Raw genomic sequence first — 56,174 nt, 5'->3', positions numbered from 1 at the left:
CACGGTCAGGGCGTCCTTCACGTCGTACCTGAAGGACGCCCTGATCTCCCGCCGTCCGGGGCCGGGCGCGCCGGCCTCGGTCAGGGCTCGCGGGGCACCGGCTGGGCCAGGGCCCCGATCTCCTTCGGCAGTTGCGCCATCGCGTCCTCGAACTCGTCGTGCCCGACCACGCGGTGCATGGTCTGCAGGACGGCCCGCGCGCCGCGCTCGGCGACGTCCTGCTCGACACCGGCACGGTCCGCCACCCGCCGCAGGAACTCGTCGTACCCGAACACCTCCGGCTCCTCGCTGCCCTTGACCAGGAGGTCGCGTAGCTCGTACGCGATGTGGTCGGCCAGGTCCGCGGCCTCGCCGCCGCTGATCCGCTCGGCGAGCGTCCGCAGCGTGGCCTCGGTCAGGGATTGCGCCGTGTCCGACGGAACGCCTGCCCGTGCGGCCACCTTCTCGAAGAACTGCAGCTCCGCCATGCCCCGTCCTTCCGTCTGGAACGCGGCTGGCTACCCGGAGCCACCGGCCACAAACGGCGGGGCGCTCTCCGGGTCAGGTCTGGCCCATCTCGGCGAGGATCCCGGTGCCCTGACCGAGCTCGATCAGGTAGCCGTCCGGATCCCGCAGGTAGCACCGGATCTCGACGCCGTGGTCCTTCGGCGCGGTCAGGAACTCCCCGCCCCGCGACCGCCACTGCTCGTAGACCGCGCGGACATCGGTGACCCGGATGTTCATCGCGCTGCTCAGGGTGTGCGAATCCGGCGGCGCCTGGGCTCGTACGTCCGGCTTGTCGTCGGTCGGCCCGCCCTCGTCGTTGATCACAATGTAGCTGTTGTGGAACCGCAGGATCGCCGGCCGGCGTTCCCGCACCACCGTCGCTCCCAGCACCCGCTGGTAGAACTCCCGTGACCGGTCCACGTCCCGCACGATCAGCAGATGCGTGAGCACCAGCCCGCCCTCGGGCTGGAAGTAGTCCGGCGCCTCGCTGGCCATCCGTCCCTCCCCGGTCCGGTCGGGCGTACCCGCCTGCGGCGCTCGCACACACCCTCACCGGGGAGGTCCGGCCGTCACAGGTTGTGACGGTCGTCGGCCGGCAGGCGCGGCGGCTGCGAGGGCTCCGGGGACTGGGTGGGCTGCCCCAGCTGCGCGACGTGGGTCGGGTCGAGGACCCGGGACAGGAAGGAGCGGGTCCGTTCGTGCCGCGGCGCGCCGAGCACCTCCTGCGGCGGCCCCTGCTCGACCACCACGCCGCCGTCCATGAACACGACGCGGTCGGCGACGTCCCGGGCGAACGCCATCTCGTGGGTGACCACCATCATCGTCATGCCGTCCTCGGCGAGCGTGCGCATGACGGTGAGCACGTCGCCGACGAGTTCCGGGTCGAGTGCGGAGGTCGGCTCGTCGAAGAGCATCAGCTTGGGCTCCATCGAGAGCGATCGGGCGATCGCCGCCCGCTGCTGCTGCCCGCCGGAGAGCTGCGCCGGGAACGCGCCGGCCTTGTCGGCCAGGCCGACCCGCTCCAGGTTGTCCCGCGCGATCCGCTCGGCCTCGGCGCGGCGGCGCCGCAGCACGCGGCGCTGGGCGATGGTGAGGTTGTCCAGCACGGTCAGGTGCGGGAAGAGGTTGAACGACTGGAAGACCATGCCGATGCCGCGGCGTACCGAGTCGATCTCGACGTCCGGGTCGGTCATCTCGGTCCCGTTCACCCAGATCTTGCCGGCGGTCGGCTCCTCCAGCAGGTTGACGCAGCGCAGCAGCGTCGACTTGCCGGAACCGGACGGCCCGATGACGCAGACCACCTCGCCGTGGCCGACCTCGAAGTCGATGCCCTTGAGCACTTCGAGCGGGCCGAAGGACTTGTGCAGGTCGCGGATCTCGACGGCGGGCCGGGACTGGGGAGTCGTCATGTGGATCACCGAGCCTTGGCGTAGCGGAGTTCGAGGCGCCGTACCACCTGGGACAGGGGCAGGGTGATGATCAGGTAGGTGAAGCCGGCCACCAGCAGCGGCGTGGCGTTCACCCGGTCGTTCAGCGTGTCCCGGCCGAACTTGGTCACCTCGATGGTCGACGCCGTCACGCCGAGCACGTAGGCGAGCGACGAGTCCTTGGTGAGCAGGATGAGTTCGTTCGTCAGCGGCGGGATCACGATCCGGAACGCCTGCGGGATGACGATGGTGCGCATCGCGGTGAAGTGCGACATGCCGAGGGTGCGCGCCGCCTCCATCTGCCCCTTCGGCACGGCCTGGATGCCAGCCCGGATGGTCTCCGCCATGTACGCCGCGGCGGTCAACCCGAGACCGATCGCGATCGAACCGAACACGCCGCCCGGGATCTCCCGCTCGGGGAAGGCGATGGGGATGCCGTACCCGACGAGGAAGAGCACCAGCAGCGCCGGCAGGCCCCGGAACAGCTCGATGTACGCGGTCGCCACCCAACGGTACGGAGCGACCCGGGACAGCCGCATCAGCGCGAGAAGGGTGCCGAACACCAGGCCGAAGGCGAACGCGCCCAGCGTGTAGAGGATCGTGTTCCGCAGCGCGACGGTGATGATCGTCGGGAACATCGACTCGATGATGTCGACGCGGAAGAACGCCTCTTTCAACCTGCCCCAGTCCGCGGCGTAGACCACCACGGCGATGACGGCGACGAAGGCCAGGTACTGGAGCCAGAGGGACAACCGCTCTCGCTGGCGGCGTCGCAGCTTCATCGTTCGATGCTCCTTGCCCAAGGGGGAGGGCGCGCGCCGGGCGCGCGCCCTCCTGCCAGACGGTTCGGTCAGTTGGCCGGCTGCTTGCCGATCCACTTCTCGTAGATCTTGTCGTAGCTGCCGTCCTGCTTGGCCTTGGTCAGCACCTCGTTGATCTTCTTGAGCAGCTCCGGGTTGCCGTCCTTCTTCACCGAGAAGCCGTACTGCTCGCCGGTGTCGAACTCCGCCGTCACCTCGAACCCGCCCGGGTTCTCCTTGATGTACTCGGTCCAGACCGGCAGGTCGTTGATGGCGGCCTCGACCTGGCCGTTGGCGAGGGCCTGCTGCAGGGCGGCGAGGTCCTCGAACTCGACGAGCTGGAGGCCCTTCTCCTGCTCGAACTTCTTGGCGTAGTCGCGGCCCGTGGTCGACGCCTGGATACCGAGCTTCTTGCCCCGGAGGTCGTCGAGCGACTTGTACGGCTTGCCGGTCTTGACGAGCATCGCCTGAGTCGCGTCGAAGTACGGGTCGGAGAAGTCCATCACCTTCTGGCGCTCCTCGGTGATGGTCATGCCGGCGGCGGCCGCGTCGCACTTGCCGGTGTTCAGGTCCTGGCCGGACTTGATCCCCTCGAACGGGGTGTCGACGATCGTCTGCTCGACGCCCAGCTCCTTGGCGACCAGGTCCATCACGTCGACGTCGAACCCGACCACCTTGCCGCTGGCGTCCTTGGACTGGAACGGCGCGTACGGCAGGTGGGTGCAGACGGTCAGCTTGCCCTTCTCGATGAGCCTGACACCGTTCGCCTGGACCTCGCTCTCGTCCTTCTTGGCGCAACCGGCGGCGCTCATGGCGAGCGCGGCGATCGCCACGACGAGTCCTGCCTTGCGGACCGAGCCCTGGAAAGTCACGCTGCGTCCCTCCGATTCAGCCCCCGTGTGACGGGCAGCCAGGTTGTGCACGTACGTGTGTGACAGCGGACGCTACCCGATCGGCGGAGCCGCACCAAGATCACGGCGGCCGTTTGGCCAGACCGTTAGCCGTTACACTCCGTGAACCGGGCGCACGGCACGTAACCGGACAGCCGGAGAAGGCCGGCAGGGGCGAGCGCGACCGGCCGGACCGGCGCATGTGAGGATGCGGCGCATGCGTGCGGTGATCTTCGACGAGTTCGGTGCCCGGCCCGAGGTCCACGACGTCCCGGACCCGGAGCCGCCGTCCGGGGGCGTGGTCATCCGGGTCGAGGCGACCGGTTTGTGCCGCAGCGACTGGCACGGCTGGCAGGGGCACGATCCCGACATCCGCCTGCCGCACGTCCCCGGCCACGAGTACGCGGGCGTCGTCGCGGCGGTCGGCGCCGGCGTACACGGGTGGCGGCCCGGCGACCGGGTCACCGTGCCCTTCGTTTGCGCCTGCGGGCGCTGCCCGGCGTGCCTGGCGGGCGACCAGCAGGTGTGCGAGCGGCAGACGCAGCCCGGGTTCACCCACTGGGGCTCGTTCGCCGAGTACGTGGCGGTGCGCGACGCCGACGTCAACCTGGTCCGCCTCCCGGACGAGCTGGACTACCCGGTCGCGGCGGCCCTCGGCTGCCGCTTCGCCACCGCGTTCCGGGCCGTGGTCGGCCAGGGACGGGTGGCCGCGGGCGAGTGGGTGGCGGTGCACGGCTGCGGTGGAGTCGGGCTCTCCGCGGTCATGATCGCGGCGGCGTGCGGCGCGCGGGCGGTGGCGGTCGACATCGCCCCCGGCGCGCTCGACCTGGCCCGGAGCTGCGGGGCCACGGTCTGCCTGGACGGCAGCGCCCTCACCGGGCCCGGCGCGGTGGCGGCGGCCGTACGCGAGGCGACCGGCGGCGGCGCCCACCTGTCGCTCGACGCGTTGGGCAGTCACGCCACCTGCACGGCCTCGATCGAGAGCCTGCGGCGGCGCGGACGGCACGTGCAGGTCGGGCTCCTCCCCGCCGCCCAGGGCCGCCCCGCCCTGCCCATGGAACTGGTGATCGCGTACGAGCTGGAGCTGCTGGGCAGCCACGGCATGGCCGCGCACGCCTACCCGGAGCTGCTCCGGCTGGTCACCGCGGGTGTCCTGCGCCCCGCCGACCTGATCACCCGCACCATCGGCCTCGCCGAGGCGCCCGACGCGCTGGCGACGATGGACCGGCCCAGCCCCGGTGGAATGTGCCTCATCGCCCCTCGCTGACAGCGCGTCCCGCCGGGGCGACCGGCACTGACAGGTGTCGGAGAAACAATCGAGATATTTAAACAGGTGCTGGATGACGGCTGCTCGCCCGGTCCGTAGCGTCGGTCGGCAACACCGCGCTGGGGCGTACGCCGGCACGGGCTGTTCCGGTGGTGGTGGCGCGGCGCCAGGAGACGCCGTGTCGGAACAGCGAAGGGAGCAGCGGTGGCTTCATCTCCCCCCGTCTCGCGCGCTCGGCGCAACGCCCGGTTGTTGTGTGCAAGCAGTATCGTCGTGTCGCTGACGTTGGCGGGCACGCCGGGTTGGGCGGCTCCGGAGGAGGGTCAGGCCGCGACGCCGAACCCCATCTTCCTGACCGGCCCGAACGAGGGCCGGCCGGACACCATCGCCATGACGTACCTGCGGGCGAACGCGGGCACGCACGGCGTCCACGCATCCGACCTGGGCGACCTCGCGGTCGCCTCCAGCTACACCAGCCGGCACAACGGTGTGACGCACGTGAACCTGTCGCAGCGGTACCGGCAGTTGGAGGTGTTCGGCGCCACGGCCACCGTCAACGTCGCCCGGGACGGCAGCGTCGTCTTCGTGGGCGCCACGTTGGTGTCCGGGCTGTCCGCCGGCACGTCGGCCACGGAGTCGGTCGACGCCGTCAAGGCCGTACGGGCGGCGGCGAAGGCGTTGAAACTCCCCGCTCCGCGCAGCCCCAAGGTGCTCAGCCGTGCCGCCGGTCCGGCGAAGCGCACGGTCGTCTCCGGCAGCGGCACCTCCGACCAGCCCATCCCCGCCAAACTGGGCTGGCAGCCCGGCGAGGACGGGTTGCGCCTGGCGTGGCAGGTGGTCATCGACGACTCCACCGACTCGCACCTGTGGAACGCGACGATCGACGCGCAGAGCGGTGCGCTGCTCGCCGTCGAGGACTGGACGACGCACGACGAGGTGGCCGACCTGTCGAGCACGTTGGGGCAGCACGTCGCGGGCCGCTCGCAGGTCTCCGGCGGGGCCGGCTCCCCCAACCCGGTGCAGGACGGGTCGAGCTACCAGGTGTTCGGCCTGCCGACCGAGAGCCCGAACGACGGGCCGCGCACGCTGGTGACGAACCCGGCGGACGGGACGGCGTCACCGCACGGCTGGCACGACACCGACGGGGCACCCGGCGCGGAGTTCACCATGACGCAGGGCGTCAACGTGCACGCCTACCAGGACCAGGACAACAACAACACGGCGGACCTCGGCAGCAGCCCGGACGGCGGAGCCGGGCTGACCTTCAACTTCCCGCTCGACCTCGGCGAGCACGCGCAGAACTACCGGGACGCGGCGACCGCGAACCTCTTCTACTGGAACAACATCGTCCACGACGTCACCCACCGGTACGGCTTCGACGAGGCGTCGGGCAACTTCCAGGCGAACAACTACGGCCGCGGCGGCGTGAGCGGGGACTACGTACGCGCCGAGGCGGCGGACGGCGGCGGCACGAACAACGCGAACTTCTCGACCCCGGCCGTCGACGGTGACCTCACTCCGCGGATGCAGATGTACCTGTGGCCCGGCAACCAGTTCGGTGCCCAGAACCAGGTCGTCGTGGACGGCGCCGGCTCGTTCGACGCGTCGTGGTCGCGGTTCACCCCGGCGCCCACGGTCGCCGGGCGCTCCGGCCGGTTCGTGTACGGCGGCACCGGCTGCGCCACCGGGACGTACCCCGAGAGCCGGCCGGCCACCGACTGGATCGCGGTGCTCGACGGTGGCACCGCCGCGTGCAGCTACCTGGTCCGCGCCCAGGTCGCCGAGTCCCTCGGGGCCGTCGCCGTGGTGATCGCGCACAACGCGGCCGGCACCGCGCCGGTCCTGACCGGGTCGATGGCCGGCGCACCGGTCACCATCCCGGCGGTCGCCGTGACCCAGGCCGACGGGGCCACCATCAAGACCGCCGTCGCCGACGGCACGGCGACGGGAACCCTCCGGAAGCACCCGAACCACCCCGGCATCCGGGACGGCGACCTCGACGCGGGGGTCGTCATCCACGAGTACGTCCACGGCATCTCCAACCGGCTCACCGGCGGACCGACGATCAACTGCCTCACCGGAGACGAGCGGATGGGTGAGGGCTGGAGCGACTACTTCGCCATCACGATGCTGATGGACCCGAGGTTCGACTCCGCGGAGGGCCGGCGCGGCATGGGCCCCTACGTCCTGTTCCAGGACGACCGGAGCGGCAACGGCATCCGGCCGCGGCCGTACTCACGCAACATGGACATCCAGCCGTTCACCTACGACAGCATCAAGACCGGCGGCTGGCTGAACGGCACCTCCCTGGCCATGCCGCACGGCGTCGGCCACGGCTGGGCGTCCGTGCTCTGGGACATGACGTGGGACCTCATCGACCGGCACGGGTACAACCCGAACATCTACGACGCCTGGAACACCGGCGGCAACAACCTCGCCATGCAGCTGGTCATGGACGGGTTGAAGTTCCAGGGCTGCGGCCCCGGCTTCGTCACCGGCCGCAACGCCATCATCGCCGCCGACGCGGCGCTGACCGGCGGCGCGAACGCCTGCACGCTCTGGGCCTCCTTCGCCCGCCGGGGCCTCGGCTACAGCGCGGTGCAGGGCACCACCAACCGCGACGACAACACCGAGGCCTTCGACACCCACCCCACCTGCCGCGGTGACTTCACCGGCCGGGCCGCGCAACCCGCCCTGAACACCGTCGACGCCGGTGACGCGATCCCGATGAGGTTCGACCTCGGCACCAACCGGGGCCTGGACATCCTCGCCAGCAACTCGCCGTACTCCCGGCTGGTCGACTGCGACACACTGAAGACGGTCAACCCGGACGGCGGCGTCACCCCCCGGCCCACGCCGGTCGCCGCCCAGACTCCCGGCGACGCGCAGTTGGCCGTCAACGCCAACGGCCAGTACCTCTACCCGTGGAAGACCGACCCCGCCTGGGCCGGCACCTGCCGCGAGTTCGTACTGACCCTCGACAACGGATTCCAGCACCGCGCCTACTTCAGGTTCATCGCGTAGGCGAGCAGTCGGAGGGAGCATCCCACCCGGGGATGCTCCCTCCGTCGTCCGCCGGCGACCGCCGCCACGGCGGCGCGGAGTCGGCGGCGCGGAGTTCACGCCGGCGTCTCGGACGCCGCCTCGATGATGCGCAGGTCGCGTTCGGCACCGTCGTCGAGCGCCCGCAGCGCCTCCTGGTAGGCGGGGCTGCGGTAGGCGGCGACGGCGGCCTCGACGCTGTCGAACTCGATCAGCGTCGTACGCTCCACGATCCCGGACTCGAACGCGTGAGCCGGCAGTCCGCGCGCCAGGAACCGGCCGCCCGCCGCGCGCATCGCCGGCCCGGCCAGCTCGACGTACGCGGCCAGCTTCTCCTGGTCGGTGATGGACCGGAAGGTGTTGATCCAGTAGGCCTTCGGCATCGTCTCTGTCCCGTTCCTTTCATCAAGCATGAGTGTGCACATGATGGGATGTCCTACCTTGCGGTGGGACGGTCCCGGTCTTGTCCGCGGTGGCGGTGCCGGGTAGACGTTTCACGGCCACCGGCCCCGCGGGCGGGGTTTTACGGTCGGCTCGGCGTCCGTTTAGCGTCTCCGGGCGCGCAGCGCCTCGTACACGGCACCGGCGATCAACGCCGCCCGCTCCGAGCCGTCCTGGTAGCCCTGAAGCGAGCCGGAGCCGGTCCGCGCCAGCAGGATGCCCGCAGCACCGCCTCCACGGCCCGGGTGTTGGGCTGGACGAAGGCGGCCAGGCTGTCGTAGAGGGCGGGGCTGTTGAACCATTCGTTGTGCGCCAGCACTCTGGACGGGGCGTTCAGCCTCAGCGTCTCGTCGCCTGCCTCGACGGTGAGGCGGTAGTCGGCCGGGAACGCCTCGTCGGTGCAGTACAGCAGCGCGCGGTCCGGGGTGACGTCGCGGAAGTCGTCCCAGCCGGTGCTCGCGCCGGGCCGCAGCGGCGCCGTGAGCGTACGCGTCCACGGCTCGGTGAGCGCGCCGTCGGGGCCACGCAGTTCCAGCGTCAGCGTCACGTCCACCAGCGGCACCGTGCCGCGGTTGACCAGCGTGAGGTGGCGGACCAGCGGCACCCGGTTGTGCACCAGGGCGGCGTTGATCGCCGGCTGCACGAGCAACGCGACGGAAAGCTGGTCGTCGTCGGCGGTGAACTGCGCGAAGACGCTGTCGGACATGGGCGTTACCCCAGGTGGCGAGGCCAGGAATGGCCAGCCTAGCGGTCACCGGACCGGTGGACGGGGCCCCGGCCGTACGCCGTTCTCGGTCGTCGTACGCCTCGGGCAGGATGTGCGGCATGACGACGATCATCGACAAGGTCGCCTGGATCCGGTTGGAGAAAGGGACGATCCTCAGTTCCCGCTCCCGCGGCAAGGGCGTCTACTACCTCCCCGGCGGGGAAGCGCGAACCGGGCGAGAGCGACCTCGACACCCTCACCCGCGAGATCCGCGAGGAATTGAGTGTCGGCATCGTCGTCGACAGCGCCGAACGCCTCGGGACCTTCCAGGCTCAGGCGCACGGGCACCCGGACGGCACGATCGTGCGGATGACCTGTTACACGGCCAACTACCGAGGCGCCCTGCGGCCGGACAGCGAGATCGAGGAGATCGCCTGGCTCACCTACCGCGACCGCGACCGCGTCTCCCCGGTCGACCAGCTCATCTTCGACCATCTCCACGAGTCGGCCCGGCTCAGCTGAACGCCGGGCCACGCGGTTCGCGCATCAGCGGATGCGGCCACCGACGAACGCGCCCATGACAGCCCGTTCAGGGAGTAGGCGCCGGCGGTGACGCGGTCGGCGAGCCGGTATCCGTGTCACCGGTCGGCTCCGGCGTCGGTTCGACCGTCGTCGCGGTGGGCGCCGCGGAGGTGCGGACCGTGGCCGACGGCGTGGCACCGGGTCCGGCGCTCGACGGTCCCGAGGCAGGTTCGGAGCCGCGGACAGCGGGCGTGGTGGTGAGGTCGGGATCCGGCCGTGCGCTCCGCACCCCGCTCGGAGCGTTCCCAGGGTCACCCCCGCCCGAGTCCGGCTTAGGCGTGACCGCGGAGGGCGATGGCACGTCGGACGGACCAGGTGACCATCCGGTTCGATCAGCGAGCACCGCGGCAGCCGCTGCGGTGGCCAGAAGGGCGAGCGCCGCGACGGTGATCCCACGCCGCGCTCCGGCTCCTTGGCCGGGCCGGCGAGCCGCTTCCGGTGACCGGGTCGCGGCACCGGCGGGTTCCGGCGCGGCGGGAGCCACCGCGGCGAGCGCGGGGGCCGTCGGCGAAGCGGGCGAGCCGGAGGCTGCCTCTGCGGTGTCGGCCATGGCTGCGGCGGTCGGGAAACGATGATCCGGGTCCTTGGCCATCGCCGTGGCGACAAGGTCGCGCACGGCAGCCGGGACATGGTCCGGCAGCGGGGGCGGCTCCTCGTCGAGGCGGCGCAGGGCCACGGCGACCGGGTTCTCGCCCGGGAACGGCGGATGGCCGGCGAGGCAGTGATAGGCCACCGCGCCCAGGGCATAGATGTCGGCGGCTGGAGTGATCGCATTCCGGGACAGTTGCTCCGGCGCCATATACAGGGCGGTGCCCACAACCTGGTTCGCCGCCGTCAGACTCGTCGCTTCCGGCGAGTGGGCGATTCCGAAGTCGACGAGAACGACGTGTCCATCCGGCTCGATGATCAGGTTGCCCGGCTTCACGTCCCGATGGACCACGCCGACGTCGTGGGCAGCCTGCAGGGCACGGGCGGTCTGCGCCACGATCGACAGCGTCTCGGCGGTGCCCAGCCGACCGAGCTCAGCGATGCGCTCCGACAACGGCTGGCCCTGCACGTACGCCATCACGATGTAGGCGAGCCCGGACGTGCCGGGCAGGGGCGCTTCGCCGTAGTCGTAGACCTCCGCGACATTCGGATGCCGCAACGCGGCCATGGCCCGCGCCTCTCGCCGGAAACGCTCACCGGCGCTGGCCTCCTCGATGAACCGCGTATGCAACATCTTGACGGCGACGGTCCGGTTCAGCGTCGCGTCGACAGCTCGCCACACCTCGCCCATGCCGCCGGCAGCGATCCGATCGGCCAGGCGATAGCGGTCTCCGATGAGGTCCCCCACGTCCGGCATGCGACTCCCGTACCCCCGGCGCCGGTTTCCTACGCGTGGGCAGGTAGGCGGGGCCGCTGGACGCGGCCCGCCTCCGGATCGTTGTGCCTAGTGACACTCGCGCAGACCGCCGGCCCGGCTGATCGTCTGCGAACCGACGTTGCCGGCGCTGTCCAGGGCGGTGGTGCGCAGCGTGACGAAGGCACCAGTGCCCGGGGGGCGTGGTCAGCCGACCCGTAGCTCGGCCGCCGTGCTGCCGGTCCGCTGACGGAGCAGGACCCGCAGCGTGTGGGCGTGCTCGTACCCGACCCTGCGGGCGATCGCGTCCAGCGACAGGTCCGTGGTCCGCAGCAGGTGGGTCGCCTGTTCGACCCGGAGGTCCTGGATGAAGCGCACCGGGGAGACGCCGAGGTTGCGCCGCACGACGCGCTGCAGGGTGCGTTCGCTGACACCCAGGGCGCCGGCGGCGTGCGGGATGCTGATCGGCTCCGGCAGGTGCATCCGGGCCCAGCGCTCGAACGCGGCGACAGTCGGATCGCTCTGGGCGAGCGCGCTGGGGATCGTGTACGCCGACTGGGACGGGCGTTCGTCGACCACGAGGTACCGCGCGACGAGGTCGGCCAGCGTCGGGCTGCTCATCCGGACCACCGCCAGCGCGAGGTCGACGTGCCCGAAGGCGGCTCCGGCGGTCAGCACGCCGTCGGACATGCTGACCATTCGCGACTCGTCGAGGGTAACCGCCGGATAGCGCTTCCGGAAGACCGGCGCGAGCCACCAGCTCGTGGTGGCCCGCCGCCCGTCGAGCACCCCCGACTCGGCGAGCAGGAACGTTCCCGTACAGGCCGAGGCGACCGGAACGTCCCGGCCGCGTACCTCGGCCACCAGTCGGCGTACGGCCGCCGAGTCCGGCCCCGACACGTGCGCGAGGAGCGCCTCGGGCCGACGCTCGGCGAGTGCCGGCACGAGCAGCAGATCCGCGCCCCGGGCCTCGGCGATCGGCACCGTGGAGATCACATGCCCGGCTCCGGTGCGTACCCGGCGGCGGAAGCCGACCGTGCTGACCTCCCAGGCCGGCGGGGGCTGCGGGATCTCCCCGCGCATGGCGTTCGCCCCGTCGAGCACGTCGAGCAGGGCCGAGATGCCAGAGTCGAACACCCCGTCGTACGCCAGGACCGCCAGCTTCATGGCGGGAACCGTATCAGAGCTGTCGTTTCCGACACTGGGGGTGAGCTGCGCGCCTGACTAGCTTTGCTGGCGTCCCCGCTGACCGGGACATCACGACGAAGCATTCGGAGGGACCTGCCATGACGATCGGACTGCTCGCCCGGATCGAGGCCAAGCCCGAGTACGCCGACGAGGTCGAGACCCTGCTGCGCGACGCGCTGCAACTCGCGCGAGAGGAGGACCACACGGTCACCTGGTTCGCGTTCCGGCTCGACGCCACCACCTTCGGGGTCTTCGACACGTTCGCCGACGAGCAGGGCCGCACCCGCCACCTGCAGGGCCGGATCGCGGCCGCGCTGACCGAGGCGGCCGGCACCATGCTCACCTCGCCGCCGGACATCCGCCCAGTGGACGTCCTGGCGGCCAAGCTTCCCTGATCCCAGTCCGCTTCCCTGATCCGCCGCGGCCGGCGGCAGCACAGGCAAGGAGAGACACATGGCAACCCCCTTGGCGCGCTCACGGGTCCACACCTGGCTGCCGCCGGTCACCCACGCGGAGGTCGCGGGCCGCTCCGGCATCGAGGCGCTTCGCCTCATCCTGTCGGGGGACCTCCCCGCCGCGCCCATCAGCGGAACGCTCGGGTTCCAGCTCACCGAGGTCGCCGAGGGGCGGGCCGTCTTCGAGGGCGAACCCGGCGAGCACCTGCTCAACCCGATGGGCACGGTCCACGGAGGCTTCCTGGCCACCCTGCTCGACTCGGCGCTGGGCAGCGCGGTGTTGACCGTGCTGGCCCCCGGCCGTACCTACACCACCGTGCAACTCGGCGTACACCTGGTGCGGCCGGTGCTTCCCGACACCGCGACCCTTCGCTGCGAGGCCACGGCCGTGCACGTCGGTCGCTCCACCGCGACGGCGCAGGGCCGCGTCGTGGACGCGGCGGACGGCAGACTGTACGCGCACGGCACGGCGACCTGCGCGGTACTGACGCTGCCGGCGGGAAGCTGAGGAGCCGAGCCATGGCAACCACCGTCGTAAACCTGAAGGGCCACCGCGACGACCCGGCGTACGCCGATGTGGTCTACGTCGGTCGTGCCATGAATCGTGGTGGCTGGCGATTGCCGGCCTCCCCGCTGGCCAGCCCGTACCGCCCCGGCCCCGACGGCACTCGGGACGAAGTCGTCGAGAAGTACCGGACGTACCTGCTCAGTCGCCCCGACCTCCTCGCCCTCCTCCCCGACCTGCGCGGACGCCGCCTGGGCTGTTGGTGCGTGCCCGAGCGCTGTCACGCCGAGGTGATCGCGGAACTCGCCGACTCACCGCCGACTGCTGCCTAATCGACGCGGTCCGCTCGGGGCGCGGTGTGGAGATGGAGGAAGTCCGTAACCCCGATCAATCCGAGTCGGCTTGGTTTCCTACCGGTTCCCGGTGAGTTCGGCGAAATCAACAGCGCCGACAAGTTCGGCGAGTGCGGGTTCGGCCGCAAGGTTGAGCGGTTGAAGTTCGCCGGTACGAGCCCGCGGGTTGAGCAGCAGCTCATTGCTGGCGTCGTTAACGATGGCTGCTGCGTCGGCCGAATCCCACCGCACACCGGCCAGAGCGTCGCGGTCGAGCTTGGCGGCGAGCAGACAGGACACGCGAGGTCGGCCGTAGCTGTCCACGCCGTCGTGTCGCATTACCGCCACTCGGGCGGAGCGGAGACCGGGTGCCACGGCGAAGGCTTCCCGGATCGTGACGAGGACCTGACCGCACACGAACTGCTTGTAGTAGTCAGCACGGCCACGCTGGGGAAGTTTGCGCAACGACAGGTTGCCGGCCTGGGTCGTGGTGGGCATGCGTTCGGGTACGACATCGTCGATGGCGGGCACGAGTACCGCGAGGGAAACCTCGCCGCCGGCAACGCCGACTGCCGCACTCGCGGCCTCGTTGTCTTCGAACGCCTCCTCCAGGGTCTCCAGGACCACCTCGGGATCGTTGGCGCACAGTTGCTGCCAGCGCTGGTCGAGGTACTGCTGCCAGGCTGCCTGCTGCTCGCACCGGGTGGTCCACTGCCGCCGTATCTCGTCCTCCGCCCACTGGGCGGCCTGCTGTTTCGCCTGTGCCCGTCTGGCGCGCTCGAAGATGCCGATGCCGGCGAGGGCGTGCTGCTCGTAGTGCCGGTAGATGCTGGCGCGATCGGGGGCCGCTGGCTGGGGCGCGATCGGTCGGGTGGCGGCGGGGAAGTCCACCCGGTGCAGCTCAAGGATGCGCAGGAAAGTCTGCGCCAGGTGTCGCGCCTCCTCGGCACGCTGTGCCTGCGCCGCCTGGCGCTGCTGCGCGGCAACCTGCCGCTGGTACGCCGCTGCCGACGGAAGGCGGCCACTGGAGCTGCCGCGCCGACCGCCCCCGAGGGAGGTGTAGAAACCCACCGGTCCGACCCCGCTGGAGATTCCGGTGCGGCCACCGCCGAAGTGGACTCGGGCTGCCCGCGGACCGATGCTGGTGCGGATACCGCGCGACGACGCGCGGATGCGTACGCCAGGCGCCAGTTTGATGGAGAACCCCATCTTCCGACCGTAAGCTTCGGAACCTCTGCCGCTTCTCAGCCTGGCGCGGTACATCGGCCGAACGAACGGATAGTTGCCGTCGTCGAAAGATTGATGCGGAAGGTAGCTGACCGGCGGTGCTGTCCATCGGCCCTGTTCAGCACACTCATGGGGTGACTTATCCGCCTCCGCAGGACCCGTGGGACGAGCAGAACCCGCCTCCGCCCCCGCCCCCACCGCCGCCCTATGCACCACCGCCCGGCGGCGACGGGCGAACCCCGCCGTATCCGACCGCTCAGACGCCGGTAGCGGCGGGTGGCTGGGCACCGCAGCCACAAAAGCGTACGAGCACTTTGAAGATCGTGCTGATCAGTGCCGTCACGCTCGTACTCCTGTGCTGCGGAGGCGCGGCCATCTCGGCGATCGTCTCGCCACCATCCGATTCGCAGGGCCAGAAGAACCCCGCCGCCGAGTCAGTTCCGACCGCGAAGGCTGAAGACAACTCTTCCGAGGAGCCAGCCGAGCTTGCACCGACCCCACAGGCCACACCCACTCAGCTGGCGACGCCGACTGCGGCCCCGACGCCGAACGTGCAGACGCGGACCGAGACCGAGACGCAGAAGATCGCTTTCCAAACGAAGACCATCTACGACTCATCCCTGGCCAAAGGCACGAAAAAGGTCACCACCCGCGGTGTCCCAGGAGTCAAGACGCTCACCTACCAAATCACCCTCACCGACGGCGTCCAGACTGCGAAGAAGCTGATCAAGTCGGAGATCACGAAGGCGCCGGTCACCCAGGTCGTCCGGGTCGGCACCAAGGAGACGCGGCAGTGCGACCCGAACTACAGCGGTGCCTGCGTACCCATCGCCAGCGACGTCGACTGCGCCGGCGGCAGCGGCAACGGCCCCGCCTACGTGGTCGGGCCGGTGCGGGTGGTTGGTAGCGACATTTACGACCTTGACCGTGACGGAGACGGCATCGGCTGCGACTGACCCGCTTCGGGCAGCTGTTGGCGGCCGCCCGCTCCGGTCGGGCGGCCGCATCAGCGGCGCAGGCGACGGGAGCACTCGCCGTCGTGGCCGTCGCGGAGCACGCAACGCCGGCCACCGGGCATCCGCAGGTCGCAGAAGACCCGGTGCCGGAGGAACTCCTCCTCGGACACTGTCATCTCCCCCGGGTCCATCATCGGCAGCACGGTGATCCAGCGGCCGACGACCCGGGCGAGGCGCTGCGCGGCCGGCAGGTCGGCGGCGATGACGGGCAGGTGGATGCCGTACCGCCCGCTCACCGGCGGCCGCCCTCGGCCTGCTCGGACTGCCACCGGCGCAGCGCGACCTTGATCCGCAGAGTCTCCCGCCGGCTCTGCGCCAGCGCGTCGTAGACGGCAGCCATGTCGATGGCGACCCGGTCGAGGAAGGCGTACACCTCGTCGGGGTTGAGGCCGCGGCGTCCGAGCCGGGCGGGCGGGAAGCGGCGCTCACGCACCTGCCACGGCAGCAGACTGGGGTACGCGCGGGACCGGTACGTCGTCCCACCGCCCTCCGGGAACGGCCTCTGGTTGCGGACGCTCATCTCTACCTGCCTTCCTGGTCGTGGATGGGGTGGGTCCACCCGCCCTCCCCGCACGGGCGGACCCACCCTGCTGCGACGGTTCCGCAACGAGGCGGGGGTGACGCTCGACGCCGCCGCCGAGGCGCTGGAGTACAGCCGCCAGAAGATCTGGCGCATCGAGTGCGGCATGGGTCCGGTCCGGGTGCTTGACGTCAAGGCCATGTGCGAGCTGTACGGCGTGTCGCCGGAGATGACCGAGGCGATGCGCGGCCTGGCCGCGGAGACGAAGTCGAAGGGCTGGTGGCACGCGTACGGGGACGCGGTGCCGAGCTGGTTCGAGCTGTACGTCGGCCTGGAGTCCGCCGCCGCGTACCTCCGCCGCTACGACGAATCGCTGATCCCCGGACTGTTCCAGACCCGTCAGTACGCGCAAGCGATCTACCGCCTCGACCGGCCTCAGGCCAGCGAAGAGGACCGCGAGCGAGCGGTCAAGGTGCGGCTGCAGCGGCAGTCACTGCTGACGCGGCGACTCCCGGCCGCTCCGAAGGTGACACAGGTGCTCTCCGAGGCGGTTCTCCGCCGCGCCGTCGGCGACGTCCGAGTCATGATGGCCCAGCTCGACCACCTCATCCGGCTGTCAGACCTACCGAATGTGTCCCTCAGGGTGCTGCCGCTCACGACAGGCCCTCACCCTGGCGCTGTCGCCGGCTCCTTCGTCATCCTCGACTTCCCTCCTACCAAAGGCGGCCGAGCAGCTCCCGAGCCCTCCGTGGTCTACAGCGAGTCCCTCACCGGCGCGCTCTACCTCGACAAGCCAGACGAGCTACAGGCGTACGGAGCGGTGTGGAAGGGCTTGGATGCACGGGCGCTCGGTGAGGCAGAATCGAAGGACATGATCAAGCAAATCATCGGGGAGATGCGGCATGACTGACCTGACCGGCGCCGTCTGGCGCAAGAGCACCCGCAGCGGCGGTAACGGCGGCGACTGCGTCGAGGTCGCCGACAACCTCCCCGGCATCGTCGCGGTACGAGACTCCAAGGACGCGAACGGTCCGGCATTGACCTTTGCGCCGGGGGTCTGGTCCGCCTTCACGACCGCCGTCAGGAGCGGCCTGCGCGCCGGCCACGCCCAGCCGTGACTGGCACGCCGATCGCCGCGTTCGCCGGCGTGATGGCGCTGGGGGCGGCTGTCCCCCGGCCCCGACTTCGCCATTGACGTGCGACAGGCTGCCGGTTCGGGCCGTATGCGCGGGATGGCGACGGCGGCCGGAATCGCGGCCGGCGTCTTCGTCTGGTCCGTCGCCGCCGCCACCGGTGTCGCGGCGCTGCTGGCGGCGTCGGCGACGGCCTTCGCCGTGGTCAAGCTCAGACAACTTGATCCGCTCGTGACCTTGGCTCCGACAATTGGCGAACCTACGACCTAACCACGGTTCCGCCATGGTTGTGGCCTGGCCCGGAAAGGAACACCTCACGTGGAACGCCTCACGGCTGAGATACGTGCTTTCGCTGAGGAACGTGACTGGCAGCAGTTCCACACGCCGAAGAACCTCACCATGGCCCTCGCCGGGGAAGTCGGTGAGTTGCTGGCCGAGTTCCAGTGGCTGACGCCCGAGCAGTCCGCCGAGGTGATGTCCGACCCTGAAGCGGGCGCCCGCGTCAAGGCGGAGATCGGCGACGTGATGATCTACCTGACTCGGCTCGCCGACGTTCTCGGTGTCGACCTGGTGGAGGTCGCTCTCATGAAGCTTGCGGAGGCAGCCGGCCGCTATCCCGTCGCCGAGGCAAGGGGATCGGCCGAAAAGCGTAGGGCAACCGACAATCGGGGCGTGGCGGGGAGTTGATCTCTTCGCTACAGTCCTGGGAATTAGAGCGCGTTACGACGGGCTTTCGGCCGCGGCCGGACACGCCCCCCATGCGCACGATCACGTCGTGCTGCCCGGGGGCATCTGTTGTCAACGTTCCGTACCTCCGCCGCTGGTCTGCTGCGCCTGGCCACCGCCGGTGTCCTCGCCGATCGGATCGCGGAGCAGGTGGGCCACAAGGTGAGTCCGGCCGAACGCCGGTCGTGGTCCCGAAGCCTTGCCGTGCTCGGGGAGGATCTCGCGGACGCGGGCCTCGGACAGGTCGAGGTGCTGATCGAGTACCAGCTCCCGCTGACCAGCAAACGTGTGGACGTGGTGCTCGCCGGTGTTGACCCGAGAACGAATGAGGACTCCTACGTCGTCGTCGAACTCAAGCAGTGGTCCTACGCCGAGGCGTACGAGGGGTCGGACCGACTCGTGCTGGTGGAACACGCCAGGGGCGGCCCGCGACTGCACCCGGGCGTCCAGGTCGGTGACTACTGCGAGTACCTCACCGACTTCCTCGGCATCCTCGCCAACCGGCGTAATCCGGTGCGGGGCGCCGCCTACCTGCACAACGCCGTCGACCGGGACGTCAACGACCTGTTCGCCCGCCGCCCCACCGAGCAGAGTCGAATCTTCACGAAGCAGCGGCGCGGACAGTTCCTCGACTACCTCCGCACCCATCTGGCACCGGTGCCGGGCGCAGCCGCCGCAGACCGTTTCCTCACCAGCGCCGTCCGACCGAGCAAGCACCTGCTGGCGTACGCCGCGCAGGAGCTGAAGGAGCGGTCGCACTTCACCTTGCTGGGCGAGCAGCGTCTGGCGTACGAACTGGTGTTGCACGCTGTGGAGCGCGCCCGGTCGGCGGACCGCAAGTCGGTGGTCGTGGTGGCGGGCGGACCAGGCAGCGGCAAGAGCGTGATCGCCTTATCGGTGCTCGGCGAGCTGGCACGACAGAACCGAGCGGTCATGCATGCCACCGGCTCCCGCTCGTTCACCCAGACCCTGCGGCGTTACGCCGGCAACGGCTCCACCCGGCTGAAGAACCTGTTCGGATATTTCAACAGCTTCATGTCCGCTGAACGCAACGGTTTCGACGTGCTCATCTGCGACGAGGCGCACCGCATCCGGGAGACCTCGGTCAACCGCTTCACGCCGAAGACCACACGCGACAGGGCGCGGCGCCAGATTGACGAGCTGATCGCCGCCGCACGGGTACCGGTGTTCCTGCTCGATGAGCATCAGGTGGTCAAGCCGGGTGAGCTCGGCAGCGTGGACGTCATCTCCCGGCACGCCGAGCAGCTCGGCCTGGAGGTCGAGGTCGTATCCCTGCACGACCAGTTCCGGTGTGGCGGCAGCGAAGCGTACGAGCAGTGGGTTCTCGACCTGCTCGGCCTCGACGGCGGCGAGCCGTCGGTCTGGGTCGGCGATGGGCGGGTGGACGTGCGCCTCGCCGACTCGCCGGAGGAACTGGAGACGTTCCTGGAAGGCAAGCAGGGAACGGGTGTGACGGCACGGATGTCGGCCGGCTACTGCTGGCCCTGGAGCGACCCGCGCCCGGACGGTTCGCTCGTGCCTGATGTGCGAATCGGCGGCTGGTCGCGGCCGTGGAACGTCAAGAGCGACCGCAGCGTGGGCGATGCCCCCGGCAGCGCGTTCTGGGCCACCGACCCGAACGGCTTCGGTCAGGTCGGCTGCGTCTACACGGCGCAGGGCTTCGAGTACGAGTGGTCGGGCGTCATCATCGGTCCGGACCTGGTGGCGCGTGACGGACGCCTGGTCACCCGACGCGGCGAGTCGAAGGACCCGGCGTTCCGCAGCCGTAAGTCGGTCAGCGACGAGGAGGCGGACCGGCTCATCCGCAACACGTACAAGGTGCTGCTGACCCGCGGTATGCGCGGTACGATCCTGTACTCCACCGATCCGGAGACGTGTGAGTACCTCGCCTCGCTGGTCAAGGTGAGTCATCCAGTCGAGACGGTGTACGAGCACCGGGTGGCCTGAGCAGCCGGAGGGGCTGACGGACGGCGGACAACTGCTGGAACGCCCGCCTGCGGGGCCTGCTGGACATCTTCGACGGCCTCACCGCCAAGGGCCACCCCGAGTCGTTGACGTTGCTGGCCTCCGTGCTGGGCATCCCGGTCGACACGCTCGTCACCCACCTGCACGCCGCTGGCCATCCGTGGGGTGATTCCCGCTGACGTACCAGCAACCCAACCCGCCGTACCCGATCGTCCCCGCAGCGCCGGTGCGGCCGCCGCTCACGTCGGCGGTACACAACCCGGCCACACCTCACCGGACCCTGGGTTCTCACGGAGTTGTTCCCGCAAGCCTCCAAGATCCGGCGGGAGGTGTCGTCGGTTGCGCTCAGGCCGCCGCAGCCTCGGCGAGCTCCACGTCGTTGTCCGCGATGAGGAGATCCACGAGTTGCTTCTGGATGCCGTCGTAGGCGGGGTGGTGCACGATCGTCGTACGGTTGCGTGGCCGGGGAATCGGTACGTCGATGGTGGTGCGCACCGACGGGTAGGGCAGGTTGGCCATCACCACGATCCGGTCGGCGAGCAGGATCGCCTCGTCCAGACCGTGCGTCACCATCAGCACGGTCTCGGTCTCGGACTCGCTGTCCCACAGGTCGACGAGTTGCTGCTGCAACCGGGAGCGGGTCAGCGCGTCCAGGGCGCCGAACGGCTCGTCGAGCAACAGTGTTCGGGGCGCAACCGCGAACGCCCGGGCCACCGCCGCCCGCTGGGCCATGCCGCCGGAGACCTGCCCCGGCCGCTTGTTGCGGTGCTCCCACAGCGATACCGCGGTCAGGTACCGCTCGACCATCTCGTCGACCCGGGCCCGCTTCCAGTCCGGGCGGGACTCCTGCACCGCAACCCGCACGTTCTGCCGCAGGCTCAGCCACGGCAGCAGCGAGTAGTTCTGGAACACCATCGCGCGGTCGGGCCCCGGCCCGGCGACCGGCTGCCCGTCGACCCGCACCGTGCCGCTGTCCGCCTTGACCAGCCCGCCGACGATGTTGAGCAGGGTCGACTTTCCGCAGCCGGAATGCCCGATGAAGGAGACGAACTCGCCGCTGTCGATGGTCAGGTCGACGCCGCGCAGCACCTCCTGCGGCGCGTGCCCCCGGCGCCGGAACGACTTGCGGACGCCGTTGATGGCGATGGTCATCCGTGTACCTCCTCAGGAGTGACCCACCGGGAGAGCATGAGCAGGATCGCGTCGAGGACGAGCCCGACCACGCCGATGAGCACGATGACCGCGACCACCTTGTCGAGTTCCAGGGCGTTGTACGAGTTCCAGACGAAGTAACCGATGCCGGAGTTGCCCTGGAGCATCTCGACCGCGACGATGACCATCCAGCCGATGCCCATGGACAGCCGCAGGCCGGTGATGATGGAGGGCAGTGCGTTGGGAATCAGCACGTGCCACAGGTACGCCAGCGGTCGGAACTTGAAGACCAGTGCCACGTTGCGCTGGTCGCGCGGGATGGCGCCGGCACCCGCCGCGGTGTTGATCAGAGTGGGCCACAGCGCGGTGATGAAGATGACGATGACCGCCGACTGTGCCGGTTCCTCGATGATGTAGAGCCAGATCGGGAACCAGGCCAGTGGCGACACCGGACGGAGCACCTGCACGAGCGGGTTGAGCGCGGACCAGACGGGTCGGACCGCGCCCATGATCAGCCCGAGCGTGATGCCGACCAGCGCGGCCAGGCCGAATCCCAAAAACACCCGCCGCAGCGATATGTACAGGTGCAGGCCGATGCCCTTGTCGTTGGTGGTGTTGAAGAACGGCCGGCTGAGCAGGTCGCCGAGGGTCCGGGCGCTGTCGAGCGGACCCGGCACCGCGGTTGAGCCGCGGGTCGCGAACTGCCACAGCGCCACGAACACCGCGAGGCCGACCACGGCCCAGAGGGCGGCCACCACGAAGCTGGCCAGTCGACTGCCCAACGCAGTCAACCGGGAGGATGTTGCCGGGCTACGGTGCCCAGCGACCTCGATGTCTGCGGTCGAGGCCGCCGACCGCGATCCGCTTCCGGCGGCGGACGTCGTCGGGGCACCGATTCCCCCGCCTGCCCCGTCGGCCGGGGCGGCTGACGTCAGCGTGGGACCACTCGAATGATCCGCGGCCGGCGCGACGGCGCTCGGTGTTGCGTCGCGCGCGGTCATGGCCGCCTGGCCTCGTCCGCGACGTTCGTCGGGTCGAACATGATGTCGTCGAGTTTGATGTGGATGGGTGCCATGTCGTCGTCCGGGATCTTGATGCCCTCGGCGGCGGCGACCTTCGCATAGAGGTCGTGCAGGATGAGTTCGTCGGCGAGCTTGGCGTAGTCCGGAGTTTCCTTGACAAGGCCGAAGCGCTGGTACTGGGCAAGGAACCAGTACACGTAGGAGCGCCGCGGCAACGACGTTTCGCCGTCCCGGAAGAACATCATCTGATCGCCGGTGTAGGTCTTGCTGCCGAGGCCGGCGCCGAGGTCGTACTGGCCGAGCAGCCGGCCCTTGATGTTCGCCGCCGGCGCGTTGACGTAGCCCACCGGCGCCAGCATGTCGGCAAGCTTGTCCCGGTTGGTGAGGTCGTCCAGCCACTTGGCGGCCTTGAGCGTGGCCTTCATGATGTCGGCCAGCGTGTCCTGGTCATTGGTGAGCTTGGCACCCACCACCAGCGCCTTCTCCGGGTGGTGCTGCCAGATGTCCTGCGTGGTGATGTGGGTGAACCCGATGTCCTTCTGGACCGCCACCGCGCCCCACGGCTCGCCCACGCAGTACCCGTCCTGGTTGTTGGCGGCCATGTTGGACACCATCTGCGGTGGCGGAACAGCCGAGACCTGGATGTTGGAGATGTCGGCCTTGGTCGCCTTGAGCCAGTAGCGCAGCCACGTGTCGTGGGTGCCGCCCGGGAAGGTCATGGCCAGCTTGGGCTTCTCCTTCTCGAGGAGCGCCTTCGCCGCGGCGAGGTCTCCGTAACCGGCGCCGGCGTACGCCTTCTTCAGCGTGATGGCCTGGCCGTTGTTGTTCAACACCATGGCGATCTTGAGGTCGGTCGTGCCGGCCTTACCGCCGATGCCCATCGCGACCGACAACGGCAGGCTGAACAGGACGTGCCCACCGTCGATCTCGCCGCTGAGCAGGTTGTCCCGGGTCGCCGGCCATGACGCCTGCTTGATCAGTTCCACGTCCAGGCCACGCTCGGCGAAGTAGCCGAGTTGCTTGGCCGCGATCAATGGCGCGCAGTCGGTGAGCGCGATGAAGCCGAGTTTGACCTTGCGTAGGTTGTTACCGCCAGCGCCAACGGCCTGGCTGGGATTCTCATCGACAGCGCACGCGGTCAGGACGCCACCGGCAGCCGTGACGGCGGCAGCAGTTCCGGTGAGGCGGAGAAAACCGCGGCGGTTCAGGGAGGTGGTCATGGCCCGAGACCGTAGGGCCGCCATAAATCATGCCCGTTGCTGAGCCGTCAACTCGGCGTGAGGTGAGGTGCACAAGGCAATTGTTGCGCCGTGGTTAATGAATCCGACGCGCGGGTGTGTCGGAGACATCATGCCACGAAGAGCCTCGATGCGAGACCCGGCTCACCGATTCCTGTACGGCCGGGCAACGTACCAGAAACGCAGCGCCCCGAGACTCCCCGCATGACGTCGACCCGAGCTGACTCGACGCTGACAGGATATACAGTGGTCGTTACCGACAGCGGCCTGCACCATGTCGCGGCGCTGCTACGTCAGCACGGGGCGGTGGTCGTCGACCTACCGTTGTTGCGGACCGTGCCCGGCTACCGGGACGCGAGATTGCGCATCGCCACCCGACGGCTCATCCAGGCTCCGGTCGATCAGGTCGTCGCCACCACCGCGGCGGGATGGGCGAGGTGGCTGTCCGCGGCGGCAGCATGGGGCCTGGCCGAGCCACTCCGGTCCCGGCTCCGCTCCGCGAGCATCCTGTCGATGAACGAGTCGGTCAGCGCCTTGTTGGTGGAGACCGGCTTCACCCACGACTGGGTGGCGTCGACCGGCGACCTCGGCGAGGCGGTGACCTGGCTGCTCGGCCGCGACCCGGTGAGCCGCCGGGTCGCGGTGACGGCCGACGACGCGCTGCCGACGCGATCGATCGACAGCCTCCGTACGCACGGCATCGAGGTGATGGTCGTGCCGACCCGTCGCTCCGCTCGACCGGTCGGCCTGGCGCCGCTGAACCGGCTCGCGCAGATGGTCATCCAGCGCGAGGTGCACGCGGTCACGTTCGCCACCGCCGCCGGAGCGAGCGCGCTGGTCGACTTCACGACCCGGGCCGGTCGCGGGAGCCTGCTGCTGCGTGCGCTGGCGACGGACGTCGCGGTCGCGACCGCCCACGCGGAGTCGGCCTCGTTCTTCCGCTCGCGCGACATACCGGTCTCCTGGGCGGCCGACGGCAGCCCAGAGGAACTCGCCGGGCACCTCGTGGAGGTCCTGGTGGCGCGCCGCCGGCAGTTCCGGGCCCGCGGTCATCGCTTCACCGTGCAGGGCAGCGCCGTGCTGGTCAACGGTACGACCATCCGGCTCGGGTCGCGGCCGGCGACGGTCATGCGCTCCCTCGCCGACCACCCGGGTCACACGCTGTCCCGCAGCACGATCGAACGGCTCGTACCCATGTCCCACCGTGCCGGACACTTCGGCGTCGACCAGGCCGTGTGGCGACTGCGGGCGGAGCTTGGAGATTACGGCTGGCTCGTGGCCACCGAGATCGGCCGGGGCTACCGCCTCGTCGTGGACTGAGCGCGCACCACGGCTGACGACGCCCACCCCGCAACCTGCTGTCGGTCTACGACAGCCTGTACTTCGTCTGCGTGCTCGCCGCCGCCCGCGACGACGACGCGCCTCCGCCAACACCGACATCATCGAGGCGAACGCCACAGCCATGGAACTCGGCAGCGCCCTATCGCCATCGGCGCCCGCTCGACACCGTCGCCCTGCCCGTCGAGCGTGTCACTCACCCGGAAACCGTTACCACTACTCCTGACCTGGCGCGAGGGCGGTGAAGGTGGCTGCCGCGCGTTCGGCCACGGCCTGAACGTACGGGATGTAGACGGCCGGGTCGGCGTGACGCGGGAGGCGGAGGCGGAGGTCACCGCTGTAGTGGTAACGCTGCCGGTAGGTAAGACGGATGGGGAAGATGCCTTCGGCGAACGCCTCGATGTCCCTGGTCCACCACCGGTAGCGCGTGGCCAGGCCGTTGGCGATGCTCTCGCTGGTCACGGTCGCCAGCTCATACTTGTCGAGGACCGATGGGGTCAGGAGTATCCGCCGCGGTCGGTACCGGTCGTAGTCCCAGTCGCCCGCCAACAAGTGACCGACCGGCGCGTCGGGTGGTGTACACAGCGGCTCTGAGCTGGGCAGGTCTGTCCAGTCGAAGTCGATCCACCAGCCGCGGCGGACCTCCCACGGCTTGTCCTTGACGGCGGTGACGCCCGGTCGGCCCGCCGCCTCCAAGGCGGCAGCGGTAGCGGTGATCGCCGAGACGACCTTCCGGACGGAGGTGGTCAGGGCTCGTTCGTTGCGAGCCCACGCGACGACCTCGGCCCACCACGACTCGACGTCACCCACCGCATCCCGAACCTCACGTGGCCACGCCGGCGGATCCTCGCCGCGATCGGCCAACTCGCGTGGTGTCAGACCGCCCAGCAGCGGGCGGTCGGCCACCGCTTGCCGCTCCTGCCACGCGGCGAACCGGGCGCGCGCCTCGGCCAGCCTGCGCTCCTGCTCCTCGTACGCCCGCCGAGCCTTTTCCCGCCGAACCGCCTCGGCCTGCGCCAGCCGTTCCTCGATCGCCTTCCGGATCGGCGAATAGGCGGCAGCCGCGGCACGGATGCGGGACAGGTAAGCGGCTTTGGCCTTCTCGTACCTCGTCCGCCTCCACCGCCACTGGCGGCGCCGGTAGAAGCGGCGCATCTCGGGGCTGAACTCGGCGCTCGCTGCCGAGACCTCGTCCACGCACGCGACCGCCGCAGCGGCCCAAGCGGCTGTCTGCGATTCCGTCGCGCTCAGCGAGACATGCTGGCTGTCGACGGACCACAAGCCGCTCACCTCGATGCGTGCACCGAACCAGTACACCGTGAGCGTCTCACCGAACACGTTCTGCGATATCCGGAGGGCCATGGCCCTCGATGATGCCGGAACGGGCGCGATATCGGGAGGTGCTGTCGTTTGCCCTTGTGCCCGAGCCGACGGCAGACAGGGCCTCCGGCCAGCGGCGAAGCCCTAACGGTCGGACCCTTGCGGTAAAACGTGCACCGACTTTCGTCTTTCTCGAAGGAAAGTTGCGCTGAGCTCGATGAAAGGTATGGACATATGAATATGTCTTTTGTAGCGTCGGCCGCGTGATGGTGTCTCGTCCTGGTTAACCACGCCAACACCTCACTCGACGCCCGCCCCCTCCCCCAACCCTCGCCCATCTCCCAGATCCTTCGCCCGTCGCGGATGCGGCACACCGCGCAACGGGCTACTGAGTCATGCCCGAGATCCGAGATCAATCCACAAAGGAGGAACGAGCCGCACCCGCGGACCTGCCCCGGCCAGTCCCCAGAACAAGGAGAGGCAGATGAAGAGACGGCTCGCGGTCGAGGGCCAGGCCTTCGCCTTCGGCGACGTCGTGGAGTTCGAGGTACGGGTGACCGACGACCTGCCGGTCGACTGCGCGCGGGTCAGCGTGACGTACGTCCTCGGCCACGACGACCACGGGCACCCGCAGACCACCGCCAACGGCTGCACCGGCTCGATCCAGACGACATTGCCGTCCGGCCACGACCCGGAGCACGACAACCTGACCGGCGTGTTCGTCGCGTCCTACACCGACGCCGGTGGGGACGGGCTGCCCACCCTCACCGGCAGGGACCAGGTCGTCCTGGTCCCCACCACCGAGTAAGACCTCGGAAGGAGAGTCACCATGTGTTACGGATACAACGGCATGGCCGCCCTGCAGCGGTCGCTTGACCGGCGGAGCCTGCTCGGCGGTTCGCTGGCGGTGCTCGCCGGTGTCGGGCTCGCGTCCGGGATCGGCGGGACGGCCGCGGAGGCGACCACCCGCACCACCGGCTGGCACCAGGTGCCCCCGGGCCTGATCAGCATCCAGCTGTGGACGGTGCGTGACGCGCTCTGGGGTTCGCCGGGGTACGACGCCACTCTCACCCACCTCGCCCGGATCGGATACCCGCGCGTGGAGCTGGCGCTCGGCTACTTCGGGCGTACGGCCGCCCAGCTGCGCCAGTTCCTGGACGGCATCGGCATCAAGGCCAGCTCCAGCCACGACGGGATCAGCGCCGACGCCGCCGCCCTGGACAAGAAGATCCAGAACGCGCTCACCCTGGGCCAGCGGTTCATGGTGGTCCCGTACCTGAACTCCAACAGCGAGGACGACTGGAAGCGCTGGGCGGAGCAGATGAACGTCGAGGCCGCCGCGGCGCGTGCGGCCGGTCTGCGCTACGGCTACCACAACCACGCGCACGAGTTCACGATCGACTTCGGGAACGGCCGGCGCCCCTGGGACGTGCTGACGGAGGAACTCGACCCGAGGCTCGTCCACCTGGAGATCGACATCTACTGGGCCGTCACCGGCGGCATCGAGTCCGGCGACGGTGTGGCCGACCCGGAAGGCTTCACGCTGGACGTCATCCGGTCCGCGCCGCAGCGCGTCCTGCAGTACCACGTGAAGGACCGGCACGAGTCCACCGGCGACATGGCCGACCTGGGCACCGGAATGATCGACTTCGGGCGGATCTTCCGGAAGCACTCGGTGCTCGAGTACATCGTCGAGAACGACACCCCCGACGTGACGCCGCAGCAGACCGCCGAGGTCGGCTACCGCTACCTGCGCAAGCTGCGGTACTGACCGGCAGCGCCAAGACGGCGAAGCGGCCGTCCGGGGAGCACCCGGACGGCCGCTTCATGACCGGTCAGCCGTTGCCGCGGACCCGGCGGACGGTGTCGCGGTACCAGAGCGCACTGCGCTTCGGCGTGCGCCGCTGGGTGTCGTAGTCGACCCGGACGATGCCGAACCGCTTGTCGTAGCCGTACGCCCACTCGAAGTTGTCGAGCAGGGACCAGGCGAAGTAGCCCCGCACATCGGCCCCGGCCAGGCGGGCCCGCGCCACGGCCCGCAGGTGCTCGGCCAGGTAGTCCACCCGGTCGTCGTCGGCCACGAAGCCGACGGCGTCCGGCTGGTCGTCGAACGCGGCGCCGTTCTCGGTGATCACCATCGGCACGCCCGGGTAGTCGCGGCTGAGCCGGACCAGCAGGTCGGTGAAGGAGTCCGGGACGATCTCCCAGTCCATCGCGGTGCGGGGCAGGTCCCGGCGGACCACCCGCTGCACCGGCCGGCCGTCGTCGTCCCGCTCGCGCCCCTGCTCGTCCACGCCGGAGAAGAGCTGGCCGAAGTAGAAGTTGACGCCGAGCACGTCGATCGGGCTGGAGATGATCTCCAGGTCGCCCTCCTCGACCGGGATGCGGACCCCCTCGCGGGCCAGGTCGGCCACCACGTCCTCCGGGTACCGACCGTGGATCAGCGGGTCGAGGTACAGCCGGTTGCCGAGCCCGTCGGCGGCGCGGGCGGCGTCCCGGTCGGCCGGGCTGTCGGTGGCCGGGTCGGCGGTGGCCAGGTTGACGGTGATGCCCAGCTCCAGCGGCCGGCTGGCCGCCGCACGCAGCCGCCCGGCCGCCAGCCCGTGGCCGAGCAGCAGGTGGTGGGCCGCGGCGATCGCGTCGCCGAGGTCGCGCCGGCCGGGGGCGTGCAGCCCGTACGCGTACCCGAGCATGGCCGAGCACCACGGCTCGTTCAGCGTGGTCCACGTCTGTACGCGGTCGCCGAGCGCGTCGAAGACCAGCTCCGCGTAGTCGGCGAACCGGTACGCGGTGTCCCGGGCCGGCCAGCCGCCGGCGTCCTCCAGCTCCTGCGGCAGGTCCCAGTGGTAGAGGGTGACCCACGGGTCGACCCCACGGCCGAGCAGCTCGTCGACCAGCCGGTCGTAGAAGGCGAGCCCGGCCGCGTTGGCCGGCCCCCGCCCACCGGGCTGCACCCGGGGCCACGCCACCGAGAAGCGGTACGTGTCCAGGCCCAGGTCCGCGATGAGCGCCACGTCCTGCGGCATCCGGTGGTAGTGGTCGCAGGCCACGTCGCCGTTGTCACCGTTCGCCACCGCGCCGGGCACCCGGCAGAAGGTGTCCCAGATGGACGCCGTGCGACCGTCCTCGGCGACCGCGCCCTCGATCTGGTACGACGAGGTCGCCACGCCCCACCGGAACGCCGGTGACAGCGTGTCGATCGGGTCGGCCTCGGTCGACGTCGCCGGGCTGGTGGGGTTGCTGTCCATGGTTCTCCTCGCGGTCGCGGACGATGAGTCGGAATCGGGGGTGCGGGCGTCCGCCGGGCCGGGGCGGTTCACCGGGTGACCGCCTCGGCGCTGGGGCTGCGAACTGTTGCAAATAACATCGGTCATCCTCAATATTCTTCAGCCTGTACCTTGCTTGGATGCGGTCGGCGGAGTGGGCGCGGCCGGCATAACGGGGTGCACGACCAGACCGCGTGGGATTGGCCGAAGACCGGCAAGACGCCGGTGCCGGTGAGGCAGACACCCACGGGCCGGTGGCTGGTGACCTTGCCTGAGCCCGCCACCTCTGCACAGACGGTGGCGCGCGGCCTGACCGTGAGCCAGGTCGTCGCCGAGATCGGGTCAGGGATGAACGGGCACCACCGCAACCTCACCCGCGTGTTGTCAGACCCTGCGGTTAGCGTGCTGGTCGTGGACCGTCGTGACCGGCTGACCCGCTTCGGGTTTGAGCACCTGGCCGCGTCGATGGCCGCGTGTGGGCGGCGGATCGTGGTGTTGGACGAGGCCGAAACCAGCGACGATCTGGTCCGCGACGTCACCGAGGTGCTGACCTCGTTGTGCGCGCGACTGTATGAGCGCCGGTCGGCATCGCGGCGGGCTGCGAAGGCGGTGGCAGTGGTCACGAGCGCGGAGCCGGCATGAGCGCCAGGGTGATGCAGGCGTATCGATTCGCCCTGGACCCCACGCCCGGCCAGGTGCGTGACTTGGAGCGGCACGCGGGGGCGGCCCGGTTCGCGTTCAACTGGGCGTTGGCGGCAGTGAAGGCCAATCTTGCCCAGCGCGAGGTCGAACGCTCCTATGGGGTCGCTGATGACGAGCTGACCCCGGCTCTGGGATGGAACCTGCCCGCGTTGCGCCGGGCCTGGAACACCGCCAAGGGCCAGGTCGCGCCGTGGTGGGCGGAGTGCTCGAAGGAGGCGTTCAACACCGGGCTGGACGGTGTGGCCCGCGCGTTGAAGAACTTCAGCGACTCCCGCAACGGCAAGCGCGCCGGCCGGCGGGTCGGGTTTCCCCGGTTCCGAGCGCGCCGGCGCGCCACCCCGAGCGTGCGGTTCACCACCGGACCTATCCGGGTGGAGGCCGACCGCAAGCGTGTAACCCTGCCCCGGCTGGGCACGGTCAAACTGCATGAGTCGGCCCGCAAGCTCGCTCGGCGCCTGGAGGCCGGCACTGCCCGGATCGTGTCCGCGACCGTGCGGCGTGAGGCCGGCCGCTGGTTCGTGTCGTTTACCTGCGAGGTCAAACGCGCCGAACGCGCCCCAGCCCGGCCGCACGCGGTCGTCGGTGTCGATGTGGGTGTTACCCATCTCGCGGTGCTTTCCACGGGAGAGCTGGTCGACAACCCGCGCCACCTCGCCGCCGCGTCGCGGCGGCTTCGGCGGCTGGCCCGACGTACCTCGCGCTGCCAGGGACCGGACCGGCGAACCGGTGCGCGACCGTCGAGGCGGTGGGACCGTGCCCGCGCCGGCCTGGCCCGCGCGCACCGCCGGGTCGCTAACCTGCGCCGCGACGGGCTGCACAAGCTCACCACCCGCCTGACGGGCACCTACGGCACCGTCGTGATCGAAGACCTCAACGTGGCCGGCATGCTCGGCAACCGCAAGCTGGCCAAGGCCATCAGCGACTGCGGCTTCGGTGAGATCCGCCGCCTGATCGCCTACAAGACCACCTGGAACGGCGGCCGGCTCGTCACGGCCGACCGCTACTACCCATCGAGTAAGACCTGTTCGGGCTGCGGCGCGGTGAAACCCAAGCTGCCGCTGCAAGTCCGGACCTTCACCTGCGAACACTGCGGCCTGAGCCTGGACCGCGATCTCAACGCCGCCAACAACCTCGCCCAACTCGTCACCAGCACCACGGGTACCGGAGTGGCCGGAGACCCGACGCCGCAAGGCGCGAACGGACGTGGAGCCGACCAGAAGACCACCCTCGCGGTGGCAGGTGGCGATGAGACGTCCACCCCGCACCGGCACCAGCCGGACAAGACGGGGACCTTCGTCCGGCAACGGGCGAATCACTGAGGATCACCTAGATTCCAGTGAACGGTGCAGCCAGCAGGCGACGGAGCGTCCCGGGTGGTCGTCGGCGGGGGCGCCGAGGACGGGGAGCTCGTTGTCGCAGGGGGTGAACGCCCGGGGGCACCGCGGGTGGAAGGCGCAACCCGGCGGCATGGCGCGCAGGTCCGGCGGCGAGCCGGGGATGCCGGTGAGCGCGCGCCGCGGCCCGCGCAGCGCGGGGAAGGAGTGCAGCAACCCCTCGGTGTACGGGTGGAGGGCGGCCCGGTACAGCTGCGCCGCCGGGGCCTCCTCGACGATCCGTCCGCCGTACATGATGGCGATCCGGTCTGAGAACTCGACCAGCAGCGACAGGTCGTGGGTGATGAACAGCACCGCGAAGCCGAGCCGCTCGCGCAGTTCGGCGAGCTGGCCGAGGATCTGCCGCTGCATGACGACGTCGAGCGCCGTCGTCGGCTCGTCCATGATGACGATCTGGGGCTCCAGCGCGAGCGCCATGCCGATCATGACGCGCTGGCGCATGCCGCCGGAGAGCTGGTGGGGGTAGCTGTCCATCCGGTCGGCCGAGATACCGACCAGCTTGAGCAGTTCCCGGGCGCGGGCCAGCCGGGCCGGAGCGCTCATGTCCGGCTCGTGCGCCTTGATGACGTCGAGCAGCTGCGTCGAGATCCGGTGGACCGGGTTGAGCGAGTTCATCGCCCCCTGGAACACGATGGAGGTCTCCGCCCAGCGGAAGCGGCGCAGCTCGGCGGGCGTGAGCGCCATGACGTCGACCGGGTCGCCGTCCACGGGGTGGTAGCGGACGGATCCGCTGCGGATGACGCCGGGTGGCGGCAGCAGCCGGGTGATCCCGTACGCCAGGGTGGACTTGCCGCTGCCGCTCTCGCCGGCCAGCCCCAGCACCTCGCCCCGGCGCAGGGTGAGGTCGACGTCCCGGACCGCCCGCACGGCCTGGTCGCCGACCCCGTAGTCGACGTTGAGGCCGGTGATCTCCAGGACCGTCTGCGTCATCGACTCCCACCCTTCCGATCGGTGCTGCTCAGGACGACCGCGTCGACCGGCACCGGCGGCGGGGCCACCGCCGGCGGGTTGAGGACGGGCGTGAAGCCGACCCGCATCCGTACGGTGTGCCCGGACGCGGTCCGGATCCGGGTGCTGCCGCCGCTGCGCAGGCGGGGGCTGACGAACTCGTCGATGCCGAAGTTGATCAGCGCGAGGGCGGTGCCCAGCAGCGCGATGGCCAGGCCGGCCGGCACGAACCACCACCAGGCGCCCTGGGCCAGGGCCTGCTGACCCTGCGCCCAGAACAGGATGGTGCCCCAGTTCCACGACGTGATCGACGAGATGCCGATGAAGGCGAGCGTGATCTCCGACATGACCGCGAAAATGACGGTGCCGACGAAGCCGGACGCGATGATCGCGGTGAGGTTGGGCAGGATCTCGAACAGGATGATCCGCCAGGTCCGCTCGCCGCTGGCGCGGGCCGCCTCGACGTAGTCACGGCGGCGCAGCGACAGTGTCTGCGCGCGGAGCACGCGGGCGCCCCACGCCCAGGACGTGAGGCCGATGATGAGCGCGACCAGCGTGTCGCTGGCCCGCTCGACGATCGACGTGATGATGATGATCAGCGGCAGTGCCGGGATGACCAGGAACACGTTGGACAGGGCCGACAGGCCCTCGTCCGCCACCCCGGCGAGGTAGCCGGCCGTCACGCCGATGAGGATGGACAGGATCGTCGCCACCACGCCGGCGAGCAGGCCGACGACCACGACGCTGCGGGTGCCAACCAGGATCTGGCTGAAGATGTCCTGACCGAGGTGCGTGGTGCCGAACCAGTGTTTCGCCGACGGTCCCTGCAGGATGTCGCTGCTGCGGGCGCTCGGGTCGTACGGCGCCACCCACGGTCCGATGATCGCGAAGAGGACGTAGACGGCCAGGATGACCAGGCCGGTGGCGGCCTTGGCGTTGGCGACGAACCGGAAGGGCCGCCGCTTGGCCCTGCTCGGCGTGGCCGACGGCTGCGCCATCGCCCCCTGGCCGGGGATGACCTGCTCGATGCTCGAGGGTGAGATTGCCATCGCTCAGCTCTTTCGGGTCCGCGGGTCGAGGAGCAGGTACGCGACGTCGGCGAGGAGGTTCGCCACCAGCACGGAGATCGTGATGATCAGGAAGATCCCCTGCATCAGCGGGTAGTCCTTGGAGCCGACCGCCTGGAAGAGCTGGTACCCGAGACCCGGGTAGGAGAAGACGATCTCCACCAGCAGGGTGCCGCCGACGATGAACCCGAGCGACAGCGCGAACCCCGAGACGTTGGGCAGCAGGGCGTTGCGGGCGGCGTAGCTCAGCGCCACCCGGCGCTCCGACAGGCCCTTCGCGTGGGCGACCGTGATGTAGTCCTCCGACGAGACGGTGACCATCATGTTGCGCATGCTGAGGATCCACCCGCTCATCGAGGAGACCAGGATGGTGGCCGCCGGCAGCAGGCTGTGCTGGATCGCGCTCGGGATGAAGTACTGGTCGAACGCCGGCACGAGGCCCGGCTCGTAGCCGCCGGACGACGGGAAGAAGCTCCCCGGGCCGGCGAACACGGCGATCGCGACGAGACCCAGCCAGAAGTACGGGATCGAGGACAGGAACGTCGTGGCCGGCAGCAGAGCGTCGACCCAGGAGCCGCGCCGCCAGCCGGCGCCGACGCCGAGCGCGGTGCCGAGCAGGAAGCTGACGATCGTGGTGATGCCGACCAGGCCGACCGTCCACGGCAGGCTGTCGCCGATCACCGTCGACACGGGCGCCGGGAAGAACGTGAACGACAGGCCGAGGTCGCCCTGCAGGAGCTGCTTCCAGTAGTCGACGTACTGCTCCCAGACGCTCTCGTTCTCGTCCAGGCCGAACAGCACGCGCAGCGACTCGATGGCGTCGGCGCTGATCCGGCCCTGGTTGCGGGAGATGAGGGACTGGACCGGGTCACCGGGGATCATCCGCGGGATGAAGAAGTTGAGGGTGATCGCCGCCCACGCCGTGAAGAGGTAGAAGGCGACGCGTTGCAGCAGGAACCTCATCGGGCGTCCCCCACGCTGGCGGTGCCGTCCTGGCGGATCAACGCCGGAGGCGGCGGGACGGACGGGTCGGCGTCGGGAGCGGCGGAGCCGGGGCCCTCGGCGGTGACCGTGGCCGGGTCGTAGAGCCAGCAGGCCGCCCAGTGCCCGGGCCGGTCCCCGATGTCGTGCCGCGGCGGCAGCTCGACGGTGCAGCGGGGCATGGCGTGCGGGCACCGGGGGTGGAACCGGCAGCCGGAGGGCGGGCTGATCAGGCTCGGCGGCTCGCCGTGGCCGCGGTCGGCGTCGGCGGCACCACCGACGTCGGCGGCGTCGCCCGCGCCGGTGATCCGGTCGGGGTCCGGCGCCGACTCGATGAGCAGCCGGGTGTACGGGTGGGCCGGGTTCTTGGTGACCGTCTCGCTGTCGCCGCCCTCGACCATGCGGCCGGCGTACATGACGATCGTGTCGTCGGCGAAGTAGCGGGCCGAGGCGATGTCGTGCGTGATGTACAGGATGGCGAGGTCGAGCCGCTCCTTGAGGTCCCGCAGCAGGTTGAGCACCCCGAGGCGGATCGAGACGTCCAGCATGGACACCGGCTCGTCGGCCAGGAGCACCTCCGGGTCGGCCCCGAGCGCCCGGGCGATCGCGACGCGCTGCCGCTGGCCGCCGGAGAGTTCGTGCGGGAACGCGTCCAGGTAACGCTCGGGCGGCGTGAGGCTGACCCGGGTGAGCAGGTCGGCGAGGGCCTTGTCCAGGTCCTCGGCGCTGCGCCCGGCGTTGCCGTGGATCCGCAGCGACCGGGTGAGGTGGTAGCGGATGGTGTGCACCGGGTTCAGCGACGCGAACGGGTCCTGCAGGATCAGCTGGACGCGTCGCACGTACGCCCGGAACGCGCGGCCGCCGCGGACCCGCGTCGACCGGCCGTGCAGGAGGAGGTCGCCGGCGGTGCGGGGGTGGAGCTGGGCCAGCAGCCGGGCCACCGTGGACTTGCCGGAGCCGGACTCGCCGACCAGCGCGGTCACCTGGCCTCGGCGCAGCACGAACGAGACGTCGTCGACGGCGTGGACGGCTGCCGTCGTACGGGTGAGGAGGTCACGCAGCCGTTTGCGGACGGGGAAATGCTTGGTCAGGCCGACGGCCTCCAGCACCACCTCGTTGACCGGCGCGTCCGCGCTGTCGCTCAACGTCATGGCGAGTTCCTGTCTGGGGTGTCTGTGTCACGAAAGGGGTGACGCGGTACCGGTCTGGGTGGGGGGAAGCCCCTCCCCGGCCGCCCCGTGGCCGGCCGGGGAGGGGTGTCACGGATCAGCTACCAGCGGGCTTGAGGTGCAGGACCACGTCCAGCGCGTTGGGCTGGGTGGGCTGCATCGCGCCGTACGGGTTCGAGTCGTCCGGCCAGCCGGTCCAGTTCTTCGTGCTGTACGCGCCACCGATGTTGTCCGCGCCGACGGGGATCATCGGCATCTGCTCGACGAAGATCTTCTGCAGCGTGTTCATCGCCGTGGCACGGGCGGCCTCGTCGGTCGCGCTCGCGTAGGCCTTCAGGGCCTCGGTCGCCTGCGGGTTGTTGAAGCGGCCGAAGTTGCCCGCCGGGGACGCGGTGCCGATCGGCTTCAGCACCCGGCCGTCCATGATGGTCCGGTAGATGTCGTACGGCGTGGCGCCGCCCTCGGTCCACCGGAAGGTGGCGTCGAAGTTGCCCTGCTCGACGTTGCGGAACCAGGCGTCCTGGTTGGCCTTGTCGATCGTGGCGGCGATGCCGATCTTGGACAGGTTGTCCTTCACGATCTCGAGGCTGGTCTGGTAGTCGGACCAACCGGCCGGGTCGGTCAGGGTCAGCGTGACGGCCTTGCCGGTCTTGTCCTTGAGGGTGTTGCCCTCCAGCTTGTAGCCGGCGCCGGTGAGCAGCGCCTTGGCGCCCTCGACGTCGACCTTGTGCTCCTGGCCCTTGAACTCCGGGGCGATGAAGGCGTCGGCGGCGGGGGTGGGCAGGCCGGTCACGCTCTTCACCAGCGGGTGGAAGTACTCGGCCTCGGCGGTGACGAAGATGTCCTCGCGGTCGATCACCATGTTCATCGCGCGGCGCAGCGCCGGGTCGTCGAACGGCTTCTTGGTGGTGTTGAGGTAGAGGCCGTGGATGCCCAGGATCGCCGGCGCCCACACCTTGTGGTTGGCCTGGTCCTTGGCGACGAAGACGGTCTTGTAGTTGGGGATGAAGACGAAGCTCCACTCCGACTCGCCGTTGGCGAGGGCGGTGGTCTGCGCGCTGTTGTCGGTGTACGACGTGAAGCGCAGCTCCTTGACCTTCGGCAGGTCCTGCCAGTAGCCGCTCTCGCGCACGGTCAGGGTGGTGGTGGCCGGGGTGAAGGACTTCAGCGTGTACGGGCCGCTGCCGACCGGCTGCTTGACGGGGTCGGTCGTCGGGTCGCTGATCTTCTCCCAGATGTGCTTGGGGACGATGGGCACCCGCCAGAGCACCTTCTGCTGGTTGACGAACTGCGGGCTGGAGGTCTTGATCGTGACCTCGTTGCCGCTGGCGGTCGCCTCGGTGTACGGCACGCCCTGGTCGTTCAGCGCCGGGTACTTCTTCACCAGGTTGTACGTGAACGCGACGTCCTCGGCCGTGACCTTCTGCCCGTCCGACCACGTGGCGTCCGTCCGGATGGTCACCTTGACGGAGGTGTAGTCCGGCGACCACTCGGCCTTGGTGGCCAGCCACGGCTTCATCGGGTCGGCCGGCTTGACCGGGTTCCACATCATCAGCGGCTCGTATATCTGCCAGCGGTAGCCGAGCGAGGCGGCGGCGGACGTGGTGAGGAACGGGTTGTTGTTCTCCGCCTGCGGGCCGTTCGGCATGCCGACGTTCAGCACGGTCGCCGCCTGGCGGTTGTCCTTGTTGGCGTTCGGGCTGTCGCCACAGGCGGCGAGGGCTGCGCCGACCGCGCTGGCCAGCACGATGGCGAGGAGCCGTCGTCTTCTCATGGAGGTCTCCCTCGGTGGTCCCGCAGTTCCCAAGCGGGGGGTGTGGTGGATGGAGGGTGTGCGGTGCTACCACCGGTGGACGTGGTGCCCGCCGGTGTCGTCGGTGGTGGGACGCGGATCAGGTGGTGCCGGTCGAGGCGCGCACGGTGAGGCTGGTGGGGATGACGATGGGGGCGTCGGGCAGCGGTGTGCCGTCGAAGTGGGAGATGAGCGTGCGGGCGGCCGCCGCTCCCATCTCCCGCATCGGCTGGCGTACGGAGGTCAGTGGCGGATGGGTGTGCCCGGCCAGGGGCAGGTCGTCGAAGCCGACGACCGCGACGTCGTCGGGCACCCGGAGACCGGCTTCCCTGAGGGCCTGCAGGGCTCCGGCGGCGGACAGGTCGTTGTGGGCGAAGACGGAGTCGAACGGCACGCCGGCGGCGAGCAGGCGCTGCACCGCCGCCCGGCCGCACTCGAAGGTGAAGTCACCTTCCACCACCCGGTCCGGGTCGATCGGCAGTCCCGCCGCCGCGTAGGTCTGGGCGAACCCGGCCGACCGCTCCTCCGTGCACCCGAAGTGCGGCACGCCGGTGATGACCACGGGTCGCCGCCGGCCCAGGCCCAGCAGGTGCGCCGCCGCGTCGCGGGCGCCGGCCTGGTTGGTGGTCTGCACCGACGGGAAGCGGGGCCGGTGGGCCCGGTCGTCGATGAGGATGACGGGCAGGCCCTGCTGGTGCAGGGCCTCGATGTAGTCCAACGTGCCCTCCGGTTCCACCACCAGCAGGCCGTCGAAGGACTTCGCCGAGACCTGGGAGGCGAACCGCCGCATCGACTCGTCGCCGCGGTTGCAGGTGAACAGCAGCAGGCCGTACCCCTCGTCCTCGACCACGTCGACCGCCCCTTGGAGCACCTCGCCCATCCACGGCCAGGTCAGGGCGGGCACGAGCATGCCGACCACCCGGGTGCGGCCGCGAGCCAGCCCGACCGCCCGCGCGCTGGGCACGTAGCCGAGGTCCGAGATGACCGCGCGGACCCGGTCGGCGGTGCTCTCGTCCACCTCGCCCTTGCCGTTCAGCACCCGGGAGACGGTCGTCTTGCTCACGCCCGCCCGGCTGGCGACATCGGCGATGGTGATGGGCACGTGACACTCCACGGGTGGTGGGTGGAACCGGTTCCGGAACCGGTTGCGGAACCGGTTCCGTCGCAGTCAACTGGAGTGACGGCAGTCACGTCAACAACCGCCTGGTAACGAAAAGGAAACCTTGCAGATCCGCCATCGGCCGCCAGCGCCTACTCTCGGCGCATGGCGAGGTACTACGACGTGCACCCGGACAACCCACAGCCCCGGATCCTCCGGCAGGTCGTCGACCTCGTCCGGGACGGCGGCCTCATCGCGTACCCCACGGACTCGTGCTTCGCGTTCGGGTGCCGGCTCGGCAACCGCGACGGGCTGGACCGCATCCGCGAGATCCGGCACCTCGACGAGCGGCACCACTTCACGCTCGTGTGCCGGCACTTCGCGCAGCTCGGCCAGTTCGTGCACGTCAGCAACTCGGTCTTCCGCCTGGTGAAGGCGTCCACCCCGGGCAGCTACACGTTCATCCTGCCGGCCACCAAGGAGGTGCCGCGCCGGATGCTGCACCCGCGCAAGCGCACCGTCGGTGTCCGCGTACCCGATCACACCGTCGCCCAGGCGCTGCTGGCCGAACTCGGTGAGCCCCTGGTGTCGAGCACCCTGGTCCTGCCCGGCGAGGACGAGCCGCTGACCCAGGGATGGGAGATCAAGGAGCGGCTGGACCACCTCCTCGACGCGGTGGTCGACGCGGGCGACTGCGGCAAGGAACCGACCACGGTGGTGGACCTGTCGCAGGACGAGCCGGAGATCCTGCGCCGCGGCGCGGGCGACCCGTCGCGGTTCGAGTAGCCGCGTCGGCGCGGTGGCGGGCGTAGGCTGACTGCCGTGGATCAAGAGGATCGCATCGCCCTGTTCCTCGACTACGAGAACCTCGCGTTGGGGGTGCGCGACCACGGCGGCGGCGTCGCCTTCGACTTCCGTCCCATCGCCGACGCCCTCGCCGAGCGGGGCCGCGTGGTCGTGCGCCGGGCGTACGCCGACTGGTCGTACTTCGACGAGGACCGCCGCATGCTCACCCGTTCCCACGTCGAACTCATCGAGATACCGCAGCGCATGGGCGCGTCCCGCAAGAACGCCGCCGACATCAAGATGGCGGTGGACGCCGTCGAGCTGGCCTTCGAGCGCGACTACATCTCCACGTTCGTGATCGGCACCGGCGACAGCGACTTCACGCCGCTGGTGCACAAGCTCCGCGAACTCAACAAGCGCGTGATCGGCGTGGGAGTCGAGAAGTCCACCTCGGCCCTGCTCCCGCCCGCCTGCGACGAGTTCCTCTACTACGACCGCCTGGAAGGCGTCGACATCCCGTCGCCCCGCGTCCGGCGCGGCCGGCCCACACGGCTGCCCAGCCCGGAACCACTGCGGGTCGAGCCGGAGCCCGAGCCGCAGCCGGAGGTCGAGGAGACCGGACGGGACGTCGACGTGCTCGCCGCCCTGGTGGCGCAGACCGTGGCGGGTCTCCAGGGCAGCTCCGGCGGTGAGGTGACCGCCTCCCGCCTCAAGCGCACCCTGCTCCGGAAGGACCCGACCTTCAGCGAGTCGGACTACGGGTTCCGCACGTTCGGGGAGCTGCTGCGGCACCTCGCCGAGCAGAACGTCGTGGAGTTGGCCGAGGGCCCGGCCAAGGGCGACCCCGAGGTGAACCTGCCCGAGCACGGCGAACGGGAGGAGGCCTTCGGGCTGCTCCGCACCGTGGTCCGCGACCTGACCGGCGGCGACGGCACCGTGCCCCTGTCCGGCCTCAAGAACCAGCTCCTCCGCGCGCGTCCGCAGTTCAGCGAGAAGAAGCTCGGCTACCGCAGCTTCCTCCAGTTCTGCCGCGCGGCCGCCACCAGCGGAGCCGTCGACCTGCGGTGGAGCCCCGAATCCGACGACTACCTTCTCACCGCCGCGTAGTCACGACCGACCTTGCGCGTCTGATCCACCGCCGGAACGCCAGAGTCACCTCGCCTCGTTCCACGGACTCCAACGTCGCGGCGGGAAACAGCATGCTGACCTCGATTCGGACCGTGGTTGGATGGCGGGATGCAGTTCACGGTGATCGACGTGCCCGAGCGGGAGCGGTTCGAGGCACGGGACGAGACGGGCGTGACGGCCGGGCTGGTCACCTATCAGCTGACCGGCACCATCATCGTCTACACCCACACCGAGGTCGCCCCGGCGTTCGAGGGCCGGGGGGTCGGATCGACCCTGGCCCGTGCGGTGATGGACGACGCTCGCGCGAAACGGCGGACGGTGGTGCCGATCTGCCCCTTCCTCAGTGACTGGCTGGGCAAGCACCCGGAGTACGACGACATCGTGGCCCGGTCGACGCGCAAGATGAAGTAGACCTGACCCGCGCTGTGACACACGGCGCACCGTCGCGGTCGCCCGCCCGGGCGGCGTAGTGCCTAGGGTCGGGGCATGAGCGTCGATGAGGTGCGGGCCTGGCTCCGCGAGCGCGGAGCCGACCGGATCGACCACCCCGGTGGCAACCTGTACGCGCACCTGTGCCGGGTGCGGGAACGCCTCGCCGCCCTCGGCTGCGGACTCGACGTGCAACTGGCGGGCCTGACGCACGCCGTCTACGGCACGGACGGCTTCGACGTGGCACTCCTCGACCGGACCGACCGGGCCACGCTGCGCGACCTCGTCGGCGGCGAGGCGGCGGACCTGGTGTACGGGTACGGGGCGTGCGACCGCCGGCGCACCTGGCGGCGGCTCGCGACGACGGGTGCGGTGTACGACCGGTTCACCGGTCAGGTGACGACGCTGCGGGGCGAGGACCTGCGGTCCTTCGTCGACCTGAGCGTCGTCAACGAGCTGGACGTCTTCGAGCAGGATCCCGCCATCCTCGACAAGCACCGGGCGTTCTTCCGGGAGCTGTTCGCCGCCTGGACGCCGGCCATGTCACCACCGGTCGCGACCGAGGTGCACCGGTTCCTCGGCCGTCAGGGCAACTCTGACCGTGGAGCCAGGCGTCCCCGGAAATTCGCGATCCGGAGTGATCCGATCCCGGTACCGTGACGGCACTGCCCGCGGACCTGCGGCAGACCACCGGACGGGAGAAGTCATGATCTTCATTACCGCCAAGTTCCGAGTGCTACCCGAGGACGCCGACCGATGGCCGGAGATCGCCGCCGACTTCACCCAGGCCACCCGCGCGGAGCCGGGCTGCCTGTGGTTCGACTGGTCCCGCAGCCTCGACGACCCGGCCGAGTACGTCCTGGTCGAGGCGTTCCGGGACGCCGACGCCGGCGCGGCGCACGTCCAGTCCGAGCACTTCAAGGCCGCGCAACGAACCTTGCCGCCCCACCTCGCCGAGACCCCTCGCATCGTCAACTTCACGATCCCGCAGGACGACTGGTCCGAACTCGGCGAGATGGCCGTCCCCGACCGCACGTAGCGCCGGGCGCCGACATGCAGCAGCGTCGGGCGGAGCCGCACGCGTTGATGATGTCCAAAACCCGCCAGACGGTCATCGGCCGTCACGGAAAGCTTCGGGATGCCACACGCAGCCCAACCGGAAGGAGAATCCGTGCTTCCGAAGGTGTCCACCGCCCAGTCGGCAACGGCCGAGACGTTCGCCGCGCTGCACCGCCCCGGCGACCCGCTGCTGCTGCCCAACGCCTGGGACGTCGGGTCGGCCGTCGCGATCGCCGACGCGGGGGCCAAGGCGATCGCCACGACGAGCGCGGGGGTCGCCTGGTCGCTGGGCGTGCCCGACGGCGCCGACCTCGGACCCGACCGCGCCGCGGCGGTGGTCGAACGCATCGTCGCCGCGGTCGGAGTTCCGGTCTCCGCCGACATCGAGTCCGGCTACGGCGTGGAGCCCGACGCGGTGGCGGCCACCGTCACCGCCGTCATCGGCGCGGGCGCCGTCGGGGTGAACCTGGAGGATCGGAGCGGTCGCCCGGACGCGCTCCTGTTCACCGCGGATGAGCAGGCGGAACGGCTCGCCGCCGCCCGTGCCGCCGCGAGCCGTCTGGGCGTCCGGCTGTGGATCAACGCACGGACCGACATCTTCCTCGCCGGAGTCGGCCCGGAGGAGCGCCGGCTGGACGACGCTCTCGAACGCGCCGAGCGGTACGCCGCGGCGGGCGCGGACAGCCTCTTCGTACCCGGGCTGGTCGACCCGACCGCGCTGGCCGAGCTGGCCGCCGGGCCGCTGCCGATCGCCGTCATGGCCGGGGCCGGCTCCCCGCCGGTGGCCGAACTCGCCGCCGCCGGCGTCGTCCGGATCAGTCTCGGTTCCGCGATCGTGCAGGCCGCCTACGCGGTCGCCGCCCGCGCCGCGGCCGAACTGCTGTCGGCGGGCACCTACGGCCCGGTCACCGACACGATCGCGTACGGCGCGATGAACACCGCGCTCACCGCCGGCTCGCGGTGACCTGAACGCCGGTCGGCGCCCTGGATGTCCGCCTACGGCCGGATGTCCAGGGCGCCGATCAGGCCGTCGCGGAGCGTGAACCGGTGGCGCAGCCGGATCGGGCTGCCCGGGAACGTGCCGGTGACCTGCGCCGTCACCACGAAGCTCCCACCCGCCTCCTCCACGAAGTCCTCCGGCACGGCGTCGTAGTCGTACTCGGCCGCCGTCCGCTCGCGCCAGGCCCGGATCGCCGCCCGACCCTCGTGGAGCCGGTCCTCGTCGGCCACGGTCGCGTTGTCGGCGAAGCAGGCGACGAAGGCGTCGACGTCGCGTTCGCCGATGACGCGGAAGTAACGGGCGATCACATCGGGAACGCTGGTGGTCATGTGACTCTCCTCAGCTCGCGGCGCGGAACACGCCAGTGTGGGGCGGGACTGGCCCGGTCACTCGCCGTCGGGCGCTCCGACCCGGAGCCGCCCGTCGGCGAGCCGCAGCCACCGGTCCACCCCGATCTCGGCGAGGAACCGCTCGTCGTGGCTGACTACCACGAACGCACCCCGGTACGCCTTGAGGGCGCTCTCGAGTTGCCCGACGCTGACCAGGTCGAGGTTGTTGGTCGGCTCGTCGAGCAGCAGCAGGTGCGGTGCCGGTTGCGCGTACAGGACGCAGGCGAGGGTGGCGCGCAGCAGCTCGCCTCCGGAGAGGGCGCCGACCGGCAGGTGAGCGCGGGCGCCGCGGAACAGGAAGCGGGCCAGCAGGGTCATCCGCTCGGCCTGCGGCCGGTCCGGGGCGTACGCGGTGAGGTTCTCCGCGACCGTACGGGTGGGGTCGAGCAGGTCGAGGCGCTGGGACAGGTACGCCACCCGCCCGCCGGCCCGGCGCACGGAACCCGAGTCCGGGGTGAGGGAACCCTCGACGAGGCGCAGCAGGGTGGACTTGCCGGCACCGTTGGGCCCGGTGAGCGCGATGCGCTCGGGTCCCCGGATGGTCAGGTCGACGCCGTCGTCGGCGAAGAGCCCGCGGACCTGCATCCGCTCCCCCACGAACACGGTGCGGCCGGCGGGGACGGTGGTGTCGGGCAGGTCCAGCGTGAGGACGGCGTCGTCGCGGAGCGCACGGCTGGTCGCCGCACCAAGCCCCGCTGACACTGAGTGGATCACGACGACACGGTCGGTGGAGCAAACGGGCGAACGGGTACCCGACCCGGGCGGCCGGGCGCTAGGGTCCGCCCGTGCACGTCAACACCGAGGTCGTCGAGTCGCTCAAGGCGGATCCCGCCGCCGCCTCCCTCCGCCGTTCGCTCGAGCTCTCCTACGGCGATCCCGCCCGGGCGGCGGCGATGGACCGCTTCTACGCCCAGTTCGTCCGCCCCGGTGACCTGGTCATCGACGTCGGTGCCCACGTGGGCGACCGGACCGGCAGCTTCCGCCGCCTGGGCGCCCGGGTGGTCGCGGTGGAGCCGCAGCCACTGTGCGCGCGGGCCATCCGGACCCTCTACGGCGGGGACGACCAGGTCGTCCTGGTCGAGGCGGCGTGCGGCGCGACCCCGGGGGTGCTCGAACTCCACGTCAACTCCGCCAACCCCACGGTGTCCACCGCGTCGCCGCACTTCATCCGGGCGGCGGACGGCGCCGACGGGTGGCGGCAGGAGACCTGGGACGCGCGCATCGACGTGCCGTCCACCACCCTCGACGCCCTCGTCGCCGAGCACGGCGTACCGGCGTTCGTGAAGGTCGACGTGGAGGGCTTCGAGGACAGCGTGCTGGCCGGCCTCACCCGCGTCCTGCCGGCGCTCTCGTTCGAGTTCACCACCATCGAGCGGGCCGTCGCCCGCCGCGCCCTCGACCGCGCCACCGTGCTCGGCTTCACCCGCTTCAACCTCGCCATCGGCGACACGATGGCCCTGGCGGAACCGTCGTGGATGTCCGCGACCGCGATGGCGGCGGTCCTGGGCGCGCTTCCCCACGCCGCGAACTCCGGCGACGTGTACTGCATGCCGTAGGCCCCCGCTGCCATGATCGAATACGAATGAGCGGCACGAACCTCGGCGTGTCGAGTCGCCCACGCGTATCCGATCTTGCGGCGCGGGGTGACGGTCACGGCGCCGCGCGGTCGGGCTGGGCGGGGACCGGCGGGCGGACGGCGGGCGCCGCGTCGTAACCCGCGGCCTGGAGGGCGAACAGGTCGGCGTACCGGCCGTCGGCGGCGATCAGCTCATCGTGCGTGCCGGACTCGACCAGGGCGCCCTCGTGCAGCACGAAGATGCGGTCGGCGTGGCGGACGTTGGCCAGCCGGTGCGTGATGAGGATCGTCGTCGCCCGCCCGTGCCGGTCCCGGATGGCCTGGAAGAGGGCGTCCTCGGCGCGCGGGTCGAGGGCCGAGGACGGCTCGTCCATGATCAGCAGGTCGGCGTCGCGGAGGAACCCGCGGGCGGCCGTGATCCGCTGCCACTGCCCACCGGACAGGTCCTGCCCCTTCGCGAACGTGCGGTCGAGCAGCGTCTCGTACCCGTACGGCAGGTCTTTGATCATCTCGTGCGCGGCGGCGCGGGCGGCGGCGGACTCGATGCGGTCCTGGCGCGCCTCGCGCTCGACGTCGCCGACGGCGATGTTGGTGGCGGCGGTGAACGGCCACTTGTGGTACTCCTGCGTGACGACCGCGATGCGCGTGCGCACCTGCGCCAGGTCCCACTCCGTGACGGGGCGGCCGTTCCACTCGACGGTGCCGTGCGTGGGGGTCCGCAGGGTGGCGATCATCGCCGCGAGGGTGGTCTTGCCGGAGCCGTTCTCCCCGACGAACGCGACGGTCTGCCCGGCGCGGACGATGAGGGTGACGTCGTCGACGGCGGGCGTGTCCCGGTCCGGGTAGTGCAGGGTCACGCCCTGGACGGCGACCTCGCGCAGCGGACCGGGGGCCGGCCGCGGGGTGTCCGCCGGGTCGGGCAGGTACGCGGCGGCGCGCGCCATGAAGCCGGTGTAGTCGCTGAAGTGCTGGCCCTCGGTGTAGACCCGGTCGACCTGGAAGGTGACCGTGCTGAGCGACCGCTGCGCGGCCTGGACGGCGATCACGCAGGTCGCCGCCGCCGCGAGCGGGATCTGCCCGTCGATGAGCAGGAGCCCGAGCAGGACGTAGACGACGGCGGTGGCCAGCCCGCCGACCAGCGCCCCGACGGCGGTGGTCGTGGTGACCCGGCGGGCCAGGGCGAGCTGGATCCCGGTCTCGGTGTCCATGACCCGGTCGTACTGGTCGAGCAGGAACCGGCGCAGCCCGTACGACCGCAGCTCCGGCGCGGACGCCCGCTCGGCCATCAGCCGGTGCAGGATCCACAGCCGGCGGCGGCGGACTGAGCCGGCGATGTACGTCCCGTACCGCAGGTGCCCGGCCCGCAGCGCCGCCCACGCGTTGGGCAGCGTGGCGACCAGCAGCGCGAGGAGCAGCAGCGGGTGGATGACCACCACCGCCACCGCCACCGCGAGCACCCCGACCAGGCCGGCGATCAGGTTCATCGAGGACTGCACGAGCGAGATCGCCGAGTCGGTGCCCCGGGTGGCGCGTTCCATGTCGTCGGCGAACGCGTCGGCGTCGAACGCGTCCAGCCGCACGGCGGTGGTGACCTCGAAGAGGCCACGCTCGACCTCCCGGTCGACGCGGGGCGTGAGGCCGTTGACCGCGTACCCGGTGGCGATGCCCAGGCCGGCGCGGACCCCGGTCACGGCGGCCAGGACGGCGAGCGCCGGAAGCGCGGCGAGCACCTTCTCCCCGGTCGGGCCGCCGGCGAAGAGCTCCACCAGCACCCGCTGGGTGGCGAGCAGACCACCGGCGGCCATCGCGCCGGCCCCGATCGTCGCGGCGGCCACCACGGAGGTGCGGAGGCGGTCGGCCCGCCAACTGATCGCCACGGCCTGCGCGACCAGCCGTGGCAGCTCGGCGAACACGGCGAACAGGCCCGCCTCGGCGCGGGCGCGGACGCCGGTCTCCCACCACATGGTGCGCAGCTCGGGCAGGACGGACTCCGGCTGGCTCGGGGCGGGACGGTCGCGGGTGGACGATGACACGGGCGCCTCCTGTTCGTGTTGGGACCATCACTGATGGTGGCAGGAGGGTCCGTCAAACCCGTGCTGGATGAGCCCTGTTCACGTCGCTTGTCGGATGCCGGTCAGACCGGTGCTCGCCTCCTCGGCAGGAGTTATGAAGGCGAAGACCGTTACTGACCGTGATCTTGTGGGGGTTTCCATGACACGAAGACGGGCATTCGCCGCGTCCGCGGCGATGCTGCTGACCCTCGGCCTGACCGTGCTGGTGCCGGCGGCACCGGGAACGGCCGCGCCCGCACCGGGCACGGCCGCCCGCCCGCCGGACGACCCGGGCAAGGGCAGGCGCGTCGGCGTGGTCGCGCCGGTGCGGGCCGGAAAGTCCAAGCCGGTACGCGACCTGCCCAAGGCGAAGGCCGGCGCCAAGGCGCCCGCCGCCAGCACCGAGAGCGCACCGGCGCAGCCGCGCGTCGCCGGCACGGCCGACCCGATCGCCCAGACCGCCGACGGGCCGGTCAACGACGACCTCAGACCCACCAACACGCCCTTCGCCGGCCAGACCGGCGGCACCCCGCCGGACACCGTCGGCGACGTCGGGCCGAACCACTACGTCCAGATGGTCAACACGACCTTCCAGATCTGGAACAAGGACGGCACGTCGCCCGCCGGCGGCGGACCGTTCGCCATCAACTCGCTCTGGACCTCCAACACGGTCAACGACAACGGCTGCGACACGCAGAACGCCGGCGACCCCATCGTCCTGTACGACCAGACGGTCGACCGGTGGATGCTGGCCCAGTTCACCAGCCCGCGGACCGCGCCGTTCGACATGTGCATCGCGTACTCGCAGACACCGGACCCGACCGGCGCGTACTTCACGTACTCGTTCCGGCTCAGCGCCTCCCACGACTACGAGAAGTTCGGTGTCTGGCCGGACGGCCTCTACATGTCCACGTTCGAGGGTGGCACGCTCGGCGCGTACGCCTTCGACCGCGCGGCCATGGTCAGCGGCAGCCCGGCCACCTTCCAGTACTTCGGCTCGGGCGCCGGCGCGCTCGGTCCCGGGGTCTCCTCCGCCGGCCGGGTGCGCATGTTCCCCAGCGACTGGGACGGCGTCAACCCACCGGCGGCGGGCGAGCCGAACCACTTCCTGCTGTCGAAGGACGCCGACAACGGTCAGGGCGGCGCGCAGGACAGCATCGAGGTGTACGACTTCCACGTCGACTGGACCGACCCGGCCAACAGCACGTTCGGCCTCGCCACGACGCTGAACACCCAGCCGTTCGACATCAACGTCGGCTGCACCGACGCCGACGGTGACGGTGCGGCCCGCGACTGCATCGACCAGCCCGGCACCACCCAACGGATCGACGCGCTGCCGGGCCGGCTGCTGCACCGGGTGCAGTACCGCAACTTCGGCACCCACCAGACGATGGTCGCGGTGCAGTCCGCCGTGGACGCCGACGGCAACGACCGGGTCGGCACCCGCTGGTACGAGCTGCGCAACGGCGGTGGCGGCTGGGCCATCCACCAGCAGGGAACGTACGCCCCGGGCACGGCCGACCGGTGGATGGGCTCGATCGCGATGGACGGCAAGGGCAACATCGCCCTCGGCTACAGCATCGCCGACGCGGCGAACAACGTGTTCCCCTCCATCGCGTACACCGGGCGGCTGGCCAACGCGCCACTGGGCAGCATGCCGGAGCCGGAGCAGACCATGTTCTCCGGCACCACCTCGCAGACCAACGCCGACCGCTGGGGCGACTACAGCTCCATGAACGTGGACCCGGTGGACGACTGCACGTTCTGGTACACCCAGCAGCACGGCGGCGGCCGACAGACCCGCATCGGCGCGTTCAAGTTCACCACCTGCGACCAGACGGACCTGCGGATCACCAAGTCCGACTCCCCCGACCCGGTGTACGCGGGCCAGCCGCTCACGTACACGGTCACCGTCACCAACGACGGCCCGAACACCGCCTCGTCGGTCACGGTCACCGACACGCTGCCCGCCGGCGTGGCGTTCCAGTCGAGCACGCCGGCGTGCACCAACGCGGCCGGCACCCTCACCTGCGACCTCGGCGAACTGCTCCCCGGGCAGTCCGTCCCGCTGGTGATCCAGGTGGCCGTTCCGGCGAACTTCCCGGCCGGCACGATCACCAACACCGCCACGGTGGCCGCGGCCGACCAGTTCGACCCGAACCCGGGCAACAACACCGCCACCGCGACCACGACCGTACGCACCCGCGCGGACCTGGCCGTCACCAAGGTCTGCAAGCCGGACCGGGCCGCTCCCGCCGGCACGCCCGGTTACTGCGACATCCACGTCGACAACCTGGGGCCGTCCGACGCGACGTCCGTGGAGCTGACGGACGTGCTCACCTCGGCGACCCCGTTCGAGGTGGTGAGCGTGACGGCCACCCCGTCCGGCACCTGCGCCCCGACGAGCACGGGCCCGGTCACCAGCGTCACGATCACCTGTGACCTGGGCACCGAGCCGGCCGGCGGCCGGACCACGGTGCGGGTGACGGTGACCGCCGACGACGTCGCCCAGGTCAACGACGTCGCCACGGTCACCAGCGCCACCGAGGACCCGAACCCGGCCAACAACCAGGCCACCGGCCGCGTCGAGTTCGTCGGGTCGGCCGACCTGAGCCTCGACAAGACCGGCCCGGCGACGGTCACCGCCGGCACCCAGCTCCAGTACGAGATCACGGTCACCAACGACGGCCCGTCCGTCGCGCGGGACGTGGTGGTCGCCGACACGCTGCCCGCCGGGGTCAGCTTCGTGTCGGTGACCCCGTCGGTGGGCACCTGCACCAACGGCCAGCCCACCGCCCGGGACGTCCGGTGCGGTCTGGGCAACCTGGCCGGCGGCGCCTCCGCGACGGTCACCATCGTGGCGCTCGTCGCGCCCGACGTGGTGCCTGGCACGGTCCTGTTCAACGAGGCGACGGTGTCCAGCTCGACCGCCGACCCGGACAACGACGACGTCCGGGACAGCGTGGCCACGACGGTCAACGCCTCCGCCGACCTGTCGGTGAGCAAGAGCGACTCGCCGGACCCGGTCGTGGCCGGCGAGAAGATCACCTACACGATCACGGTCGGCAACGCCGGGCCGTCCACCGCGCAGGGCGTGACCGTGACCGACACCCTGCCGGCGGGTACCACGTACGTCAGCGGTGTCGACGGCAACGGCGCTGGAATCTGCACCCTGGTGCAGACCGACACGGTGGTGTGCGCGCTCGGGGCGCTGAACCCCGGCCAGACCCGGACGGTGTTCCTCACCGTGCTGGTCGCGCCGTCCGTCCCCGACGGCACCACCCTGACGAACAGGGTGACGGTGTCGGCGGCGACGCCCGACCCGAACGCCGGCAACAACACCGCCACCCAGCAGACGGCGGTACGGACGTCGGCGGAGCTGTGGCTCGACAAGACCGGCGAGCAGCGCTCCGGAAACCCGGCCCCGACGGTGATCTACACCTTGACGGTGCACAACAACGGCGGCTGCGAGAGCGACGCGCAGTCGACGCCGACCCCGACCTGCGGGGCCGGCGGGCCGTCCGACGCCCGGAACGTGACGGTGGTGGACAAGCTGCCGCTGGACCCAAAGAAGCTGGTGGTCCAGTACGTCTCGCCGCAGTGCGCCTATGTCAAGGCGACCCACACGGTGACCTGCACGGCGGCGACGGTGCCGGCGGGCGCCACGGTCACCTTCGTCATCGAGGCGCAGGCGCAGGGCAGCGTCCGGACCATCCAGAACTCGGCGACGCTGAGCAGCACGACGCCGGACCCGGTGGCCGGAAACAACACCGACGACGTGACGATCGTCGTGAAGGGAGGCACCGGCAGGTAGGGCCGTGACGACCGGCCGGGCCGGCGGGAGCGGCGTGCTCCCGCCGGCCCGGCGTCACTGGATGCCGTTGGTCCAGGTCAACGGCACGGTCACCGGGTCGCTCCCGGACACGGTGACGCGCCGCTCCGGGGCGATCAGCCAGCCCGGCACGGGGTCGCCCCGGACCACGTACTCGCCGGGCGGCACGGCGACCTCGGCACGACCGTCCGGCCCCGAGCGCCCCTCCCTGACCAGGTGACCGGCGGCGGAGCGGACCTGGAAGCCGGTGTCCGGCCGTGGCTTCGGGTCGCAGCTCGGGTCGGGGGTGGCCGGGATGTGTGGGCACTGTTCGCCGAGCTGGGTGACGATCCGGAGGATCACACCGCCGGTCCTCGTGGCGGCCGTCGGGACGTCGGACGGCGGTCGCGGCGCTCCCCCGCCGTCCGTCGCCGTGCAGCCCGCCGCGAGCAGGGCCGCGACGAGAGGTACGACCAGAGCCGGCCGGAGCGCCACACCCCGGATCGTACGCTTTCGCCCCCCTTCCGCGGGCCATCGGCAGTGCCGGGCGGGGACGGTGGCCCGCAAAGCCGGTCGGGGACCGCGGTGCGCCGGGTACGGGGGAGGCAGCGGCCCCCGTACCCGGCGCACCCGTCCACTACAACTCCCGCACCCGCACGTCGCGGAACTCGACCAGGTCGTTGTTGCCGTGGTTCTGCAACCCGACGAATCCGCTGAGGAACTGGCGCAGGTCGGTCGGCGGGTCGCCCTGGCGGGACGACGCCTTGCCGGGCGTGTTGTCGAACTCGTTGATCACCACGCCGTTGCGGATGATCGTGTAGTGCTGTCCGACCACCCGGACCTCGTAGTCGTTCCACCGGCCCTTCGGGGTCGCCCCGGACTGGCCCAGGTTGTTCGGGTCGAAGTTGTAGATCGACCCGGTCTTCTGGGGTTCACCGGTGGGCCCGTCGTATATCTGGATCTCGTGACCGCAGTAGATGGCCACCCAGGCCTCCGACGACCGGGCCGACCCGACCGTGCCGCAGCTGCCGGCCGGCCGCTGGTCCAGCGGGGTCCGCGGGTCCGGGAACCGGGTGAAGACACCGCTGTTGCCGTAGGTGCCCTCCGCCGAGACGTCCCGGAACGTCATCCGCAGTGAGAAGTCCGCGAACTCGTCCTTGGCGTACCAGAGCATGCCGAGCCCGCCGGTGCTGCGGATCGACCCGTCGGGCCGCAGGGCGAACGACCCGCCGGGGGCCTGCCGCCAGTCGGCGAGCGACTGGGCCGTGCCGTCGAAGAGCGGCCGGTACCCGGCGATCTTGCCGATCTGCGACTGGGCCGCGGCGCTGTTCAGCTTCGCGGCCTCCCGGTTGTCCAGGACACCGTCGCCGCGGAGGTCGTTGACCACGTCGGCGACGTGGCTGACGAACTGGCCGTGGTTCGCCCAGTTCCGCTCGTCGTCGATCAGGTCGTTGACCGTGCAGTCACCACCGACCTCGTGGTTGGCGACACCGGTGTCGGTGTCCAGCATCCGTACGGTCTTGCCGGTGTCCGGCGCGGCGCAGCCGGCGAAGACCTGGATCTTCGCGGTGGCCACCTCGCCGTCGGCGTAGGTCACCTTCAGCGTCGCCTCGTAGGTGCCGTAGTCGGCGTAGGTGTGCGTGGGGTTGGCCTCCCGTGACGGCGCGCTGCCGTCACCGAAGTTCCACTCCCAGGCCACACCGCCGGCGCGGGCGCTGGAGAAGGCGACCGTCCTCGGGTCGCTCTGCGTCACCACCCGGGCGGCGGCGTCGCTCGGGCGGGGCGTGGCCGGGCCACCCTGGTAGGCGATGCGGATCAGCTTCTGGTTGGAGTGCAGGCTGAAGAACCCGCCGGCGTAGTCGAGCAGGTAGAGCGCGCCGTCGGGCCCGAACTTCGCGTCCATCCAGGACTGGAGCTGGGTGCCGCCGTTGCCGGAGCGGATGATGCTGCGCAGGTCCTCGGCGAAGGCCGGCGGCCCGTGGCTGGAGACCTTCGTCGGGTCGACGGTCACGGCGACCCGGTTGTTGGCGTTGGACTGGTCACCGATGAACCACTTGCCGTCCCAGTACGCCGGCCACGCGACACCGCTGTTGGTGTCGACGTTCTCCCGCTGGTAGGTCGGCCCGTCCATGATGGCCTGGCCGCCGCCCTTGAGGTACGGCTGGGTGAACGTCTCCTGGCCGAGCTGGTAGGTCGGCAGGCCGCTGCCGTCGGTGCGCTTCGGGTAGACCGGGCCGCCGCCCTGCGGCGAGTACCAGATCATGTTGTCGCGCGCCGGCGGGATGTTGACCAGGCCGGTGTTGCGTGGCGACTCGTTCTTCAGGTTGTCGCAGTCGTACCAGCCGGTCAGCACGGTGGCGTCGGTGTTGCTGCGGTCCCGGTACGGCTGCCGGTTGCCCATGCAGTACGGCCAGCCCTGGTTACCGGCGGAGGTGATGATCGTCGCCGTCTCGTACTTCGCCGGGCCCAGGTCCGGGCTCGGGGCGCCCGCGTCCGGGCCGACCCAGGCGGCGGTCAGCCAGTCGTTGACCGGGTCCCAGGCGATCCGGGCGATGTTGCGTACGCCCATCACGTAGATCTCGGGACGGGTCTTGCCGCCGCCCTCCTCGTTGCCGGTGAAGAGGTTCCCCGCCGGGACGGTGTACGTGCCGTCCGGCTCCGGGTGGATGCGGAGGATCTTGCCGTTGAGGTCGTTGGTGTTGCCGGAGGTACGGCGGGCGTCCTGGAACGAGACGCCCTTGTAGTCCTGCGTCCAGTTGTTGCCGGAGTAGCCGCTGGAGCCACCGGAGGAGTTGCTGTCGCCGGTGCCGACGTAGAGGTTGCCGCTCTCGTCGAAGGTCATCCCACCGCCGGCGTGGCAGCAGCTGTGGATCTGCGTGTCCCAGCTCAGCAGGTCCTTGCGGGTGCCCTGGTCGATCGTCTGCTTCGCGGCGTCGTAGGTGATCCGCGACACCGTCCGCTTGCCGATCCGCTTGTCCCGGTCGATGGACTCGTGCGGCATCCAGTAGACGTAGACCCAGCCGTTCTGGGCGAACTTCGGGTCGAGGGTGATGCCGACCAGGCCCTCCTCGTTCTTGACCAGTTCGCTGCCGCTGCCCCGGTTGCCCATCACAGGGAGGGTGGTCAGCAGCTTGACCTGCTTGGTCTTCGGGTCCCACTGGTGGATGGTGCCGCAGCCGAGGCCGACCTTGGGGTCGTCCCAGCTGACGATCGGCCCGGACGGGCACGCCGCCTTGCCGATGTAGAAGACCTTGCCGTCCGGCGCGATGGTCAGCCCGTGCGGCTCACCGATCTGGTCGAGCTGGCCCGGCTGGTTCGTGGCGGTCAGCCGCTCGACGCGGTAGTTCGACGCGATCGTCGCCTGGCAGTCGCCGCGCACCATGCCGGCCGCCCACTTGATGCCGCCGAGCAGGTGGCCCTGGAACTGCTTGTCGCTGGTGTAGCTGGCCTCGGTGCGGCCCATGCCGGTGTAGAACGACCGGCCGCCGTCGTAGTCCTGGCACCACGAGATCGGGTGGAACGCCCCGTTGCCGCTCAGGCCCGCGTTGTACGTCCGCTCCTCCACCTGGGCGATGGTGTGGACCCGGCCGACCGGGCTCGGGTCCCAGTTGATCCACTGGTCGGAGCGGGTCCAGGTCAACGGCAGCCCCTTGTTGGCCGGGTGCTGGCGGTCGGTGAGGTCGACCGTGGCCTCCTGCACCTGGGTGTCCGGTGCGGGGCCGGCGTCGGGGCCGATCAGCCACAGCTCGGCGAGCTGCACCAGCGGCTCACCGCTGTTGGCGGTGACGTTCAGCCGGTAGTGCTGGTATGCCGTGGTGTTGGTGAAGCTGTACTGCTTCGTCTGGAAGCGCTGTGGGAACGTCTCGTTGGTGCGGGTGTCCAGGTCGGTCCAGGTGGTGCCGTCCTCGGAGCCCTGCAGCGTCCAGTTCTTCGGGTCGCGACCGGGGAAGTCGTTGGCCGAGGTCAGCGCGTAGCGGCTCACCACGACCGGATTCGCCAGCTTCGCCGCCAGCCACCCCGTCGGGTTGAAGGTGAGCCACTTGGTGCTCGTCGACCCGTCGATCGCCTTGGCGGCGGTCTCGTTCGGCGGGTTCTCGGCGCTCGCCGTGGCCGCGACCGGCTTCTCGGCATTGGGGAGGCTGGCCGCCGGGCGGGTGCCGATCAGGCCGGTGAACCAGGCCGAGCTGGGCTGGGCGCGGGCGGCGTCGTGGACGCCGACGAACCCGCCGCCGCCCTTCACGTACGCCTGGAAGGCGGCTTCCTGGGCGTCGTTGAGTGTCACCCCGTTGGCGGACAGGAAGACGACCCCGCGGTAGCGGGCCAGGTTGCCGAAGGTGAAGACGCCCGGATCGGCGGAGGCGTCGACGGAGAAGCCGTTCGCCCCGCCCAGTTCCTTGATGGTCGCGGCGGCCTTCGCCACCGGGTCGTCCTGCTTGTCCACCGGACCGTGGAACACGAGCACCTTCACGGCCGCGGTGGCCTCGGCGGCGGCCGCCGCCGCGGGGGTGACGGCCTGGACGGGCAGCGCCAGGGTGCCGAGGACCAGCGCGGCGCTCGACGCCAGTGCGCCGAGGCGGCGGGGCGTGGCGACGTGACGCGGCGCGGTGAGGACGGGTGGTGTGGGTGTGGATCCCGTCGAGTCGGCGCGATGGCGTCCGACCCAGCGGGAGAACCGGAAATGGCGTCCGTGAGCCATCTCGACTCCTCCTGGATTGAGGGACATGGTTTCCCGGTGGTCAGTTGTGCTGGTGCTCGCCGCCGCCGGTGGCTGCCGAGGTGGCGGCGGCGGCCGGCGCGGCTGCCGGGTGGGAGTGGTCGTGGCCCGGGGGCATCGCCCCGGACTCGTCCAGGACGTGCAGCATCGTCGACATGCCGGCGTCGGAGTGGAACTGCATGTGGCAGTGGAGCATCCAGTGCCCCGGTCCGACCGAGTCGCCGGCGACCACGGTGAAGCCGAACGAGTCGCCGGGGCCGAGCGGCTTGTTGTCGATGACCGGGACGGAGTCGGCGAAGGGTTGCCCGTTGCCGATCACGCCGGTCCGGGTGTCCGCCCAGGAGTGCCCGTGCAGGTGGAAGGTGTGCATCTCGTTGCCGATGCCGACGACGACGAACTCGACCCGCTCCCCCTTCCGGGCGACCAGGCAGGTCGGCCCGGGCTGCGGGTTCTGCTGGTCACAGGTGTCGGTCGCGTCCCCGCGGCGCAGGTTGATGCTCTGCCGGTCGCCGAAGACCGTCACGTACGTCCGGTCCGGCTTCGGGTCGCCCGGCCGCCGTACGACGAGCCCGCCGAAGAGCCCCGCGCCCAGGCCCTGCGTCCCGTGCGGGCCGCCGACGACGTGGTCGTGGTACCACCAGTAGCCGGCCGTACCCTGCGCCCCGGTCCGGT

At 70.6% G+C, this 56,174-nt stretch carries 52 protein-coding genes and 2 pseudogenes (1 of these 54 only partly in view); 25 read left to right on the top strand and 29 right to left on the bottom strand.

What is annotated here, in order from left to right; all coding sequences use genetic code 11:
* Nucleotides 1-80: 80 nt before the first annotated feature.
* The 5 genes from HCJ94_RS03320 to HCJ94_RS03300 form a co-directional block, all read right to left on the bottom strand.
* Nucleotides 81-467 carry a DUF2267 domain-containing protein gene (locus tag HCJ94_RS03320; RefSeq protein ID WP_167999437.1) on the bottom strand — a complete coding sequence of 129 codons (387 nt, stop codon included), beginning with the start codon at nt 465-467 and terminating at the stop codon, nt 81-83.
* 73 nt (nt 468-540) lie between these two features.
* Entirely contained in the window at nt 541-981 is a 441-nt protein-coding gene (locus HCJ94_RS03315; RefSeq protein ID WP_167999436.1) for a VOC family protein, read from the bottom strand.
* A 74-nt stretch (nt 982-1,055) separates the two neighbouring features.
* Complete coding sequence (locus tag HCJ94_RS03310; protein WP_167999435.1) at nt 1,056-1,895, bottom strand: amino acid ABC transporter ATP-binding protein; 840 nt, start codon at nt 1,893-1,895, stop codon at nt 1,056-1,058.
* A 5-nt stretch (nt 1,896-1,900) separates the two neighbouring features.
* Complete coding sequence (locus tag HCJ94_RS03305) at nt 1,901-2,695, bottom strand: amino acid ABC transporter permease (protein ID WP_167999434.1); 795 nt, start codon at nt 2,693-2,695, stop codon at nt 1,901-1,903.
* A gap of 68 nt (nt 2,696-2,763) precedes the next feature.
* On the bottom strand, nt 2,764-3,585 hold the full coding sequence (locus HCJ94_RS03300) for a basic amino acid ABC transporter substrate-binding protein (protein ID WP_309227124.1): 822 nt from the start codon (nt 3,583-3,585) through the stop codon (nt 2,764-2,766).
* Between the two features lie 235 nt (nt 3,586-3,820).
* Between HCJ94_RS03300 and HCJ94_RS03295 the strand changes: the two genes are divergently transcribed.
* Nucleotides 3,821-4,870: a zinc-dependent alcohol dehydrogenase family protein gene (locus HCJ94_RS03295; RefSeq protein WP_167999433.1), complete on the top strand. Its 1,050-nt coding sequence runs from the start codon at nt 3,821-3,823 to the stop codon at nt 4,868-4,870.
* Between the two features lie 273 nt (nt 4,871-5,143).
* On the top strand, nt 5,144-7,894 hold the full coding sequence (locus tag HCJ94_RS03290) for a M36 family metallopeptidase (RefSeq protein WP_309227123.1): 2,751 nt from the start codon (nt 5,144-5,146) through the stop codon (nt 7,892-7,894).
* A 95-nt stretch (nt 7,895-7,989) separates the two neighbouring features.
* Here HCJ94_RS03290 and HCJ94_RS03285 read toward each other — a convergent pair whose 3' ends face one another.
* Together HCJ94_RS03285 and HCJ94_RS03280 are read right to left on the bottom strand one after the other, a co-directional pair.
* Nucleotides 7,990-8,295, bottom strand: a complete 306-nt coding sequence (locus HCJ94_RS03285; RefSeq protein ID WP_167999432.1) for a DUF1330 domain-containing protein — start codon at nt 8,293-8,295, stop codon at nt 7,990-7,992.
* Nucleotides 8,296-8,501: 206 nt separating this feature from the next.
* Nucleotides 8,502-9,059 (bottom strand): hypothetical protein, encoded by a 558-nt coding sequence (locus tag HCJ94_RS03280; protein WP_167999431.1) that lies wholly within the window; start codon nt 9,057-9,059, stop codon nt 8,502-8,504.
* Nucleotides 9,060-9,178: 119 nt separating this feature from the next.
* On the opposite strand from HCJ94_RS03280, the pseudogene HCJ94_RS03275 reads away from it, so the two are divergent.
* Nucleotides 9,179-9,581, top strand: a pseudogene (locus HCJ94_RS03275) (NUDIX hydrolase).
* 67 nt (nt 9,582-9,648) lie between these two features.
* Here HCJ94_RS03275 and HCJ94_RS03270 read toward each other — a convergent pair.
* Together HCJ94_RS03270 and HCJ94_RS03265 are read right to left on the bottom strand one after the other, a co-directional pair.
* A complete protein-coding gene (locus HCJ94_RS03270; protein WP_444939639.1) occupies nt 9,649-10,977 on the bottom strand; it encodes a serine/threonine-protein kinase in 1,329 nt (442 codons plus the stop codon).
* Nucleotides 10,978-11,190: 213 nt separating this feature from the next.
* On the bottom strand, nt 11,191-12,150 hold the full coding sequence (locus tag HCJ94_RS03265; protein ID WP_167999429.1) for a GlxA family transcriptional regulator: 960 nt from the start codon (nt 12,148-12,150) through the stop codon (nt 11,191-11,193).
* A gap of 119 nt (nt 12,151-12,269) precedes the next feature.
* Between HCJ94_RS03265 and HCJ94_RS03260 the strand changes: the two genes are divergently transcribed.
* The 3 genes from HCJ94_RS03260 to HCJ94_RS03250 are packed head-to-tail and all read left to right on the top strand — an operon-like array spanning nt 12,270 to nt 13,463.
* Entirely contained in the window at nt 12,270-12,566 is a 297-nt protein-coding gene (locus HCJ94_RS03260; protein ID WP_167999428.1) for a putative quinol monooxygenase, read from the top strand.
* 58 nt (nt 12,567-12,624) lie between these two features.
* Nucleotides 12,625-13,134 carry a PaaI family thioesterase gene (locus tag HCJ94_RS03255; RefSeq protein ID WP_167999427.1) on the top strand — a complete coding sequence of 170 codons (510 nt, stop codon included), beginning with the start codon at nt 12,625-12,627 and terminating at the stop codon, nt 13,132-13,134.
* 11 nt (nt 13,135-13,145) lie between these two features.
* A complete protein-coding gene (locus HCJ94_RS03250; protein ID WP_167999426.1) occupies nt 13,146-13,463 on the top strand; it encodes a DUF4326 domain-containing protein in 318 nt (105 codons plus the stop codon).
* Nucleotides 13,464-13,541: 78 nt separating this feature from the next.
* Here HCJ94_RS03250 and HCJ94_RS03245 read toward each other — a convergent pair whose 3' ends face one another.
* On the bottom strand, nt 13,542-14,672 hold the full coding sequence (locus tag HCJ94_RS03245) for a DUF4236 domain-containing protein (protein WP_167999425.1): 1,131 nt from the start codon (nt 14,670-14,672) through the stop codon (nt 13,542-13,544).
* Between the two features lie 341 nt (nt 14,673-15,013).
* Here HCJ94_RS03245 and HCJ94_RS03240 point away from each other — a divergent pair, with 341 nt between their 5' ends.
* A complete protein-coding gene (locus HCJ94_RS03240) occupies nt 15,014-15,646 on the top strand; it encodes a G5 domain-containing protein (protein ID WP_309227128.1) in 633 nt (210 codons plus the stop codon).
* A 50-nt stretch (nt 15,647-15,696) separates the two neighbouring features.
* On the opposite strand, the gene HCJ94_RS03235 is transcribed toward HCJ94_RS03240, so the two are convergent.
* Together HCJ94_RS03235 and HCJ94_RS03230 are read right to left on the bottom strand one after the other, a co-directional pair.
* Nucleotides 15,697-15,942, bottom strand: a complete 246-nt coding sequence (locus HCJ94_RS03235) for a hypothetical protein (RefSeq protein WP_167999424.1) — start codon at nt 15,940-15,942, stop codon at nt 15,697-15,699.
* Nucleotides 15,939-16,226 (bottom strand): DivIVA domain-containing protein, encoded by a 288-nt coding sequence (locus HCJ94_RS03230; protein WP_167999423.1) that lies wholly within the window; start codon nt 16,224-16,226, stop codon nt 15,939-15,941. The genes HCJ94_RS03235 and HCJ94_RS03230 overlap by 4 nt, the downstream gene beginning before the upstream one ends.
* Here HCJ94_RS03230 and HCJ94_RS03225 point away from each other — a divergent pair.
* The 5 genes from HCJ94_RS03225 to HCJ94_RS03205 all read left to right on the top strand — a co-directional run bounded on the left by HCJ94_RS03225 (nt 16,225) and on the right by HCJ94_RS03205 (nt 20,053).
* Nucleotides 16,225-17,136 (top strand): helix-turn-helix domain-containing protein, encoded by a 912-nt coding sequence (locus tag HCJ94_RS03225; protein WP_373684183.1) that lies wholly within the window; start codon nt 16,225-16,227, stop codon nt 17,134-17,136. The two genes, HCJ94_RS03230 and HCJ94_RS03225, sit on opposite strands and share 2 nt — an antisense overlap.
* Nucleotides 17,129-17,344, top strand: a complete 216-nt coding sequence (locus tag HCJ94_RS03220; RefSeq protein WP_167999422.1) for a DUF397 domain-containing protein — start codon at nt 17,129-17,131, stop codon at nt 17,342-17,344. Before HCJ94_RS03225 ends, HCJ94_RS03220 begins: the two co-directional genes overlap by 8 nt.
* A 105-nt stretch (nt 17,345-17,449) precedes the next feature.
* Entirely contained in the window at nt 17,450-17,629 is a 180-nt protein-coding gene (locus HCJ94_RS03215) for a hypothetical protein (RefSeq protein WP_240943828.1), read from the top strand.
* A 48-nt stretch (nt 17,630-17,677) separates the two neighbouring features.
* Nucleotides 17,678-18,046, top strand: coding sequence for a nucleotide pyrophosphohydrolase (locus HCJ94_RS03210; protein WP_167999421.1), 369 nt, complete (start codon nt 17,678-17,680; stop codon nt 18,044-18,046).
* Between the two features lie 108 nt (nt 18,047-18,154).
* Nucleotides 18,155-20,053 (top strand): DUF2075 domain-containing protein, encoded by a 1,899-nt coding sequence (locus tag HCJ94_RS03205; RefSeq protein WP_167999420.1) that lies wholly within the window; start codon nt 18,155-18,157, stop codon nt 20,051-20,053.
* A 363-nt stretch (nt 20,054-20,416) separates the two neighbouring features.
* Here the strand turns inward: HCJ94_RS03205 and HCJ94_RS03200 are convergent, their stop codons facing one another.
* The 3 genes from HCJ94_RS03200 to HCJ94_RS03190 form a co-directional block, all read right to left on the bottom strand.
* Nucleotides 20,417-21,223 (bottom strand): ABC transporter ATP-binding protein, encoded by an 807-nt coding sequence (locus tag HCJ94_RS03200; RefSeq protein WP_167999419.1) that lies wholly within the window; start codon nt 21,221-21,223, stop codon nt 20,417-20,419.
* Nucleotides 21,220-22,014: an ABC transporter permease gene (locus tag HCJ94_RS03195; RefSeq protein ID WP_167999418.1), complete on the bottom strand. Its 795-nt coding sequence runs from the start codon at nt 22,012-22,014 to the stop codon at nt 21,220-21,222. The genes HCJ94_RS03200 and HCJ94_RS03195 overlap by 4 nt, the downstream gene beginning before the upstream one ends.
* A 206-nt stretch (nt 22,015-22,220) precedes the next feature.
* Nucleotides 22,221-23,465, bottom strand: coding sequence for a CmpA/NrtA family ABC transporter substrate-binding protein (locus HCJ94_RS03190; protein ID WP_240943826.1), 1,245 nt, complete (start codon nt 23,463-23,465; stop codon nt 22,221-22,223).
* Nucleotides 23,466-23,729: 264 nt separating this feature from the next.
* Here HCJ94_RS03190 and HCJ94_RS03185 point away from each other — a divergent pair, with 264 nt between their 5' ends.
* Nucleotides 23,730-24,803, top strand: coding sequence for a uroporphyrinogen-III synthase (locus tag HCJ94_RS03185; protein ID WP_167999416.1), 1,074 nt, complete (start codon nt 23,730-23,732; stop codon nt 24,801-24,803).
* A 234-nt stretch (nt 24,804-25,037) separates the two neighbouring features.
* On the opposite strand, the gene HCJ94_RS03180 is transcribed toward HCJ94_RS03185, so the two are convergent.
* The gene (locus tag HCJ94_RS03180) at nt 25,038-26,183 is read right to left on the bottom strand and encodes an ATP synthase subunit B family protein (RefSeq protein WP_167999415.1); all 1,146 of its coding nucleotides are present in this window, start codon (nt 26,181-26,183) and stop codon (nt 25,038-25,040) included.
* Between the two features lie 442 nt (nt 26,184-26,625).
* Here HCJ94_RS03180 and HCJ94_RS03175 point away from each other — a divergent pair, with 442 nt between their 5' ends.
* A complete protein-coding gene (locus HCJ94_RS03175; RefSeq protein WP_205800531.1) occupies nt 26,626-26,949 on the top strand; it encodes a hypothetical protein in 324 nt (107 codons plus the stop codon).
* A 21-nt stretch (nt 26,950-26,970) separates the two neighbouring features.
* Nucleotides 26,971-27,912 (top strand): sugar phosphate isomerase/epimerase family protein, encoded by a 942-nt coding sequence (locus HCJ94_RS03170; protein ID WP_167999414.1) that lies wholly within the window; start codon nt 26,971-26,973, stop codon nt 27,910-27,912.
* 64 nt (nt 27,913-27,976) lie between these two features.
* On the opposite strand, the gene HCJ94_RS03165 is transcribed toward HCJ94_RS03170, so the two are convergent.
* The gene (locus HCJ94_RS03165; RefSeq protein WP_167999413.1) at nt 27,977-29,389 is read right to left on the bottom strand and encodes a GH1 family beta-glucosidase; all 1,413 of its coding nucleotides are present in this window, start codon (nt 29,387-29,389) and stop codon (nt 27,977-27,979) included.
* 150 nt (nt 29,390-29,539) lie between these two features.
* On the opposite strand from HCJ94_RS03165, the gene HCJ94_RS03160 reads away from it, so the two are divergent.
* Entirely contained in the window at nt 29,540-30,049 is a 510-nt protein-coding gene (locus HCJ94_RS03160; RefSeq protein WP_167999464.1) for a recombinase family protein, read from the top strand.
* Nucleotides 30,046-31,428, top strand: coding sequence for an IS607 family element RNA-guided endonuclease TnpB (gene tnpB, locus HCJ94_RS03155; RefSeq protein ID WP_167999412.1), 1,383 nt, complete (start codon nt 30,046-30,048; stop codon nt 31,426-31,428). Before HCJ94_RS03160 ends, tnpB begins: the two co-directional genes overlap by 4 nt.
* 3 nt (nt 31,429-31,431) lie before the next feature.
* Here the strand turns inward: tnpB and HCJ94_RS03150 are convergent, their stop codons facing one another.
* The 6 genes from HCJ94_RS03150 to HCJ94_RS03125 all read right to left on the bottom strand — a co-directional run bounded on the left by HCJ94_RS03150 (nt 31,432) and on the right by HCJ94_RS03125 (nt 38,562).
* Entirely contained in the window at nt 31,432-32,433 is a 1,002-nt protein-coding gene (locus HCJ94_RS03150) for an ABC transporter ATP-binding protein (protein ID WP_167999411.1), read from the bottom strand.
* Nucleotides 32,430-33,500, bottom strand: a complete 1,071-nt coding sequence (locus HCJ94_RS03145; protein WP_167999410.1) for an ABC transporter permease — start codon at nt 33,498-33,500, stop codon at nt 32,430-32,432. Before HCJ94_RS03145 ends, HCJ94_RS03150 begins: the two co-directional genes overlap by 4 nt.
* A 3-nt stretch (nt 33,501-33,503) precedes the next feature.
* Nucleotides 33,504-34,481, bottom strand: coding sequence for an ABC transporter permease (locus HCJ94_RS03140; protein WP_167999409.1), 978 nt, complete (start codon nt 34,479-34,481; stop codon nt 33,504-33,506).
* Nucleotides 34,478-35,650: an ABC transporter ATP-binding protein gene (locus HCJ94_RS03135; RefSeq protein WP_167999408.1), complete on the bottom strand. Its 1,173-nt coding sequence runs from the start codon at nt 35,648-35,650 to the stop codon at nt 34,478-34,480. The genes HCJ94_RS03140 and HCJ94_RS03135 overlap by 4 nt, the downstream gene beginning before the upstream one ends.
* Before the next feature lie 115 nt (nt 35,651-35,765).
* Nucleotides 35,766-37,442 (bottom strand): ABC transporter substrate-binding protein, encoded by a 1,677-nt coding sequence (locus HCJ94_RS03130; RefSeq protein WP_167999407.1) that lies wholly within the window; start codon nt 37,440-37,442, stop codon nt 35,766-35,768.
* A gap of 118 nt (nt 37,443-37,560) precedes the next feature.
* The gene (locus tag HCJ94_RS03125) at nt 37,561-38,562 is read right to left on the bottom strand and encodes a LacI family DNA-binding transcriptional regulator (RefSeq protein ID WP_167999406.1); all 1,002 of its coding nucleotides are present in this window, start codon (nt 38,560-38,562) and stop codon (nt 37,561-37,563) included.
* A gap of 162 nt (nt 38,563-38,724) precedes the next feature.
* Here HCJ94_RS03125 and HCJ94_RS03120 point away from each other — a divergent pair, with 162 nt between their 5' ends.
* The 6 genes from HCJ94_RS03120 to HCJ94_RS03095 all read left to right on the top strand — a co-directional run bounded on the left by HCJ94_RS03120 (nt 38,725) and on the right by HCJ94_RS03095 (nt 42,925).
* Entirely contained in the window at nt 38,725-39,345 is a 621-nt protein-coding gene (locus HCJ94_RS03120) for an L-threonylcarbamoyladenylate synthase (protein ID WP_167999405.1), read from the top strand.
* Nucleotides 39,346-39,381: 36 nt separating this feature from the next.
* Nucleotides 39,382-40,452, top strand: coding sequence for an NYN domain-containing protein (locus HCJ94_RS03115; RefSeq protein WP_167999404.1), 1,071 nt, complete (start codon nt 39,382-39,384; stop codon nt 40,450-40,452).
* 129 nt (nt 40,453-40,581) lie between these two features.
* A complete protein-coding gene (locus HCJ94_RS03110; RefSeq protein ID WP_167999403.1) occupies nt 40,582-40,884 on the top strand; it encodes a GNAT family N-acetyltransferase in 303 nt (100 codons plus the stop codon).
* Between the two features lie 75 nt (nt 40,885-40,959).
* Nucleotides 40,960-41,562 carry a DUF6817 domain-containing protein gene (locus tag HCJ94_RS03105; RefSeq protein WP_240943823.1) on the top strand — a complete coding sequence of 201 codons (603 nt, stop codon included), beginning with the start codon at nt 40,960-40,962 and terminating at the stop codon, nt 41,560-41,562.
* A 46-nt stretch (nt 41,563-41,608) separates the two neighbouring features.
* Nucleotides 41,609-41,941, top strand: coding sequence for a putative quinol monooxygenase (locus HCJ94_RS03100; RefSeq protein ID WP_167999402.1), 333 nt, complete (start codon nt 41,609-41,611; stop codon nt 41,939-41,941).
* A 132-nt stretch (nt 41,942-42,073) separates the two neighbouring features.
* Nucleotides 42,074-42,925, top strand: a complete 852-nt coding sequence (locus HCJ94_RS03095; RefSeq protein ID WP_309227121.1) for an isocitrate lyase/PEP mutase family protein — start codon at nt 42,074-42,076, stop codon at nt 42,923-42,925.
* Between the two features lie 32 nt (nt 42,926-42,957).
* Here the strand turns inward: HCJ94_RS03095 and HCJ94_RS03090 are convergent, their stop codons facing one another.
* Together HCJ94_RS03090 and HCJ94_RS03085 are read right to left on the bottom strand one after the other, a co-directional pair.
* On the bottom strand, nt 42,958-43,290 hold the full coding sequence (locus HCJ94_RS03090; protein WP_167999400.1) for a nuclear transport factor 2 family protein: 333 nt from the start codon (nt 43,288-43,290) through the stop codon (nt 42,958-42,960).
* 57 nt (nt 43,291-43,347) lie between these two features.
* Nucleotides 43,348-44,025: pseudogene (locus HCJ94_RS03085) on the bottom strand (ATP-binding cassette domain-containing protein); the annotation flags it as partial.
* Nucleotides 44,026-44,135: 110 nt separating this feature from the next.
* Between HCJ94_RS03085 and HCJ94_RS03080 the strand changes: the two are divergent.
* Nucleotides 44,136-44,906: an FkbM family methyltransferase gene (locus HCJ94_RS03080; RefSeq protein ID WP_167999399.1), complete on the top strand. Its 771-nt coding sequence runs from the start codon at nt 44,136-44,138 to the stop codon at nt 44,904-44,906.
* A gap of 94 nt (nt 44,907-45,000) precedes the next feature.
* Here HCJ94_RS03080 and HCJ94_RS03075 read toward each other — a convergent pair whose 3' ends face one another.
* Nucleotides 45,001-46,890 carry an ABC transporter ATP-binding protein gene (locus tag HCJ94_RS03075; protein ID WP_167999463.1) on the bottom strand — a complete coding sequence of 630 codons (1,890 nt, stop codon included), beginning with the start codon at nt 46,888-46,890 and terminating at the stop codon, nt 45,001-45,003.
* A 247-nt stretch (nt 46,891-47,137) separates the two neighbouring features.
* On the opposite strand from HCJ94_RS03075, the gene HCJ94_RS03070 reads away from it, so the two are divergent.
* Complete coding sequence (locus tag HCJ94_RS03070; RefSeq protein WP_167999398.1) at nt 47,138-50,791, top strand: COG1361 S-layer family protein; 3,654 nt, start codon at nt 47,138-47,140, stop codon at nt 50,789-50,791.
* A gap of 54 nt (nt 50,792-50,845) precedes the next feature.
* Here HCJ94_RS03070 and HCJ94_RS03065 read toward each other — a convergent pair whose 3' ends face one another.
* From HCJ94_RS03065 to HCJ94_RS03055, 3 genes are all read right to left on the bottom strand, one after another.
* Nucleotides 50,846-51,283: a hypothetical protein gene (locus HCJ94_RS03065; protein ID WP_167999397.1), complete on the bottom strand. Its 438-nt coding sequence runs from the start codon at nt 51,281-51,283 to the stop codon at nt 50,846-50,848.
* 142 nt (nt 51,284-51,425) lie between these two features.
* Nucleotides 51,426-55,484 (bottom strand): ThuA domain-containing protein, encoded by a 4,059-nt coding sequence (locus HCJ94_RS03060; RefSeq protein ID WP_167999396.1) that lies wholly within the window; start codon nt 55,482-55,484, stop codon nt 51,426-51,428.
* A gap of 40 nt (nt 55,485-55,524) precedes the next feature.
* Nucleotides 55,525-56,174, bottom strand: partial view of a multicopper oxidase domain-containing protein gene (locus HCJ94_RS03055; RefSeq protein WP_205800530.1) — the 3' portion only. It continues 520 nt past the right edge of the window; the window shows 650 of its 1,170 coding nt (coding positions 521-1,170); its start codon lies off the right edge, out of view; the stop codon is at nt 55,525-55,527.

The sequence above is a fragment of the Micromonospora thermarum genome (assembly GCF_012034245.1).
GTDB lineage: Bacteria > Actinomycetota > Actinomycetes > Mycobacteriales > Micromonosporaceae > Micromonospora > Micromonospora thermarum.
Note: the sequence above shows the minus strand (reverse complement) of the source record. Positions and strands in the feature narration are given on the sequence as shown.

Bases quoted from the DNA above. Each gene is read 5' to 3' on its own strand.
- HCJ94_RS03260 (WP_167999428.1), top strand. From the start codon at position 12,270: ATGACGATCGGACTGCTCGCCCGGATCGAGGCCAAGCCCGAGTACGCC.
- HCJ94_RS03180 (WP_167999415.1), bottom strand. From the start codon at position 26,183: ATGGCCCTCCGGATATCGCAGAACGTGTTCGGTGAGACGCTCACGGTG.
- HCJ94_RS03145 (WP_167999410.1), bottom strand. From the start codon at position 33,500: ATGGCAATCTCACCCTCGAGCATCGAGCAGGTCATCCCCGGCCAGGGG.
- HCJ94_RS03075 (WP_167999463.1), bottom strand. From the start codon at position 46,890: ATGTGGTGGGAGACCGGCGTCCGCGCCCGCGCCGAGGCGGGCCTGTTC.
- HCJ94_RS03265 (WP_167999429.1), bottom strand. From the start codon at position 12,150: ATGAAGCTGGCGGTCCTGGCGTACGACGGGGTGTTCGACTCTGGCATC.
- HCJ94_RS03070 (WP_167999398.1), top strand. From the start codon at position 47,138: ATGACACGAAGACGGGCATTCGCCGCGTCCGCGGCGATGCTGCTGACC.
- HCJ94_RS03320 (WP_167999437.1), bottom strand. From the start codon at position 467: ATGGCGGAGCTGCAGTTCTTCGAGAAGGTGGCCGCACGGGCAGGCGTT.
- HCJ94_RS03090 (WP_167999400.1), bottom strand. From the start codon at position 43,290: ATGACCACCAGCGTTCCCGATGTGATCGCCCGTTACTTCCGCGTCATC.
- HCJ94_RS03105 (WP_240943823.1), top strand. From the start codon at position 40,960: ATGAGCGTCGATGAGGTGCGGGCCTGGCTCCGCGAGCGCGGAGCCGAC.
- tnpB (WP_167999412.1), top strand. From the start codon at position 30,046: ATGAGCGCCAGGGTGATGCAGGCGTATCGATTCGCCCTGGACCCCACG.
- HCJ94_RS03310 (WP_167999435.1), bottom strand. From the start codon at position 1,895: ATGACGACTCCCCAGTCCCGGCCCGCCGTCGAGATCCGCGACCTGCAC.
- HCJ94_RS03245 (WP_167999425.1), bottom strand. From the start codon at position 14,672: ATGGGGTTCTCCATCAAACTGGCGCCTGGCGTACGCATCCGCGCGTCG.
- HCJ94_RS03230 (WP_167999423.1), bottom strand. From the start codon at position 16,226: ATGAGCGTCCGCAACCAGAGGCCGTTCCCGGAGGGCGGTGGGACGACG.
- HCJ94_RS03215 (WP_240943828.1), top strand. From the start codon at position 17,450: ATGCGCGGGATGGCGACGGCGGCCGGAATCGCGGCCGGCGTCTTCGTC.
- HCJ94_RS03060 (WP_167999396.1), bottom strand. From the start codon at position 55,484: ATGGCTCACGGACGCCATTTCCGGTTCTCCCGCTGGGTCGGACGCCAT.
- HCJ94_RS03200 (WP_167999419.1), bottom strand. From the start codon at position 21,223: ATGACCATCGCCATCAACGGCGTCCGCAAGTCGTTCCGGCGCCGGGGG.
- HCJ94_RS03315 (WP_167999436.1), bottom strand. From the start codon at position 981: ATGGCCAGCGAGGCGCCGGACTACTTCCAGCCCGAGGGCGGGCTGGTG.
- HCJ94_RS03190 (WP_240943826.1), bottom strand. From the start codon at position 23,465: ATGACCACCTCCCTGAACCGCCGCGGTTTTCTCCGCCTCACCGGAACT.
- HCJ94_RS03150 (WP_167999411.1), bottom strand. From the start codon at position 32,433: ATGACGCAGACGGTCCTGGAGATCACCGGCCTCAACGTCGACTACGGG.
- HCJ94_RS03165 (WP_167999413.1), bottom strand. From the start codon at position 29,389: ATGGACAGCAACCCCACCAGCCCGGCGACGTCGACCGAGGCCGACCCG.
- HCJ94_RS03170 (WP_167999414.1), top strand. From the start codon at position 26,971: ATGTGTTACGGATACAACGGCATGGCCGCCCTGCAGCGGTCGCTTGAC.
- HCJ94_RS03175 (WP_205800531.1), top strand. From the start codon at position 26,626: ATGAAGAGACGGCTCGCGGTCGAGGGCCAGGCCTTCGCCTTCGGCGAC.
- HCJ94_RS03120 (WP_167999405.1), top strand. From the start codon at position 38,725: ATGGCGAGGTACTACGACGTGCACCCGGACAACCCACAGCCCCGGATC.
- HCJ94_RS03285 (WP_167999432.1), bottom strand. From the start codon at position 8,295: ATGCCGAAGGCCTACTGGATCAACACCTTCCGGTCCATCACCGACCAG.
- HCJ94_RS03130 (WP_167999407.1), bottom strand. From the start codon at position 37,442: ATGAGAAGACGACGGCTCCTCGCCATCGTGCTGGCCAGCGCGGTCGGC.
- HCJ94_RS03255 (WP_167999427.1), top strand. From the start codon at position 12,625: ATGGCAACCCCCTTGGCGCGCTCACGGGTCCACACCTGGCTGCCGCCG.
- HCJ94_RS03110 (WP_167999403.1), top strand. From the start codon at position 40,582: ATGCAGTTCACGGTGATCGACGTGCCCGAGCGGGAGCGGTTCGAGGCA.
- HCJ94_RS03295 (WP_167999433.1), top strand. From the start codon at position 3,821: ATGCGTGCGGTGATCTTCGACGAGTTCGGTGCCCGGCCCGAGGTCCAC.
- HCJ94_RS03305 (WP_167999434.1), bottom strand. From the start codon at position 2,695: ATGAAGCTGCGACGCCGCCAGCGAGAGCGGTTGTCCCTCTGGCTCCAG.
- HCJ94_RS03280 (WP_167999431.1), bottom strand. From the start codon at position 9,059: ATGTCCGACAGCGTCTTCGCGCAGTTCACCGCCGACGACGACCAGCTT.
- HCJ94_RS03100 (WP_167999402.1), top strand. From the start codon at position 41,609: ATGATCTTCATTACCGCCAAGTTCCGAGTGCTACCCGAGGACGCCGAC.
- HCJ94_RS03220 (WP_167999422.1), top strand. From the start codon at position 17,129: ATGACTGACCTGACCGGCGCCGTCTGGCGCAAGAGCACCCGCAGCGGC.
- HCJ94_RS03135 (WP_167999408.1), bottom strand. From the start codon at position 35,650: ATGACGTTGAGCGACAGCGCGGACGCGCCGGTCAACGAGGTGGTGCTG.
- HCJ94_RS03140 (WP_167999409.1), bottom strand. From the start codon at position 34,481: ATGAGGTTCCTGCTGCAACGCGTCGCCTTCTACCTCTTCACGGCGTGG.
- HCJ94_RS03250 (WP_167999426.1), top strand. From the start codon at position 13,146: ATGGCAACCACCGTCGTAAACCTGAAGGGCCACCGCGACGACCCGGCG.